Consider the following 55,756-nt stretch of genomic DNA (forward strand, 5'->3'; position numbering starts at 1 on the left):
CAGTCTGGGCCTGCGCCATGAGGGCGGACAGGTTGAAGCCGTCACCGAGCAGGACGAGCAGGGCCATGATCGCGGCGCCGCCGACGAGCAGGACGGCCTTGATCATCTGGACCCACGTGGTGCCCTTCATGCCACCGATGAGCACGTAGGCGATCATCAGCAGGCCGACCAAGCCGATGACGAGCGACTGCATGTTGCGGTCGGAGACACCGAGCAGCAGGGCGACGAGGCCGCCCGCGCCGGCCATCTGGGCCAGCAGGTACACGAACGAGATGACGAGCGTCGAGGTCGCGGCGGCGGTGCGCACCGGCTTCTGGTTCATCCGGAAGCTGAGGACGTCGGCCATCGTGTACTTGCCGGTGTTGCGCAGCGGCTCGGCCACGAGGAACAGGGCCACGATCCAGGCGACGAAGAAGCCGACGGAGTAGAGCAGGCCGTCGTAGCCGTACAGGGCGATGGCGCCCGTCACGCCGAGGAAGGCGGCGGCGGACAGGTAGTCACCCGTGATGGCCAGGCCGTTCTGGCGGCCGGAGAAGGCGGCGCCACCGGTGTAGAAGTCGGTGGCCTTCGACTTCTGGCGGGTCACGATGATGACGATGGCCATCGTGGCGACCACGAACAGGGCGAAGACGCCGATGTTGATCGCGGGGTTGCCGTACTGTGCGGTCTCCAAGAGCATCATGCGGACGCCCCCTTCTCGAGCTGGGCCTTCAGCGCGCCCGAGACGGGGTCGAGCTTCTTGTTGGCGAAGTTGACGTAGATGTAGGTCCACGCGTACACGACCGCGAACTGCAGCAGGCCGATCGTCATGCCGATGCTCAGCGACCCGATGAGCGGGGTCGCCATGAAGTCGACGGCGTAGATCGACAGCAGCACGAAGGTGAAGTAGGACACCAGGCCGGCGACCGTCATCGGGAAGGCGAACTTCCGGAAGGTCGACCGGAGGTTCTCGTACTCGGCGGTCTTGGACACGGCCACGAACGACTCGGTGGTCGGGGCCTCGTGGGGCTTCTCGGTGTGGACCAGCTCAGGCAGGGGCCAGTGGTCCTCGGGAAGGTGGAACTCGGTCTCGTCTTCCCACTTGTCGGGAGACTGATCACGTTGCGTCATGCAGGGCGCTCCTCACGGCGGCCGTGGGGCCCTCCTTGGCCCCGCTGGCAGAACGGTAAGGCATCCCCGAAAGAATCTCAACATCGAGATTGTTGATATCGAGTAACTTCTCACAGGGAGGTCTTGGCCCCATCCTCCATCGGTAGGCTGACGGGGTGCCAATCAGGATGTGCGTCGGGTGCCGCGTGAGTGCCGAGCAGGCCGAGCTGGTGCGCGTGGCCCCCACGGCATCCGGTCTGGTGGTGAGCCGCACGGCCCCCGGACGAGGCGCCTGGCTGCACCCCGGCTGCGGTGCCGCCGCCCTCAAGCGGCGGGCGATCCCGCGGGCCCTCAGGGCGGACGCCGTGGACCCGGCCCAGCTCGCCGCCGTGGTCGCGCAGGTGGACGCGCTGGCCGCCACTTGGGCAAATCAGGGGTCCAGCGACTAGACTGGCGGACGCGCTTCGCGCAGCTCGTGCGCGAACACAACCAGAAGGTGGGCTAACGCTCATGACCACTCGATGAGTACCCAGAAATGAGCAACAACAACTAACTGGCCTGCGCGCTCGCGGGCCTGAAGGAGAGTAGTGGCCAAGGTCCGCGTCTACGAATTTGCCAAGGAGCATGGGCTCGAGAGCAAGGACGTACTGAAGACCCTCCAGGACATGGGGGAGTACGTCCGCTCGGCATCCTCGACGATTGAGCCGCCGGTGGTCCGGCGACTGACGGAGAAGTTGAAGTCCAGCCAGCCCGCGTCCGAGGCGTCCGCCCCGGCCCCGGCCGGCCCGTCCCCCAAGCCCGCAGCGGCTGCCCCGCGCCCCGGCGCCCCGGCACCGCGCCCGGCCGCCCCCCGTGCGGCGGCCCCGCAGGCACCCGCCCCGGCAGCGCCCCAGCCGCCGGCCCCCGCGCCCCAGGCGCCCGCCGCCCAGGCCCCCGCGACCCCGGTGGCACCCGCCCCGCAGGCTCCTGCACCGCGCCCCGCGGCCCAGGCTCCCGCGCCCGGCCCCCGTCCGGCCGCCCCGGCTCCCCGCCCGTCCGCGCCCGGCCCCCGTCCGGGTGCTGCGGGTCCGCGTCCCGGCGCTCCCGGCCCGCGTCCCGGCGGCACCGGTGGCCTCCCCGGCCAGCGGCCCGGCCGTCCGTCCGGCGCCTCGCGCCCGGGCAACAACCCGTTCGCGCCGAGCCAGGGCATGGGCGTCCGTCGCCCGCGCCCCGACGGCCCGGCCGGCGCACCCCGCCCGGGTGCCCCGGGTGCCGGGCGCCCCGGCCCGCGCCCCGGTGCCGAGGGCGGCGCCCCGCGCATGCCCCGTCCCGGTGGGACCGGCGGCCTGCCCGGCATGCCGCGCCCGAACCCGGCCATGATGCCGCGCCAGCAGTCCACGCAGCTCTCGCCCGCCGGCACGCGTCCGGGTCGCCCCGGTGGCGGCCCCGGCGGCCCCGGTCGTGGGCGTCCCGGCGGTGGCGGCGGCGGTCCTCGTCCCGGCATGGGCGGTGGCCCGGCGCCGATGGGCGGTGGCGGTCGCGGTCGTGGTGGCCGTACCGGCAGCACCCAGGGTGCGTTCGGACGCGGGGGAGGCCCCGCGCGCCGTGGTCGGAAGAGCAAGAAGGCGCGTCGCGCAGAGTTCGACCAGATGGAGGCCCCGACGATCGGTGGCGTCCGCATCCGGCAGGGTGACGGCCAGAAGGTCCGCCTCCGTCGTGGTGCGTCGCTGACCGACCTGGCCGAGAAGATCGGCGTCGAGCCGGCATCGCTGGTGCAGGTGCTGTTCCACCTGGGCGAGATGGTCAACGCCACCCAGTCGGTGGCCGACGACACGCTGCAGGTGCTGGGTGCCGAGCTGAACTACGCCATCGAGGTCGTCTCCCCCGAGGACGAGGACCGCGAGCTGCTCGAGTCGTTCGACATCGAGTTCGGCGAGGACTTCGGCGACGAGGACGACCTCGAGTCGCGCCCGCCGGTGGTCACCGTCATGGGTCACGTCGACCACGGAAAGACCAAGCTGCTCGACGCGCTGCGCCACGCCAACGTGGTGGCGGGCGAGGCCGGCGGCATCACGCAGGCCATCGGTGCCTACCAGGTCGCGACCGAGGTTGGCGACGAGGAGCGTCGCATCACCCTGATCGACACCCCCGGTCACGAGGCGTTCACCGCCATGCGTGCCCGTGGTGCCAAGTCGACCGACATCGCCATCCTGGTGGTAGCGGCCGACGACGGTGTGATGCCCCAGACGATCGAGGCCCTCAACCACGCCAAGGCGGCCGACGTGCCGATCGTGGTGGCGGTCAACAAGATCGACAAGGAGACCGCAGACCCGGTCAAGGTTCGTGGTGAGCTCACCGAGTACGGCCTCATCCCCGAGGAGTACGGCGGCGACACGATGTTCGTCGACGTCTCGGCGGTCACCCGCCAGGGCCTCGACAACCTCCTGGAGGCCGTCGTCCTGACCGCGGACGCCGCGCTCGACTTGCGCGCCAACCCCGACATGCCCGCCCAGGGCGTGGCGATCGAGGCGCACCTCGACAAGGGCCGCGGCCCCGTGGCCACCGTCCTGGTGCACCGCGGCACGCTGCGCACCGGTGACTCGATCGTCGCGGGCTCGGCCCACGGCCGCGTGCGTGCGATGATCACCGACTCGGGCGAGACCGTCGACGAGGCCCCGCCCTCGATGCCGGTCCAGGTGCTCGGCCTCACGTCGGTCCCCGGCGCGGGCGACAACTTCCTGGTCGTCGACGACGACCGGATGGCCCGCCAGATCGCCGACAAGCGGGAGGCCCGCCAGCGTGCGGCCCTGCTGGCCAAGACGACCCGGCGCAAGACCCTCGACCAGCTGTTCGAGCAGCTGGAGAAGGGCGAGACGCAGGAGCTCAAGCTCATCCTCAAGGGCGACTCGGCCGGTTCGGTCGAGGCGCTGGAGGACTCGCTGGCCAAGATCGAGGTCGACGACGAGGTCTCGCTGCGCGTCATCGACCGCGGTGTCGGTGCCATCACCGAGACCAACGTGTCGCTGGCCGCGGCGTCCGACGCCGTCATCATCGGCTACAACGTCCGCGCCCAGGGCAAGGCCACGCAGATGGCCGACGCCGAGGGTGTCGACATCCGCTACTACTCGGTCATCTACGCCGCGATCGATGAGGTGGAGGCCGCCCTCAAGGGCATGCTCAAGCCCATCTACGAGGAGAAGACCATGGGGCAGGCGGAGATCCGCGAGATCTTCAAGAGCTCCAAGTTCGGCACCATCGCCGGCTGCATGGTCCTCGAGGGTCACATCAAGCGCAACGCCAAGGCCCGCCTCCTCCGCGACGGCGTGGTCATCACCGAGACGTCCATCGCGTCGCTGCGGCGCGAGAAGGACGACGTCACCGATGTCCGCGAGGGTTACGAGTGTGGTCTCACGCTCCACAACTACAACGACATCAAGCACGGCGACGTCGTCGAGACGTACGAGATGGTGGAGAAGCCGCGCGACTGAGTTCGAGTGGTGCTGGGGGGGCGGGGCGTCCGGAACACGGGTCCCGCCCCCTCGCGCGTCCGGCTCCTTCGTCGCCGGACTGCGAGGATGCCCGACCGAACCCTGACCCGTGTTCCGGACGCCCCGCCCCTGCCCCTTCCGTCGGCGCGCGGGTGCGGGTGGGTGCTCGGGCCCCTACTAGACTGCTGATTCCGTTCGAGAAGAGAGGACCCGACCATGGGGAACCCCCGCTACATCAAGGTGGCCGAGCAGATCAAGGTGATCGTTGCCGAGCTCCTCGAGCGGCGCATCAAGGACCCCCGCCTCGGTGAGTTCGTGACCGTCACCGACGTGCGCCTCACCGGCGACGGCCGCGAGGCCACCGTGTTCTACACCGTCCTGGGCGGTGAGGAGCAGCGCGCCGGCACGGCCGCGGCCCTCGCATCCGCCAACGGCATGATCCGCTCGACGGTCGGCAAGCAGCTCGGCATGAAGTTCACCCCGACCATCGCGTTCGTCCTCGACGCGGTGCCCGAGAGCGCCGCCGAGATGGAGGCCCTGCTCGCCCGCGCCCGGGCGCAGGACGCCGACCTCGCCGCCCGCTCCGCCGGCGCCACCTACGCCGGCGAGGCCGACCCGTACAAGAAGCCCCACGAGGACGACGACGTCGACCCCGACGAGGCCTGAGCCGGTGGCCGAACCCGCGCTGCTCGTCGTCGACAAGCCCGGCGGCATCACCAGCCACCAGGTCGTCGCCCGGGCACGGCGGGCCCTGGGAACCAAGAAGGTCGGGCACGCCGGCACGCTCGACCCGATGGCGACCGGCGTGCTGGTCCTCGGCGTCGAGAAGGGCACCCGCCTGCTCGGTCACCTGCTCCTGACGACCAAGACCTACGAGGCCACCATCCGCCTTGGGCAGGCCACCAACACCGACGACGCCGACGGCGAGGTCACCGACGCCCCCGGCGCGACGCTGGCGGAGGTCGGGCCGCGTCTGCAGGCGTCCGTCGCCGCCCTCACGGGCACGATCCAGCAGGTGCCCTCGAGCGTGTCGGCGATCAAGGTGGACGGCCAGCGGGCCTACGCGCTGGCCCGCAAGGGCGAGGACGTCCAGCTCGCCGCCCGCGAGGTCACGGTCTCCCGCTTCGACGTGCTCGACGTGCGCGAGACCGCCGCCGAGGGCGTGCGGGTCGTCGACATCGACGTGGTGGTCGACTGCAGCTCGGGCACCTACATCCGGGCCCTCGCCCGCGACCTCGGCGCCGCGCTCGGCACCGGCGGGCACCTCACCGTGCTGCGGCGCACCCGGGTCGGCCCGTTCGGCCTCGAGCACGCCACGTGGGACGCCGTGCTGCCCGAGCTGGCCCCCGGCGAGCTCTTCGACGTGCGCTCCTACCCGCTGGCAGACATCGCCCCCTTGGCCTTCGCCACCGTCGAGGTGGACGCCGAGGCGGCCCACGACGTCGGCTTCGGCCGCCCGCTGGCGCTGGACGTGCCCGCGGACCCGACCGCGCTGGTCCACGACGGCCGCCTGCTGGCCCTCTACCGGCCCGCGGACGCCGGGTCGGTGCCGGTCGCGGTGCTGGTCTAGGCTTGCGCGTTGTACTGTGGCGGGGGCAATCGCGAGGGAGAGGAACCGGAGTTGACACGGTCCGTGGTGGTGATCGGCAACTTCGACGGCGTGCACCCGGGCCACCAGCAGGTCCTGGCCGCCGCCCGCGAGGCCGAGCCGGGCGCCCCCCTGGTCGTGGTCACCTTCTGGCCCCACCCGATGGCCGTGATCCGCCCTGATGGCGCCCCCAAGCTGCTCACCAACCTCGAGGACCGCGTCGCCCTCCTGCGTCGCGCCGGCGCCGACGAGGTCCGCGTCCTGGAGTTCACCCGTGAGCTCTCCCAGCAGCGCCCGGAGCAGTTCGTCGAGCAGCACCTCCTGCCCCTGGACCCCGTCCGGATCGTGGTGGGGGAGAACTTCCGCTTCGGCCACCGCGCCTCCGGCACGGTCGGGACGCTTGCCGACCTCGGGCGCGGCCGCTTCGAGGTCACCGGGCTCCCGCTGGTGCACGTCGGCGACGAGGAGACGTGCAGCTCCGCCGTCCGCGAGGCCCTGGAGGCCGGGGACGTGCGCCACGCCGCCGAGCTGCTGGGGCGTCCCTTCCGGTTCCGCGGCTCGGTCTCGCACGGCGACAAGCGCGGCCGCGAGCTCGGCTTCCCGACCGCGAACCTGCCGGTCCCCAAGGAGTACGCCTGCCCGGCCGACGGCGTGTACGCCGGCTGGGTCACCCGCCTCGACGGCCTGGACGCCCACGGGGCCCCGCTGCCCGACGGCCAGGAGGCCCCCACGTGGCCGGCCGCGATCTCCGTGGGCCGCAACCCGACCTTCGACGGCCACGACCGCCGCGTGGAGAGCTTCGTCCTCGACCGCGACGACCTCGAGCTCTACGACGCGCCCATCGCCGTCGACTTCTGCGCCCGCATCCGCGGCCAGGTGAAGTTCACCGGGATCGAGGCGCTCATCGAGCAGATGGACGCCGACGTCGCCGCGGTGCGCACCGCGCTGGCCGAGCACCCCTGTCGCTGAGGCCCACGAGGGTCTTCCGCCAGGCGCGCCCCGGGCGCACACTGGTGCCATGGAGCTCATCGGGTTCCTCGCCGTCGCGGCCCTGACGCTCGCGGGCGTCATGCGCATGAAGAAGCGCCACGCCCGCCGCTCGGCCACGCCGCTGGGCCTCGACCCCGCCGACGCCGCCGAGCTGGACGCCATCGCCCAGCGCGTCCTGTGGGAGCGCCTGGGCGAGCGGTCGTCGGCCCTCGCGGCCCGGCTGCGGCTGGTCCTGACCCGGGGCGTCCCTCCCCGCGGCCTGGCCCCCGTCGCCGAAGGACAGCCGTGGCGCCTCACGTTCGCCGATGGCACGGTCGTCGCGGTCACCGCACCGCGCCGGGCCGACCTGGTCGAACTGCTGCTCTGCCTCTCCCTGGGCGAGGTCACCCTCGTCGGGCACCGCTTCGTCGGTGACGACGTGGTGTTGGCCTTCGCCTCGGGGGACCGGGTGGTCCGGGTGACCGCCGTGGGCGTCCCCTGAAACCGGCCCGGACGACGACAGGGCCCCACCCGAGCGGGTGGGGCCCTGTTCGTTCGCTGGGATCAGCGCATCAGCAGCGACTTGCGGTAGATGGCCTCGACGGGGTCGTCGGTGCCTTCACCCTCGCCGTCGATGACGGACATGTTCAGGGCGCTGCGGTGGTCGCCGGTGGGCGTGTAGCCCAGGCCGATGTACAGCGGGATCGCGGCGGGGTTGTCGGGCGTCACGCCGAGGAAGACCTCCTCGTAGCCGAGCTCGCGGGCCAGCTCCTCCAGGTGCTGGGTCATCTTGGCGCCCAGACCCATGCGGCGCGCCTGCGGGAACACCCACAGCAGCTTCATCTCGGGGACCAGCGGGGTGCCGTCGTCCTGCACCGTGTCGAGGATCACGCGGCCGGAGACCTTGCCGTCGATCAGGCCGACCACGACGTAGTAGCCCCCTGCGGCCTGCTTCTCGAGGTAGGACGCCGAGTGGCCCTTGGTCTTGGCTGTCTCGTTCGCCTCCAGCTCGGGCAGGTCCTCGGCGGTCGCAAGCCTCGTCTCGATCTGCGGCGTCTTGGGTGCCTCGGTCATTGTCGCCCTCCCTCGCTCGTGCACCGACGTGTGCCCACCCAGTCTGTCGGATGGGGCGCGAAACGCAAGTCCGTCTTGCCCGCCGGAAGGCCATCGTGACGGTCGCCGGAAGGTGCCTTGGCCCCGCGTCCACCCGGGGGAACGCCGCGGCGCCCACCGCTTCCGCGATGGGCGCCGACGACGGTCGTGGGGCTCAGCTGAGCTCCTTGACGTGGGTCACCACCTCGGCGATCGCCTGCTGCGCCGAGCCGTACAGCATCGAGGTGTTGTCGGCGAAGAACAGGGCGTTCTCGATGCCGGAGTAGCCCGCCCCGCGGCCGCGCTTGATGACGATGCACTGGCGGGCCTTGTCGGCGTCCAGGATCGGCATGCCGTAGATGGGGCTGGACTTGTCGGTGCGGGCGACGGGGTTGACCACGTCGTTCGCGCCGATGACCAGGGCCACGTCGCACAGCGGGAAGTCGGAGTTGATCTCGTCCAGGTCGAAGATCTGGTCGTAGGGCACCCCGGCCTCGGCGAGCAGCACGTTCATGTGGCCGGGCATGCGGCCCGCGACCGGGTGGATCGCGAACTTCACGTCGACGCCCTCGGCCTCCAGCAGCTTGGTCATCTCGTAGACCTTGTGCTGGGCGCCGGCCACGGCCATGCCGTAGCCCGGGACGATGATGACGCTCTCGGCGTAGCGCATCATGGCGGCGGCGTCCATGGCGGACACCTCCTTCATGGTGCCCTCCATGCCGCCCCCGGCCTGCGCCTCGCCCGTGATCGGGGCGAACAGCACGTTGGTCAACGGCCGGTTCATGGCCTTGGCCATGAGCTGGGTCAGCAGGGTGCCTGCCGCGCCGACCACGATGCCGGCGATGATGAGCGCCGGGTTTCCCAACACGTAGCCCTCGAGGCCGACGGCCAGGCCGGTGAACGCGTTGAGCAGCGAGATCACGACGGGCATGTCTGCGCCGCCGATCGGGCTGGTCAGGGCCAGGCCGAGGATGAGCGCCATGGCGAAGAACGCGATGACCAGCAGCGGGTGCGGGCCCCACACGACGATGGCGATGCCCAGGCCCAGCGTGACCAGCGAGTGCACCACGTTGCCGAAGTTCTGGACCGGCCAGCGCACGGCCTTCTTCATGACGCCCTGCAGCTTCGCCCACGCCAGCACCGAGCCGGAGAACGCCACCGAGCCGATGAAGGCGCCCAGCATGGCGAGCACGGCGTGCATGCCGGTGGGGGGCACGGGGCGGGTGAACTCGACCGCGGCGATGAGGGCCGCGGCGCCGCCGCCCATGCCGTTGTAGATGGCGACCATCTGCGGCATGTCGGTCATCTTCACGACGTTGCCCAGCCAGGCCGCCACCCCGGCGCCGATGGCGAGGGCCACGATGCACAGGATCAGGTTGACGCGCTTGTCGGCGGCGAAGTAGGCCAGGCCGCCGTCCTCGCCCGGGATGAAGAAGGTGGCCACGGTGGCCAGCACCATGCCCACGCCGGCCCACTTGATGCCGGCCGCGGCCGTCTTGGGCGAGCTCATCGCCTTCAGGCCGAAGATGAACAGGATGGCGGCGACCAGGTAGACGCCGTTGAGGACCCAGCTCATGCCGCGGCCCCCTTCTTGGAGTCGCCCTTGGCGGTGAACATGCCGAGCATCCGCTCGGTCACGACGTAGCCACCGGCTGCGTTTGCGGCGCCCAGGAGGACCGCGAGGAAGCCCAGCACCAGCTGGACCGGGGTCTCGGCGTGCACGAGCGCCCACATCGAGCCCACGAGCACGACGCCGTGCACGAAGTTCGAGCCCGACATCAGCGGCGTGTGCAGGATCACCGGCACGCGGCTGATCACCTCGTAGCCGACGAACGCGGCCAGGATGAAGATGTACAGGTACAACAGGTCCATCATGGCGATCAGGCCTCCTTGCCCTCGGCGCTGTCGGTGGTCGGTGCGGGGGCGGACGCCGCGGGTGCGGCTGGGGCGGGGGTCGGGTCGGGCAGGCCGAGGACCTTCGCGACGCCGGCGTGGACCACCCGGCCGCCGTGGGTCAGCGCGGTGCCCGCGATGACCTCGTCGGTCCAGTCGATCGTCAGCTCGCCGTCGGTGATCATCGGCGTGGTGAAGTTGAGCAGGTTCTTGGAGAACATCTCCGAGGTGTGCACCGGCATCCGGCCGGGCAGGTTGACCGGCCCGACGACGCGGGCGCCGCCCACCAGGACGTCCTTGCCCGCGACCGTGCCCTCGACGTTGCCGCCGCCCTCGGCGGCCATGTCGACCACGACCGAGCCGGGCTTCATGGCCTCGACCATCGCCCGGGTGACGATGACCGGCGCCTTCTTGCCCGGCACCGCGGCGGTGGTGATCAGGACGTCGGCCTCGGCGACCGCCTTGGCCAGCGCGGCGCGCTGCTTGTCGATCTCCTCGGCGGTGAGCTCGCGGGCGTAGCCACCCTCGCCGGCGGCGCTGACGCCGGTGTCGACGAACTTGGCGCCCAGGCTCTCGACCTGCTCGCGGGTCTCGGGGCGGACGTCGTAACCCTGCACCATCGCGCCCAGGCGCTTGGCCGTGGCGATGGCCTGCAGGCCGGCGACGCCGGCGCCGATGACGAGCGCCCGGGAGGGGCGGATCGTGCCGGCGGCGTAGGTGAGCATGGGGAAGAACTTCGGGGCCCGGGCGGCGGCGATCAACACGCACTGGTAGCCGGAGGCCGACCCCTGCGAGGACAGGATGTCCATCGACTGCGCGCGCGAGATGCGGGGGAGCAGCTCCATGGCGAAGGCCGTGACCCCCTTCTCCGCGAGGGCGGTGGCGTGCTCGACCGACGCGTAGGGCGTCAGCAGGCCCATGAGGACCTGCCCGGGCCGCAGGGCGGCCTGGTCGGCCGCGGAGAGGTTGCCGATCGTCCAGATGACGTCGCTGCCCGCGATGACCTCGGCCGAGGTGTCGACCCAGTCGACGTCCCCGAGGGAGGCGGGCGTGGCGAACGCGGCGTCCGTGGCGCCGCGCTGCACGAGCACGCGCGCGCCGAGGCCCGCGAGCTTCTTCACGACGTCACCGACGATGGGGGAGCGGGTCTCGTGTTCCGCACTGGCGGGGATCCCGATCACGACCGTCATGTGCACTCCTTTGCGCTGGTGACGCGCTCAGGCTACTACGCAGCGTCGTTTTCGAGGAATCTCACGACGTGGAGAAGTTTCAACTCCGACGACCGTGACCCGGGGGCGGCATCGACCGGGCCACGATTCGGCCGAAGCGGTCGGCGTCCGGTAGAGTGGCTCCTCGGCGTCAGGACGCCCGCGGAACAAGAGAGCCGCCCACCCGGGAACGGCACCGCGCAACGGACGAGGGGAGCTGCACATGGATGCCGCAACGAAGAAGGCCATCATCGAGGAGTACGCGACGAAGCCGGGCGACACGGGTTCCCCCGACGTCCAGATCGCGCTGCTCAGCAAGCGCATCGCGCACCTGACCGAGCACCTCAAGCAGCACAAGGGTGACCACCACAGCCGTCGTGGCCTCATGCTGCTGGTCGGCCAGCGGCGCCGCCTGCTGAACTACGTCGCCAAGAACGACGTCGAGCACTACCGTGCGCTGATCGCCCGTCTCGGCCTGCGCCGTTGACGTACACGACCTGAGTCAGGGGGTGGCCCGTGCGGCCACTCCCTGATTCGCATGTCAGGCGGCCGCCTGCTCGAACAGGGCAGTAGGCGCTAGCCTGACCACGGGTCCACACCGGTGTGTCCCACCGGCGAGCCCGACAACTGAAGACATGTCCACCGCTGCACCTGGCCCGCGCTGTTCGGTCCTCGGTAGTGGCCTCCGGGGCGCGAAGCGTCCCGTGGGCCTCGATCGAAGACCGAAACCCTACGAGAGAGATGGCCGGAGCTCAGGTGTCGCACACTTGAAAGGAAAGACTCCATGGCCATGGAGGGTCCCGACGTCCGCTTCACCGAGGCGGTCATCGACAACGGTTCGTACGGCAAGCACGTCGTGCGCTTCGAGTCCGGTCTGCTCGCGAAGCAGGCCAACGGCGCCGCCGCCGTGTACCTCGACGAGGACACGATGCTGCTGAGCGCCACCACCGCCCAGAACAACCCGCGTGACGCGATCGACTTCTTCCCGCTGACGGTCGACGTCGAGGAGCGCATGTACGCCGCGGGCCGCATCCCCGGCTCGTTCTTCCGCCGCGAGGGCCGCCCGTCCGAGGCCGCCATCCTCGCGTGCCGCCTCATCGACCGCCCGCTGCGCCCCTGCTTCGTCAAGGGCCTGCGCAACGAGGTCCAGGTCGTCGTCACCGTCATGGCGCTGAACCCGAACGTCCGCTACGACGTGCTCGCGATCAACGCCGCCTCGGCCTCCACCACGCTCGCCGGCCTGCCGTTCGCCGGCCCGGTCGGTGGCATCCGCGTCTCCCTCATCGGCGACCAGTGGGTCGGCTTCCCGACCGTGGAGCAGATGGAGGACTCCGTCTTCGACATGGCCGTCGCCGGCCGCGTCCTGCCCGACGGCGACGTCGCGATCATGATGGTCGAGGCCGGTGGCACCGAGACCACCGTCGACCAGGTCCGCGCCGGCAAGAAGGCCCCGACCGAGGAGGTCGTCGCCTCCGGTCTCGAGGCCGCCAAGCCGTTCATCAAGGCCCTGTGCGAGGCTCAGGTCGAGCTGGCCAACCAGCTGCCCAAGGCCATGAAGTCGTTCCCGGTCTTCCGCGACTACGAGGACGACGTCTACGAGGCCGTCGCCCAGACCGCCACGGAGCGACTCCAGGCCGTGATGAGCATCGCCGGCAAGCACGAGCGTGAGACCTCCACCGAGGACCTGCTCGCCGCCGTCCGCGAGGAGGTGGGCCCCCGCTTCGAGGGCCGCGAGAAGGAGGTCACCGGCGCCTACCGTGCCCTGACCAAGAAGGTCGTCCGCCGCAAGACCCTCACCGAGGGCGTCCGCATCGACGGCCGCGGCACCCGCGACATCCGCACCCTGTCGGCCGAGGTCGGCGTGCTCCCGCGCGTCCACGGCTCGGCGCTGTTCATGCGCGGCGAGACCCAGATCCTGGGCGTCTCCACGCTGAACATGCTCGACATGGAGCAGAAGCTGGACACGCTCTCGCCCGAGACGACCAAGCGCTACATGCACAACTACAACTTCCCGCCGTACTCCACCGGTGAGACCGGTCGCGTGGGTTCCCCCAAGCGCCGCGAGATCGGCCACGGGGCGCTTGCCGAGCGCGCGCTGGTGCCGGTGCTGCCGGCCCGCGAGGAGTTCCCCTACGCGATCCGCCAGGTCTCCGAGGCCCTCGGCTCGAACGGCTCGACCTCCATGGGGTCGGTCTGCGCCAGCTCGCTGTCGCTGATGAACGCCGGCGTGCCGCTGAAGGCCCCGGTCGCGGGCATCGCGATGGGCCTCATGAGCGAGGAGATCGACGGCGAGATGCGCTACGTCGCGCTCACCGACATCCTGGGTGCCGAGGACGCGCTGGGCGACATGGACTTCAAGGTCGCCGGCACGCGTGACTTCATCACCGCGCTCCAGCTTGACACCAAGCTCGACGGCATCCCGTCGGAGGTGCTCGGCTCGGCGCTGCAGCAGGCCCGCGAGGCGCGCCACACGCTGCTCGACGTGATGAACGAGGCCATCGACGTCCCCGACGAGATGAGCCTCTACGCGCCGCGCATCATCACGGTGAAGATCCCGGTCGACAAGATCGGCGAGGTCATCGGCCCCAAGGGCAAGATGATCAACCAGATCCAGGACGACACCGGCGCCAACATCTCGATCGAGGACGACGGCACGATCTTCATCGGCGCGACGAACGGCGAGTCCGCCGAGGCCGCCCGCTCCATGATCAACGCTATCGCCAACCCGACGATGCCCGAGAAGGGCGAGCGCTACCTGGGCACCGTGGTGAAGCTGATGGCGTTCGGCGCCTTCGTCTCGCTGCTGCCCGGCAAGGACGGCCTGCTGCACATCAGCAAGCTGCGCACGCTGAACAACGGCAACCGCGTCGAGAACGTCGAGGACGTCCTCTCCGTCGGCCAGAAGGTCCAGGTGGAGATCTCCGACATCGACGAGAAGGGCAAGCTCTCGCTGGTCCCGGTCGTCGAGGTCGAGAAGAAGGCCGAGGACGCCGAGGCCCCGGCCGAGGCCTGAGCCCCGGTCCGCTGACCAAGGACGGCGCCGCTCCCACCCGGGGGCGGCGCCGTTCCGCGTCCCGGTGTGGCGATTACCGGGTGTCGCGATCCTGAGCGGCTGGCGTCCGGGCAGGTGGCTGGCCGGGACTCACTCAGCTGGCGTTGCAGCGCCAGGCGAGTTCGTCTGGGGCAGCGGATTGGACGAGCGCAGCGGAGTGGGTTCCCGGGAGGGCGAACGGACAACAAACGGACAACACCTCGACCCACCGAATCGCCGTCGGAGCGGGTTGGCTGGTCCCATGGAACCGCGGATCTGGTCCACCTCCGACCTCGCCGAGCTCAAGGGGTGGGGCCCCATGGAGGTGCGGCGTGCCCTCCGTGAGGGCCGTCTGACCCGGGTCCGACGCGGGTCGTTCATCGAGGGCGCCGCGCCGCGACCCGTGGAGGCGCACAAGGCGCGGGTCAGGGCGACGGTGGGCACGCTCGGGGAGCACTCCGTGGTGAGCCACGTCTCGGCGGCGGTCCTCCACGGACTGCCGGTGCGACAGTCCCAGCTCGCGACCGTGTGGACCACGCGGCCCGGTTCCAACGGCGAGCGGACGCCGACGCTGCGGGTGGTCCGCGCCCCGGTCGCCGAGGACGAGCGCACGGTGGTGCACGGCGTCCCCGTCACGACACTGGCCCGCACCGTGGCGGACCTGGCGCGCACGGTCCCGTTCGAGTGGGGCGTCGCGGCTGCCGACGCAGCTCTTCGCGGGGGGATCGGTCGCGCCGTGTTGGAGCAGGCGCTCGACCGTGCGAGGAGGCGTCCCGGGCTGCGGCGGGCACGTCGCGTCGTCGCCTTCGCCGACGGCCGGGCCGAGTCGCCCGGGGAGTCGCTGAGCCGCGCGTTGTTCCTCCTCCACGACGTGCCCGCGCCCGTGCTCCAGCGCGAGGTCAGGACGGCGTCCGGGTTCGTCGTGGGGCGCGGTGACTTCGGGTGGGAGGACGACCATGTCATCGGCGAGTTCGACGGGGCGCTGAAGTACGACGGAACCCACGGTCGGCCGGAGGACGTGATCATGGCCGAGAAGCGACGGGAGCAGGCGTTCCGGGACGAGGGCTGGTGGCTGGTGCGCTGGGGCTGGGGCGAACTTGCCCGACCGGCCGTGCTCGCGGCGAGGATCCGGACCGCGTTGGCACAGGGTCGCTCTGATCGTGCGTCCTGACCGGCGCTCGGTCAAGCCGCCGCCCGAGCCGGACCCAGCTGCCGTTGCAACGCCAGCTACGTGTCGGCAGGCCGGTTCCGTGGCCGGATAACAGCAGGGCGAGGACGAGAGGGCCACCGTAGGATGGCACCCATGCTGAAGGTTGCGGTGTTCGGCGCCCGGGGGCGCATGGGGCAGGAGCTGTGCCGGGCGATCGGCGAGGCGGACGACCTGGAGCTGGTCGCGGCGCTCGACGTGGACGACGACCGCGAGCCGGCCCAAGCGGCCGACGTGGCCGTCGACTTCACCGTCCCGGACGCCGTCATGGGCAACCTCGAGTGGTGTGCGGAGCAGGGCATCCACGCCGTGGTGGGCACGACCGGCATCACCGCCGAGCGGCTCGAGCGCATCCGCGAGCTGTTCTCCGGGGACGCGAACGCCGTGGTCGCCTCGAACTACTCGATCGGTTCGCTGCTGATGATGAAGTTCGCCGAGATCGCCGCGCCCTTCTTCGAGTCGGTCGAGATCATCGAGCTCCACCACCCCAACAAGGTGGACGCCCCCTCCGGCACCGCCGTGACCACCGCTGGCCGGATCGCCGCCGCCCGCGCCGCGGCCGGGCTCGGCGCCACCCCCGATGCCACCGAGCTCGACCCCGACGGCGCCCGCGGCGCCAAGGTCGACGGGATCAGCGTGCACTCGGTGCGCCAGCGCGGGCTGTTCGCCAACCAGGAGGTGCGCTTCGGCAACGAGGGCGAGCAGCTCGTCATCACCGAGAACGGGTTCACCCGCGGCGCGTACATGCCGGGCGTCCTGGCCGCCGTCCGGGCCGTGCCCACGCTCCCGGGCGTGACCGTGGGCATCGAGTCACTGCTGGGGATCTGAGCCCATGAAGCGCTTCCTCGGGGTCCTGGTCGTGCTGGTGCTGCTGCTCGCCGGCCTGGTCGTGGGGGGCGCCTACGTGTTCGACGACCGCATCCGGTCGACCGTCGAGGACCGGGTGGCCGTCGAGCTGCAGCGCAGCGTGCCGTTCGCGACGCGACCGACGGTGGGCATCGAGGGCGAGCCCCTCGCGCTGCACCTGGTCACGCGTGAGTTCCCGAGCGTGAACGTCCGGGCGCGCGAGATGCCGGTGCAGGCGGCGCAGGGGACCACCATCCCGCTGTACGACGTCGACTTCACCCTCACCGGCGTCCGCTACGAAACGGACGCCGTGCACGCGGCCTCGCTGACCGGTGGCGGGTGGCTCGACTACGCCGACCTCGCGGCCGTGGCCGGGGCACGGATCCAGCCGACCGAGGACGGGCGCCTCGCTCTCGAGCGCGACGTCGAGTTCCTCGGTGTCGCCTTCACCGGACGCCTCGTGGGCCGGGCCGCGCTCGACCGGGCCACGCAGACGATCACGCTGACCGACACCGAGCTCGACCTGGCCGGCGTCGCGATCCCGCCCGACGCCACGCAGGCCCTGGTGGACGCGATCCTCCAGCCGATCCCGGTGGCCCTGCCCTACGGCCTCCAGCTCAGCGCGCTGGAACCGGGGGAGCAGGGCCTGGACGTGGTCGTGGACGCGACCGACGTCACGTTCCCGACGCGCTGATCAGGCCAGCTCCACCGGGTTGGGGGAGCGCTCGCCGTTGCGGACCCGCCCGGGGGGCGTCCCCTCGCCGAAGGGCGACCCGTCGAGCTTCTCGCGGTCGTGCGGGCTGAGCCACTCCACGGGGTCCGGCCCCTTCGGCACGATCTGGTTCGGGTTCAGGTCGGTGTGCACGATGTAGTAGTGGCGCTTGATCTGCTCGAAATCGATCGTGTCGCCGAACCCGGGGGTCTGGAACAGGTCGCGGGCATAAGCCCACAGCACGGGCATCTCGGTCAGCTTGGAGCGGTTGCACTTGAAGTGGCCGTGGTAGACGGCGTCGAAACGCACCAGCGTGGTGAACAGGCGCACGTCGGCCTCGGTGATCGAGTCGCCGACGAGGTAGCGCTGCAGCCTGAGGCGGTCCTCGAGCCAGTCGAGCGCTTCGAACAGCCGTAGGTAGGCCGCCTCGTACGCCTCCTGGGAGCCTGCGAACCCGCACCGGTACACGCCGTTGTTGACGTCGTGGTAGATCCGCGCCATGACCTCGTCGATCTCCTCGCGCAGTCCCTCGGGGTAGAGGTCGGGCGCGCCGGGCCGGTGGTGCTCGGTCCACTCGGTGGAGAAGTCGAGGGTCATCTGGGCGTAGTCGTTGGTCACCACCGCGCCGGTGGTCACGTCGACCAGGGCGGGGACCGTGATGCCGCGCGAGTAGTGCGGGTCGCGCTTGAGGTAGGCGTCCTTGAGCCGGTGGATGCCGAGCACGGGGTCGACCTCACCGGGGTCGAGGTCGAAGGTCCACGAGTCGGCGTCGTGGGTGGGGCCTGGCAGGCCAAGGCTGATCGCGTCCTCAAGGCCCAGTAGACGCCGCACGATGATCGTCCGGTTCGCCCACGGGCAGGCTCGCGCGGCGATGAGGCGGTACCGGCCTGGTTCGACGGGCACGGCGTCCTCACCGTCGTCGACGGTGCGCTTGACGCGCGTGGCGATGTAGCGGGTGTCGCGGTCGAACTCCTCACCCTTGCGGGAGTACACACCGCCCTTGCTGTGCTCGGGTCGCTCGGCCATGACACCACCGTCTCACGCCGGGACGCCCCACGGCCACGTCTCGCAGCAGGGGACCTCTACAGCCGACGCAGCGTGGCCCGGGCGGTCGCCTCGTCCAGCACGAGGTCGGTCGCGACCCCGGCTCGCAGGGCCCCGACCACCGCCGGCGCTCGCAGCGGGTCGGCCACCACGCAGATCCGACGGGGCACGCGGGCCAGCTCGCCCGGAGTGAGCCCGGTGGCCCGTTCGTTGGCGGCGATGTCGGCGTAGCTGCCGTCCTCGCGCAGCAGCACGGTGCAGATGTCGCCGACGACGCCATCGGCGGCCAACTGCAGGCGCTCGTCCTCGTCGAGGTAGCCGGCGGCGTACACGTGGGAGGGGATGGAGCCGGTCAACGAACCCACCCCGAAGATGGCGACATCGAGGCGGGCGAGCTGGTCCAGCACATGGCGCACCGACCGCTCGCGCCACATGGCGGCCTTGGTGTCGGGGTAGTCGAAGAACGCCGGCACGGGGAAGAGGACCACCGCGGAGTCGAACGCGTCACCGATCGACTGCATGATTTCGCGGATGTAGGGCACGCCGGACGACCGCTGGTTGGCGCCCCCGTTCATCTGGATGATCGCGCTCCCCGTCAGCGGCCGGTGGCGCAGGTGCTGGGTCAGCGACGCCATGGTGACGCCCCACGCGACCCCGATGTTCATCGAGTCGCCGACGACCTCCGTGAGCAGGCCGGCGGCGCGTTGGGCGACCTGGTCGATGCGTGCCATGGGGGAGAGGCCCCCGCGCAGGGCGACCAGGTGAACCCGGACACCGAAGGCGTCCGACAGGGACCGGGCGACCGGCGCCTGCGAGCTCGACCCCTCGGCGATGGTGATGCGCACCAGACCGGTCTCGCGCGCGTCGGCCAGCAGGCGCGACACCGTCGAGCGAGAAACGTCGAGCCCGTGGGCGATCGCCTCCATCGTCTCGCCCTGGACGTAGTAGCGCGTCGCCGCGAGGTACATCTGTTCGTAGCGCTCGTTCACCGACCACCTCCACGCTGCACGTTCGTGCATAAGCGTGCACCATCCGTGCAGTTGGGACAAGATGAGTCCGTCAGCGACGAAGACGACGCACACACCTGGAGCCCAAAGATGACCATTCCTGCCCTCAATCCGACGCAGCGCGCGCGCGACCTCGAGGCGGTGACCGACGAGACGTTCGACATCCTGGTGATCGGGGGCGGCGTGACCGGAGCCGGCGCCGCGTTGGACGCCGCCACGCGCGGGCTGAGCGTGGCGATCGTGGAGGCCCAGGACTGGGCCTCGGGCACGTCCAGCCGCTCGAGCCGGCTGATCCACGGCGGCCTGCGCTACCTCTACAACCTTGACTTCGCTCTCGTGGCCGAGGCCCTCACCGAGCGCGGTCGCCTGCTGACCAAGCTCGCCCCCCACCTCGTCAAGGCCCAGCCGTTCCTCTGGCCCCTGAAGCAGCGCGTCATCGAGCGCGCCTACTCCGCGGTCGGTGTGGGCCTCTACGACGTCCTCGCCGTGGCGGGCGCCGGCGGCCGCAAGACCGTTCCGATCCAGAAGCACCTGAGCAAGCAGGGGGCCAAGGAGCGCTTCACCGACGTGCGCGACGACGCCCTCATCGGTGCGATCGAGTTCTACGACGCCCGCGTCGACGACTCGCGCATGGTCATCAACCTCGTCCGCAGCGCCGTGCGCCACGGCGCCCGGGCGCTCTCGCGTGCCCAGGTGGTCGGCTTCGTGCAGGACGCCGGGGGTCGCGTCGGCGGCGCCACGGTCAAGGACCTGGAGTCGGGCGAGGAGTTCACCATCAAGGCGCGGGCCGTGATCAACGCCACCGGCGTGTGGACCGAGACGACCCAGGCGTACGCCAAGACCACCAAGGGCCTGAAGGTGCTCGCCAGCAAGGGCATTCACATCGTGGTGCCGCGCGAGCGCATCAACGCCCGCTCCGGCATGTTCCTGCGCACCGAGAAGTCGGTGCTGTTCATCATCCCGTGGCGCCACTACTGGGTGATCGGCACCACCGACACCGCGTGGCACGAGCAGCTGAAGCACCCCGTGCCCACCGCGGCCGACATCGACTATGTGCTGGACCACGCCAACGCCGTCCTGTCCGCCAACCTGACCCGCGACGACGTGATCGGCACCTACGCCGGGCTGCGGCCGCTGCTGCAGCCCGTCGGGCACGACGAGGCCAAGTCGGCCAAAGTGTCGCGCGAGCACACGACGCTGGAGGCGGCGCCCGGCCTCGTGGTCATCGCCGGCGGCAAGTACACGACCTACCGCGTCATGGCGGCGGACGCCGTCGACGTCGCCCTCGGCAAGGTGCGCGCCAAGGAGCTGCCGTCGATCACCAAGGACGTCCCCCTGCTGGGCGCCGATGGGTTCGATGCCTTCGCGCGGCGGGCGGAGTCCCTCGGCGCGCAGTACGCGCTGACCTCCGAGCAGGTCGAGGACCTGCTCGACCGCTACGGCTCGGAACTGCCTGCTCTGTTCGCCCTCATCGACGAGGATCCCGCGCTTGGCCAACGGCTCGAGGCGTGCCCGTGGTACCTGCGGGCCGAGGTCGCCTTCGCGTGCCTGTACGAGGGTGCCCTCCACCTCGAAGACATCCTCATCCAGCGCATCCGGCTGAACTCGACCACGCCCGACCGTGGGGCGTCCGCGGTCGACGAGGTGGCGCAGATCGCCGCTCCCTTGTTGGGATGGGACGACGAGCGCACGGCGTCGGAGAAGGCCAACTACACCGCGCGAGCCGCCGCTGAGCTCGCGGCCCAGGAACAGCCGAACGACGCTGCGGCGTCGCAGGCCCGCATCGAGGCTACGGATGTGACGCCGTCCTCGTTGTAGAACACCCCTGGCTCGTCGCAACCGCGGCGGGCCACCATCACCCAACCAGTGGCGACCCCGCTCCCCGCGGACGCCGTTTCGGCACTCGCATCGTCGATGCCAGAAAGTGAGATCACGTGTCTCTAGGAACCGTCTTCCTCTCGGAGGTCGTCGGCACGGCGATGCTGCTGTTGCTCGGCGGTGGCGTCGTCGCCAACAACATCCTGCCCAAGAACAAGGGCGCAGGCACCGGCTTCCTGCACGTCAACTTCGGCTGGGGCCTCGCGGTCTTCGCCGGTGTCCTGGTGGCGTACAAGTCCGGTGGCCACCTGAACCCCGCCGTCACGTTGGGCCTCGTCGCCGCGGGCAACGAGGAGTTCGTGCCCGGCATCGCCGTGAACGCGATGTCGATCGCCACCTACATCAGCGCCCAGATGCTCGGCGCCTTCATCGGTGCCGTGCTCTGCTGGCTGGCCTACAAGAAGCAGTTCGACGATGACGCCCCCGCGGGCGCCAAGCTCGGCGTCTTCTCGACCGGCCCCGAGATCCGCAACCCGCTGTGGAACCTCGTCACCGAGGCCATCGGCACCTTCGTGCTGGTGCTGGTCGTCCTCGCGTCCGGCAACTGGGGCGACTCGGCCACCAACACCCCGGCCGGCCTCGGCTGGCTCGGCGCCCTCGGCGTCGCCCTGCTGGTCGTCGGCATCGGCGCCTCGCTCGGTGGCCCCACCGGCTACGCCATCAACCCGGCTCGTGACCTCGGCCCGCGCATTGCGCACGCCGTGCTCCCGATCCCGAACAAGGGCAGCTCCGACTGGGGCTACAGCTGGATCCCGGTTGTGGGCCCCATCACCGGCGGCGTGCTCGCCGGCCTCATGAGCGGCGTGCTGCTCCCCGCCTGATCCACCCCGCACCACGGGTGGCCGGACGCCGGGCGTCCGGCCAGCCACCCCAACCGAACAACACAACGATGTGAAGGAACACCATGACTGGCAAGTACGTCCTCGCCATAGACCAAGGCACCACCAGCTCGCGTGCCATCATCTTCGACCACAGCGGCCAGATCGTGGCCACGGGCCAGAAGGAGCACGAGCAGATCTTCCCGCGCGCCGGGTGGGTCGAGCACGACCCCAAGGAGATCTGGGACAACATCCGCGAGGTCGTCGCCGAGGCGCTGGCCAAGGCGTCCATGAACAAGGACGACATCGTGGCCGTCGGCGTCACCAACCAGCGCGAGACCGCGATGGTGTGGGACAAGAACACCGGCGAGCCGGTTTACAACGCGATCGTGTGGCAGGACACCCGCACTGACAAGATCGTCAAGGAGCTCGGCGGCGGCGACGACGACAAGTACAAGGCCAAGGTCGGCCTGCCCCTGGCCACCTACTTCTCGGGCCCGAAGGTCAAGTGGATCCTCGACAACGTCGAGGGTGCGCGCGAGAAGGCCGAGGCCGGCGACCTGATCATGGGCAACATGGACACCTGGGTCATCTGGAACCTCACCGGCGGCACCGACGGCGGCGTGCACGTGACCGACGTGACCAACGCCTCCCGCACCATGCTGATGGACCTCGACACGCTCGCATGGGACGAGGGCATCGCCAAGGACATGGGCATCCCCCTGTCGATGCTGCCCGAAATCAAGTCGTCGTCCGAGGTCTACGGCGAGGGCCGTTCGCACGGTCTGCTCGCCGGCGTCCCGATCGCCGGTGACCTGGGCGATCAGCAGGCCGCGACGTTCGGCCAGGCCGCCTTCGAGGTCGGCATGGCCAAGAACACCTACGGCACCGGCTGCTTCATGCTGATGAACACCGGCGAGGAGAAGGTGCCCAGCAAGAACGGCCTGCTCACCACGGTGTGCTACAAGATCGGCGACAACAAGCCGATCTACGCCCTCGAGGGTTCGATCGCGGTCACCGGCTCGCTGGTGCAGTGGCTGCGCGACAACCTGAAGATGTTCGACTCGGCCCCCGAGGTCGAGGAGCTGGCCAACTCGGTCGAGGACAACGGTGGCGCCTACCTGGTGCCGGCGTTCTCGGGCCTGTTCGCGCCGTACTGGAAGTCGGACGCCCGCGGGGCGCTCGTCGGCCTCACCCGCTTCGTCAACCGTGGTCACATCGCCCGAGCCGTGCTGGAGGCCACCGCCTACCAGACGCGCGAGGTGCTGGACGCCATGGAGGCCGACTCGGGTGTGCAGCTGGCCGAGCTCAAGGTCGACGGCGGCATGACGATGAACGACACGCTCATGCAGTTCCAGGCCGACCAGCTCGGCGTGGACGTCGTCCGCCCCGTCGTCGCCGAGACCACCGCGCTGGGTGCGGCGTACGCCGCCGGCATCGCGGTCGGTTTCTGGGACGGCGAGCAGGACGTCATCGACAACTGGGCCGAGGCCAAGCGCTGGACCCCGTCGATGGACGAAGACGAGCGTGCGCGCCTCTACCGCAACTGGAAGAAGGCCGTGACCCGGACCTTCGACTGGGTCGACGACGACGTCACCTGACGCTGATCAGACCGGACGCCGCCCGCGGGAGTTTCCCGCGGGCGGCGTTCCGCGTTGCCGGACGGAGGGGCGTCCAGATGTCAGTTCTGGCCGTCGGTGGGTCACGTGGCGGAGCGAGCGCCGCGGGGTCAGCCCAGCGCGGTGTGCATCCGGATCATCTTGACCGACGCCGCCTCGTCCTCGGTGCTCACCGTCTGGTGACCGCCGTCGGGACCCCAGCCGGCCGAGTCCAGGAAGCGCCGCAGCGGGTCGTCGGTCGAACGGACCCACCAGGTCGCGCGGTTGAAGCCGTCGGCGCGCATGGTGTCGGCGACGGCGTTCAGCAGCCGCGAGCCGTGGCCCTGGCGCTGGGCGGGCGGGTCGACGATGAACTCGCCGACCATCGCGTCCTGGCCCGGGTGGGCGTCGTCGTCGTCGGAGGGGCCGATGGCCGCGAACCCGACCACGCGCCCATCCTCGATCGCCACCAGCACCCGGAACTTCGCCAGCGGCGGCTTGGCGATCGCGTGCGCCCACGACTCGGTCATGCTCGCGAGGTCGACCGACGCGAGCACGTGCTCGGCCACGTCGGTGGGGAACAGTTGCTGCCAGCTGCGGCGCTGGATCGCGGCGATCCGCTCGGCCTCGGCCGGGAGGGCGAGGCGGCAGGAGTCGGGCGTACGGGGAGCGTCGGTCACCCCGACATGCTAGCGGCGCCCGGACGCCCCCACGGGGGAGGCGTCCGGGCGCCGGTCGAGCGTGGCCCGGGTCAGGCCTTCTTGGCCTCCACGGCGGCCTTGATGATGGACACGACGGCCGCGACGGGCAGCTGCGAGCCGTTCACCACGAGGTCGTACCAGTCGTTGGTGCGCGGGTCGAAGTGGTAGGTCTTGTCGGACAGCTGCGAGCGGAACTCGTCCTCGATCACCTGGCGCTTCCGGGCCCGGTCCTCACCGATGCCGCTGGCCTGCGCCGCGAACGCCACGCGACCCGCCACGGGGCCGTCGAGCTTCACGTGCAGGGTGTTGGGCCGGTCGCGCAGGATGTACTGCCCGTTGCGGCCCTGGATCACGCCGCCGACCGTGGCGGCCTGGCGGACCACGGCGGTGTTCTCCTCCGCCATCGCGGCGTAGTTCGACTCGGACGCGGTCGCCGCAGCCGACACCGCGCCGTCGTAGGTGAAGTTGGCGGGTGCGAAGTTGCGCAGCAGGCGTCCGAGCGCCCCCTCGCGCTCGCGCTCGGCGGTGGCCTGCTCGATCGCCTCCGACGAGTAGGCCTGCTTGTGCAGCGGGAGCTTGAGGTCGGCGGCGAGGGCCTCCGCGACCGCCTCCATGTTCGACCCGTACGTCTCCCACAGGGTGATCACGAGCGGGGTCTGTCCTGCCATCACGTCCTCCTCAGGGTGGTGTTCCTTTCGGTCATGCTAATCGTCGCGGCCCCGCCCGGCGGGAGATTGTCTTTGTTGCCACCGGGCTAGAGTGACCCCGTGCGTGAAGCCCTCAAGACACCGCCCCAGCTCGCTCCCGACACCCTCCGGATCACCCCTCTGGGCGGCCTGGGGGACGTGGGCCGCAACAGCGCGACCTTCGAGGTCAACGGCGAGATCCTGATGGTCGACTGCGGGGTGTTGTTCCCCGACGAGACCCACCCCGGTGTCGACCTGATCCTGCCCGGCCTGCACCTGGTCAACGACCGCCTCGACGACATGGTCGCGCTCGTCCTCACCCACGGCCACGAGGACCACATCGGCGCCGTGCCCTACCTGCTCCGCCGCCGTCCCGACATCCCCGTGCTCGGCAGCAAGCTCACGCTGGCGTTCGTGCGCGAGAAGCTCAAGGAGCACCGCATCCGCAACACCGACCTGCGCGAGGTCGAGGAGGGGTCGCGCACCCGGATCGGCGGGTTCGACCTGGAGTTCATCGCGGTGAACCACTCGATCCCCGACGCGCTGGCGGTCCACATCCGCACGGCGGGCGGCAGCGTGCTGCACACCGGCGACTTCAAGATGGACCAGCTGCCCCTCGACGGGCGCATCACCGACCTGCGCGCCTTCGCCAAGGTGGGGGAGGAGGGGCTCGACCTGTTCATGGTCGACTCCACCAACGCCGAGACGCCGGGCTTCACGACGCTGGAGAAGGACATCCAGCCCGCCATGGAGCGCGTGTTCGCCCACGCCCGCGGCAAGCTGATCGTGGCCTGCTTCGCCTCCCACGTGCACCGCGTGCAGCAGGTCATGGACGAGGCCGTGAAGTACGGCCGCAAGGTGGTCTACGTGGGCCGCTCGATGGTGCGCAACATGTCGATCGCCGCCCAACTCGGCTACCTGAACGTGCCGGGCGACACCCTGATCGCGCTCGACGACATCGAGAACTACGCCGACCACGAGGTCGTGATCATCTCCACCGGCTCGCAGGGCGAGCCGCTGAGCGCCCTGAGCCGCATCGCCAACCACGAGCACCCGATCATCCGGGCCGGCCACGGCGACACGGTCCTGCTGGCCAGCTCGCTGATTCCCGGCAACGAGAACTCGGTCTACCGGGTCATCAACGGCCTGACCAAGAACGGCGTGAAGGTCGTGCACAAGGCCAACGCGCTCGTGCACGTCTCCGGCCACGCCTCGGCCGGCGAGCTTCTCTACTGCTACAACATCGTCCGGCCCCGCAACGTGATGCCGGTGCACGGCGAGGTGCGCCACCTCGTCGCCAACGCCGAGTTGGCCATCGCCACGGGCGTCCCGCGCGAGAACACCGTCGTGGTGGAGGACGGCGCCGTCGTCGACCTGCGCAACGGCCGGGTCAAGGTCGTCGGACGCCTCGAGTGCGGCTACATCTTCGTCGACGGCTCAACCGTGGACGAGATCGGCGAGGCGGAGCTGGACGAGCGCCGGATCCTGGGCGAGGAGGGCTTCATCTCCGCGATCGCCGTGGTCAACCTGCACTCCGGGTCGCTCGTCGAGGGCCCCATCATCACCGCCCGCGGCTTCGTGGGTGCCGAGGGCATCTTCGACGACATCACCGCCGAGGTGGCGACGGCGCTGCGTGAGGCGTTGGAGGAGGGTGCCGACGACACCCACCAGCTGCAGCAGGTCATGCGCCGGAGGATCGGTCGTTGGGTCAGCAAGAAGTTCCGGGCCCGCCCCATGATCGTGCCGGTGGTGCTGGCCACCTGAGCGCCGATTTTCCTGTCCGCCCGCCATCGGTTAGGATGGGCAGGTTCCATTTCGAGCACTGGTCCCGACGCGTGTCGTCGCGGGGGCCGACCACCAAAGGAGATAGCCATGGCCGCCGTGTGCGATGTCTGCGCCAAGAAGCCGACCTTCGGCCACAACGTGCCCTGGTCGAAGAAGAAGACCAACCGCCGCTGGAGCCCGAACATCCAGTCCGTCCGTGCGTTCGTCAACGGCGGCACCAAGCGCATGAACGTGTGCACCGGCTGCCTCAAGGCCGGCAAGATCGCGCGCGCCAAGATCTGACGCACCACCACGTGAAGACCCGCCACGGCGGGTCTTTTCGTTTGCCCGGGCACGGGCGGCGGCCCGGTCCGGGGATTGTCCGGGGCGCTCGCTAGGATCGCCGCCATGGCACCCCGGGAGTGGAGGACCGCCGCGTTCGCCGAGCTGAACGCGCCCCTGTCGACCGTCCTGGGCGCCCAGGCCAAGCACTTCGAGGCGCTGCGCATCCACACCGTCGGCGACCTGCTGCGCCACCTGCCCCGGCACTACCTCTCCGGCACCGAGCTCACCGACCTCGCGACGCTGGAGGAGGGCGAGCACGTCGCCGTCATGGCCCGGGTCGCCGAGATCGCCGTGCACGAGGGCCGCGGGGGTCCGGCGCGCGGGCGGCGCGGGCCCCAGTCCCGTCTCGAGGCCACCCTGACCGACGGCGTCGGACGGCTGCGGGCCACCTTCTTCGGGGGCAACCACCTGGTCAAGTGGTGGGCCAAGCAGCTGGACGAGGGCGTCCGCGGCATCTTCGTCGGCAAGGTCGGGGCCTTCAACGGCCGCCCCCAGATGACGCACCCGGCCTTCGTGATGTTGGACGCCCAGGGCCGGGTCGTCGGCCGGTCGGAGGAGAAGGAGAAGATCGCCGACCTCGCGCGGTCCGGCCTGGTCGGGCTGTACCCCGCCACGGCGAAGCTGAAGACGTGGACGATCGCCGAGTCCGTCCGGCTGGCGCTGCACACCCTCGACGGCGTCGAGGACCCCTGGCCGGCCTGGGTGCGCGAGCGGGCGGGCGTGGTCGGGCTGCTGGAGGCCTACTCCGCGGTCCACCGGCCGGGCAGCCGCGGCGACATCGAGCGCGGCAACGACCGGCTGCGCTTCGACGAGGCGTTCGCCACCCAGCTCACGATGGCCTACCGCCGCGCCGAGAACGCGCGGCAGTCGGCCGGGCCGCGCCCGCGGCGTCCGGACGGGTTGCTCGACGCGTTCGACGCCCGCCTGCCGTTCACGCTCACCGAGGGGCAGCGCCGCGTGAGCGAGGAGGTGTTCGCCGACCTGGCCCGCACCCAGCCCATGCAGCGGCTGTTGCAGGGCGAGGTCGGGTCGGGCAAGACCCTCGTCGCGCTCCGCGCCATGCTGGCCGTGGTCGACGCCGGCGGCCAGGCCGTCCTGCTCGCGCCCACCGAGGTGCTGGCCCAGCAGCACCACCAGACGATCGTGGGGCTGATGGGGGAGCTGGGGATGGGTGGCGGGGTCCTCGGCGCCCCCGAGCACGCCACCGACGTGGTCTGCCTGACCGGCTCGATGCCGGCGGCGGTGAAGAAGTCGGCGCTGTTCAAGATCGCCTCGGGCGAGGCGGGGATCATCGTCGGCACCCACGCCCTGCTGGCCGACCACCTCCAGTTCGTCGACCTGGGCCTGGTGGTCGTCGACGAGCAGCACCGCTTCGGCGTCGAGCAGCGGGCGGTCCTGACCGACCGCGCGCACGCGCGACCACACGTGCTGGTGCTGACGGCCACGCCGATCCCGCGGTCGGTGGCGATGACGGTGTTCGGCGACCTCGAGGTCTCGACGCTGGCCGAGCTGCCGCAGGGGCGCGCCGACGTGACCACCACGGTGGTCGACGCCCGGCGCCGCCCGGCCTGGGTCGACCGGGCGTGGGAGCGGGTCCGCGAGGAGGTGGCCCAGGGGCGCCAGGTGTTCGTGGTCGCCCCCCGCATCGGCACCACGGCCAAGGAGGGTGAGGGGCTCGGCGTGCTGCAGTTGGCCGAGCAGCTGCGCTCCGGGCCGCTGGCCGGGGTGCGGCTGGGCGTCCTGCACGGGCAGCTGCCGGCGGAGGAGAAGGAGGCCGTCATGGGGTCCTTCGCCAGCGGCGACCTCGACGTGCTCGTCGCCACGACGATCGTCGAGGTGGGCGTCGACGTGCCGAACGCCTCGATGATGGTGGTCTGGGACGCCGACCGCTTCGGCATCAGCCAGCTGCACCAGCTGCGCGGCCGGATCGGCCGCGGTGGGCTGCCCGGGGTGTGCCTGCTCGTGAGCGCGGCCGAGCCCGAGGCCGAGTCCTGGCAGCGGCTCGCGGCGGTCGCCTCGACCCGCGACGGCTTCGTGCTCGCCGAGCTCGACCTGGCCCAGCGGCGCGAGGGTGACGTGCTGGGCGCCAGCCAGTCGGGGGGCCGGTCCACGCTGCGCCTGCTGCGGGTGCTGGAGCACGCCGACATCATCGACAGCGCGCGCACGATCGCGGTCGACGCGGTGGAGCGGGACCCGGGGGCGAAGACGCCGGGGTTCGCCGACGCGGTGACCCAGACCAACCTCGTCGCCGACGGCGACTGGATCGAACGGGCCTAACCGCCGGCCTGCGCCGCCCGGGCCGCGTCGTTGAGGGTGAAGCGCCGCCCCGAGAACTTCGTGCCGATGTCGGTGCGCACGACGAGCCCGCGGTCGTCGACGGCGAAGTTGACCGGGAAGACGTCGGGTTCGCCGGCCATGACCACCACCAGGCGACCCACGGGGACGCCCTCCAGCAGGGCCCAGCACTCCTCCGGACCGAGCGGCTGGATCGGTTCGGGGTGGAACGCGCCCACCTCAGCCGACCGGGTGGAAGGGTTCAGGCTCGGGGCCGAAGCGGAAGCGGCGTCCGGTGACCTCGTCGACCGCGAGGCGCACCCAGTGCTCCTTGTGGGTCGGCACCCACGGGTCGAGCTCGAGAGAGGTGGCGGACTCGCGCTCCTCGCCCTCCATGACGTGGGGGGTGCCGTGGGCCAGCACGCTGACCGCGCCCTCGTGCGTCCACTCGTCGACCTGGAATGCCATGCGTCCGCCCAGGGAGGCCGCGAGCAGCTTGCTGCCCTCAGCGGTGCGGAACACCAGGGACTGCCCGTCGACCACGTAGTTGACGGGGAAGATGTCGGGCTCGCCACCGATCACGATGGCCAGGCGCCCGATCCGGTGGGCGGTGAGGAACTCCCAGGCCTGCACCTCGTCGAGTTCCTGGACCGTGTCGTGCGGCGTCGTCATGACCCCGATCATCCCATGTCGCTAGCCTCGTCCCCATGGGTCGGATCATTGCCGGACGTGCCAGGGGCCACCGCGTGGCCGCCCCGTCCCACGCGCGGACGCGCCCGACCAGCGATCTCGTGCGGGAATCGGCGTTCAACCTGATCGCGGACTGGGCCGGCACGGTGGGGGAGGCCGCAGACCACATGCTGGACAGGTTCTCGTTCCTCGACCTCTACGGCGGCACCGGCGCGGTGGGGCTGGAGGCGGCGTCCCGCGGGGCGGGTCCGGTCGTGTGCGTCGAGAAGGACCGGTCCACGGCGGCGCTGGCGCGCGAGAACGCCACCGCCACGGGGCTGGACGTCCAGGTGGTCGCATCCTCGGTCGACGCCTACCTCGCCGGGGCGCCGCAGGTCTTCGACGTGGTGTGGTTCGACCCGCCCTACGACCTGCCCACGGCCGTGGTGGACGCCCAGGTGGCGGCCGTCGTCGACCGCTGGCTGGCCCCCGACGGGCTGGTCGTCGTCGAGCGGGCCACCCGCGACACGCCGCCCAGCTGGCCCGATTCCCTCACTGACCAGCGCACACGGCGTTACGGTGAGACGACCCTGTACCTCGCCAGCAAGGAGGACGACCGATGAGGGCCATCTGCCCGGGATCGTTCGACCCGGTCACCCACGGGCACCTGGACATCATCGAGCGGGCCGCGCAGATGTTCGGCGAGGTCGTCGTGGCCGTGGGTCGCAACAGCGCCAAGAACTACCTCTTCACCCCCGACGAGCGCGCGGCGATGATCGCCGAGGCCACCGCCCACCTGCCCAACGTGCGGGTGGAGATGCTCGAGGGCCTCCTGGTCGACTTCTGCCGCGACCGCGACATCGACGTGATCGTCAAGGGCCTGCGCTTCGCCAGCGACTTCGAGTTCGAGCTGCAGATGGCCCAGATGAACTTCGCGCTGTCCGGCATCGAGACGATCATGCTGCCCACCGCGGCCCGCTGGGCGCACCTGAGTTCGACCATGATTCGCGAAGTTGCGAAGCTGGGCGGTGACGTGTCCCAGTTCGTGACCGCCGACGTCGCGGACCGCATCCGGGCCAGGACGGCCCCCGTCGAAGGAGGAACGGCATGAGCGCCGACGCAACCGAGGCCCTGTCCGCCATCAGGTCGCTCGTCGAGCAGGCCAAGGGCGTGCCCATGACGTCCAACGTGCTCGTCCCCCGCGCCGAGGTGCTGGAACTGCTCGACCGGGCCGAGTCGGCGGTGGCCGCACAGGGCGCGGTCCCGGCCGGCGAGGCCGAGGCGATCCTCGAGCAGGCCCGGGCCGAGGCCGAGGGCATCGTGGCCGAGGCGCGCGGGCGCGCCGAGGGGCTGGTGTCCGAGACCGAGGTCTCCCGCGCCGCCGAGGAGGAGGCCCTCGCCTTCAAGCACGAGGCCGACACCTGGGTCGACGGGCGCCTGTCCGAGCTGGAGACCGGCCTGCACCGCACGCTGGAGCAGATCGAGACCATGCGGGAGCGCCTCCACCAGCGGTCCCGGATCGACGACGAGGAGTGAGCCGGCACCCCGCCGTGCGCGGGGCGACGACACCCACGGCGTCCGTTTGGACGCTCGGGGCGTGAGCAGGTAAAGTAGCCATTCGGTTATGACGCTGTCGTGCCAGCAGTGAAGGGGTCCCGCGATGACGAATCGCTCCATCGACCCTCGCTCGGTCCTCGTTTTCGACATCCACGAATTCGGGCACCGCGCGGGCGGGAGCAAGGAGATCGTCGACGACGTACCCGCACCTGAGGGCATCGGCAACGACGTGATCGGAGTGCCGACCGAGTCTCCGATCCACCTCGACCTTCGGCTCGAGGGGGTGGGTGACGGGGTGTTGGCCACCGGCGTCGCTGAGGTTCAGCTGCGCGGGGAGTGCGCTCGGTGCCTGACCGAGATCGAGGCGGACGCCGAGATCGACCTGCAGGAACTGTTCCTCTTCCCGGGCACGGACCCCGACGACACCGAGGCCAGCCGTGTCGAGGCCGAGATGATCGACCTCGAACCCGTCCTGCGGGACGCGGCGATGCTCGACCTGCCGTTCATCCCCCTGTGCCGGGAGGATTGCGCCGGGTTGTGCCCCACCTGTGGGGTCAACCTGAACGACGATCCCGACCACGGGCACGGCGAGGCCATCGACCCGCGCTGGGCCGACCTCGCCGACTGGGCTGAGGGCACCCAGGACTGAGACACCGGGGCAGTCGCCCCACGACCGAGGAGTTTGACGTGGCTGTTCCCAAGCGGAAGATGTCCCGCAGCAACACGCGCGCCCGCCGTGCGCAGTGGAAGACGTCCGCGCCGCAGCTGGTGACCTGCGCCAACGCCGCCTGCCGTGCGAAGCACCTGCCGCACACCGCGTGCCCCGAGTGCGGCCAGTACGGCCCCCGCACGGCGCGCCGCCAGGTCCTCGACCAGTGACCGACGCGGCGCGACGCCGCGTACATGACCTACTCGACCAGCTGGGGATCGACATCGATCCCCAGCTGTTCGAGCGTGCGTTGACCCACCGTTCGTGGGCCTACGAGAACGGCGGCTCCCCCCACAACGAGCGCCTGGAGTTCCTCGGCGACTCGGTGCTCGGGGTCGTCGTGACCGAGCACCTCTACCGCACCTACCCCGACGAGCCCGAGGGCTGGCTGGCGAAGATGCGTGCCGCCGTCGTGAACACCTACGCGCTGGCCGACGTCGCCCGCGGTCTCGGGCTGGGCAGCCTGCTGAAACTGGGCAAGGGCGAGATCGGCACGGGGGGCGACGACAAGGACTCGATCCTCGCCGACGCCACCGAGGCGGTCATCGCCGCGGTGTTCCTGTCGGCCGGCCGGGACGCCGCGGAGGCCTTCGTGCATGCGCTCATGGACCCGGTGGTCGCCACCGCGTCGGCCGAGGGGCGCTCCACCGACTGGAAGACCGCCCTGCAGGAGCTCGCCGCCGAGCGCGGCCTGGGCGCGCCCGGCTACGAGCACACCTCGACCGGGCCCGACCACGACAAGCGGTTCCACGCGGTGGCGGTCGTGGCCGGCACCACCTACCCGGGCGCGAAGGCCCGGTCCAAGAAGCTCGCCGAGCAGGCCGCCGCCAGGCTGGCCCACGAGGCGCTGTCCGAGGCGGGCTGAGTGCCCGAGCTCCCCGAGGTCGAGGTCGTCCGGCGCGGTCTGGAGCCCGCGGTCACCGGGCGCCGCATCGACGGCGTCCAGGTGCTGCACCCGCGCCCGGTCCGCCGTCACGCGGCCGGTCCCGACGACTTCGCAGCCTCCCTGACCGGCCGCACCTTCGGCGTCCCGCGCCGGCGCGGCAAGTTCCTCTGGCTGCCGTTCGACGACGGTGACGCCCTGCTGGCCCACCTGGGCATGTCCGGCCAGTTCCGTCTGGACGCCCCCGGCGCACCCCTCCAGCGGCACGCCCGGGTGCTGCTCGACCTGGCCGACGGCGTCCAGCTGCGTTTCGTCGACCAGCGGATGTTCGGCGGCCTGTCGCTGTCGCCCGGCGGTGCCGAGCTCCCCGACGAGGTGGCGCACATCGCCCGCGACCTGTTCGACCCCGAGCTCGACCGCGACGCGCTGGTCGCGCGCATCGGGCGCAGCCACAGCGCGATCAAGCGGGTGCTGCTGAACCAGACCGTCGTGTCCGGCATCGGCAACATCTACGCCGACGAGGCCCTGTGGCGGGCCCGCGTCCACTCCGAGACCCCGGCGTCGGCGCTGCCGCCGGCGGCGGTCGCCGCGCTGCTGGAGGCCGCGCGCGCCGTGATGGCCGAGGCCCTCGACCAGGGCGGCACCTCCTTCGACGCGCTCTACGTCAACGTGAACGGCGAGTCCGGCTACTTCGACCGCACCCTCGACGCGTACGGCCGCACCGACCAGCCGTGCCCGCGCTGCGGGACGCCGATCACGCGGCAGTCGTTCATGAACCGCAGCTCCTTCTCGTGCCCCACCTGCCAGCCGGCGCCGTGACCCCCTGCCGAGGCGGTAGGCTCTCGTCTCCGTGAACCCCGTTACCAAGCTGTGGACCCGCTGGGGCAACAGCATCCGCGAACTGCTGAAGTTCGGCATCGTCGGCGGCGCCGGCGTCGGCGTGAACATGCTGACGGTCGCGGTCGCACACAACATCGGGTTCCACGTCTTCGGGGTCGAGGACTACGACGCGTTCATCCCCCTGCCCGGCACCGAGCGGGCCCTGCGGTTCTACATCGTCTACGCCGGCATCGCCTTCGTCGTGGCGAACCTGTTCAACTTCTTCTGGAACCGGCACTGGACGTTCCGCAACCAGGGCGAGCGCGCGCCCGTGTGGAAGGAACTCCTCCCGTTCCTCCTCGTGGGGGCGGTGGCCCAGCTCGTCGGCTTCGTGATCCTGTACCTGCTGCGCAACCCGGGCTCGCCCGCCTACCTGAGCCACGCGTTCTTCACCGACGCCGGGCCGTGGTGGACCAAGCGCCTGTACTGGGCGCAGCTGATCCAGATCGTGCTCGTGATGCCGATCAACTTCGTGGTCAACAAGCTGTGGACGTTCCGCGCCGTCCGCCGGCGACACGCGGCGTCCACCCCCGTGGCCGGGCCGCCCGCTCCGTAAGGTGGCCGTGTGTACCTCAAGTCCCTGACGCTGCGCGGCTTCAAGTCGTTCGCGTCGGCGACGACCCTGAACTTCGAGCCGGGCATCACCTGCGTGGTCGGACCCAACGGGTCGGGCAAGTCCAACGTCGTCGACGCCCTGAGCTGGGTGATGGGCGAGCAGGGCGCCAAGACGCTGCGCGGCGGCAAGATGGAGGACGTCATCTTCGCCGGCACCGCCGGGCGCGCGCCGCTGGGCCGCGCCGAGGTGAGCCTGACCATCGACAACATCGACGGCGCGCTGCCGATCGAGTACACCGAGGTCACGATCAGCCGCACGATGTTCCGCGCCGGGGGCTCGGAGTACGCCATCAACGGCAACCCCGCCCGCCTCCTCGACGTGCAGGAGCTGCTCAGCGACTCCGGCATCGGCCGGGAGATGCACGTCATCGTGGGGCAGGGGCAGCTCGACACGATCCTGCAGGCCACCCCCGAGGTGCGCCGCGGCTTCATCGAGGAGGCCGCCGGCGTCCTGAAGCACCGCAAGCGCAAGGAGAAGGCGCTCCGCAAGCTCGACGCCACCCAGGTCAACCTCGACCGCCTGGCCGACCTGGTCGCCGAGATCCGCCGCCAGCTCAAGCCCCTGGGCCGGCAGGCCGAGGTGGCCCGCAAGGCCGCGGTCGTGCAGGCCGAGCTCCGGGACGCCAAGGCCCGCCTGCTCGCCGACGACTACGTGATGGCGTCGCTGGCGCTGGAGTCCGACCTGGCCGCCGAGGCCGAGATCAAGGCCCGGCGCAAGGCGCTCGAGGACGCCCTGGAAGCAGCGCGCGAGGCCGAGGCCGAGGCCGAGGCGTCCGTGCGCGAGGTGGCGCCCGAGCTGAACCGCGCGCAGGAGACCTGGTACGCGCTCGCCGCGCTGCGCGAACGCACGGCCTCGACGCTGAGCATTGCGCAGGAGCGGGTCCGCAACGCCGCGACCGTGTCGGCCGATGACCGCCGGGGTCGCGACCCCGAGCTCATCGAGGCCGAAGCCGCCGGGGTGCGCGAGACCGAGGAGGCGATCAACGCGAAGGTCGCCGAGCGGGCCGAGGCCCTGCGTGCCGCCTCCGTGGCGCGCGAGGAGGCCGAGAAGGCCCACGCCGAGGCCGAGAAGCAGTACGCCGCGCAGTTGCGCGCGATCGCCGACCGCCGCGAGGGCCTGGCCCGGCTCGCCGGCGAGGTCAACTCGCTGAAGTCGCGCACCGAGGCCGCCGACGCCGAGATCGAGCGGCTGCGCTCGGCCGGTACCGAGGCCCGCAAGCGCGCCGACGAGGCCCGCGCCACGTTCGCCCGCCTCGAGACCGAGTTGGGCGGGCTGACCGAGGGCGAGGAGGACCTGGACGCCGAGCACGAGTCCGCCGACGCCGAGCGGGTCGCCGCCACCGAGGAGCTGGAGTCGCTCAAGGCGCAGGAGCAGGCCGCGCAGCAGGAGCGGGCGTCCATCGCCGCGCGGCTGGAGGGCCTGAAGGTCGGCCTCGACCGGCGCGACGGGTCGGGGGCGCTGCTGGCGGCCTCGGCCGAGCTGTCCGGCGTGCTCGGCTCGGTGGGCGCGCTGGTGCGCGTGGAGCCGGGCTTCGAGTCGGCCGTCGCCGCCGCCCTGGGCGGCGCCGCCGAGGCGGTCGCCGTCACCGGGCTGGACGCCGCGATCGAGGCCTTCGCGCACCTGAAGTCCGACGACCTCGGACGCGCCGGGCTGCTGCTCGGTGGTGCCGCGGACGTGGGGGACCGCTCCGATTGGCCCGACCTCCCCGCCGGCGCCCGTTACGCGGTCGACACCGTCACCGCCGACGCCGGGCTCGTGCCCGCCCTGACCCGGCTGCTGCGCAAGGTCGCCGTCGTCGACGACCTCGCCGCGGCCCGCTCGCTCGTCGCGGCCCTGCCCGACACGAGCGCCGTCACCCGCGACGGCGACCTGCTGTCGAGCTGGTTCTCCACGGGTGGCTCGTCGGCGCGCCCGAGCCTGATCGAGGTGCAGGCGGCGGTGGACGAGGCGTCCGAGGCGCTGGTGCGGGCGCAGGCCGATGTCGAGCGTCTGGCGTTCGCGCGCGCGGCCGCCGTCACCAAGCTCGAGGCCGCCACCCAGCGCACCGAGGCCGCCCTGGCCCGCCTGCACGAGTCGGACGCCCAGTTCTCGGCCCTGGCCGAGCAGCTGAGCCGGCTGAACCAGTCCGCGCGGGGCGCGATCGCCGAGGCCGAGCGTCACGACGCGTCGGTGGCGAAGGCGGAAGAGGGCCGCGACCGCAACGCCGAGGCGCTCGCGGGCCTCACCGAGCGCCTGCGCGTCGCGCAGGACACCAGCCAGGTCGCCGAGGCCGACCCGTCCGAGCGCGACCGGCTGGCCGTCGAGGCCGCCCGCACCCGCCAGGCCGAGATGGAGGCCCGCCTCGCCCTGCGCACCGACGAGGAGCGCGCCCGCGCGCTGGCCGGCCGCGCCGAGTCCCTGCTGCGCGCGGCGCGCGCCGAGCGCAACGCGCGCGCCGAGGCCGCCGCCCGCCGCGAGAAGCTGCGCCGCGAGGCCGAGGTCGCCCGGGCCGCGGCCGCGGCGTCCGAGTGGCTGCTCGGCGTGGTCGCCACCTCGCAGGAGGCGGCCGGCCGCGCGCGCAAGCTGGCCGACGAGCGGCGCGTGGAGGCCGACCGGCGCGTCCACGACGCCCGGCAGCGCAGCCGCGACCTCGCCCGCCAGTTCGAGGGCATCGTCGACGTCGCCCACCGCGACGAGCTCGCCCGCGCCGAACAGCGGATGCGGATCGAGTCGCTGGCCGAGAAGGCGCTCGAGGAGCTCGGCCTGGCCGCTGAGGTGCTAGCGGACGAGTACGGCCCCGACCAGCTCGTGCCCGTGCTGACCCGCCCGGACGGGACGGCGCTCACCGAGGACGACGAGCAGCCCGAACCGCGCCCATTCGTCCGCGAGGAGCAGGAGAAGCGGTTCCGCACCGCCCAGCGCAACCTCGACCTGCTCGGCCGGGTCAACCCGCTCGCGCTGGAGGAGTTCGAGGCGATGAGCGAGCGCCACCAGTTCCTGGCCGAGCAGCTCGACGACCTCAAGCGCACCCGCACCGACCTGCTCGGGATCATCGCCGACGTGGACGCCCGCGTGGAGCAGGTCTTCGCCGAGGCCTACGCCGACGTGGAGGCCGCCTTCGAGCACTCCTTCGCCCGGCTCTTCCCCGGCGGCGAGGGACGCCTCGTGCTCACCGAGCCCGGGTCCTGGCTCACCACCGGCGTGGACGTCGAGGCCCGGCCCGCCGGCAAGAAGGTCAAGCGGCTGTCGCTGCTCTCGGGCGGGGAGCGGTCGCTGGTGGCGGTCGCGTTCCTGGTCGCGCTGTTCAAGGCCCGCCCGAGCCCGTTCTACATCCTCGACGAGGTGGAGGCGGCCCTCGACGACACCAACCTCGGCCGCCTGCTCGGCATCTACGAGGAGCTGCGCGAGAACAGCCAGATGCTCGTGATCACCCACCAGAAGCGGACGATGGAGATCGCCGACGCGCTCTACGGCGTCACGATGCGCGAGGACGGCATCTCCACGGTCATCAGCCAGCGCCTGCGCGAGGGTTGAGCCCGCCTCGGGCATACTGGACGACGACCAAGGAGGTGACCCCCCATGCCCGTCATGATCTTCACGATGCTCATCGTGCTGGTGCTGGCCGCCGCGATCATCGCGGTCGTGGTCATGGGGATGGAGGGCACCGGCCGCCGGCAGCACCCCGAGATCGCCGAGGCGATGGCGCGCACCGCCCGCCACCTCAACGGCGAGGGCGAGCCGCCCCGGGCGCTCGTGCAGCTGTTCGACGAGATCGACGAGGTCCCCGACCTCAACGTGCGTGACCTGCCCGACAAGCTCCGCAACCTGCGTTCCGCCGCCTCCGCGCGCTCGGCCTGGTCGGCGCTGTCTGCCCGCTCCGCGGCGTCCGCGAACCCGCCCGAGGCGCCGGAGGGCGAGGCGCCCACCGGCGTCGACGCACCCGAGGGGTGGGCACCGACCGCCCCGGAGGCCTCCGGTGTCGACGAGTCGGCCGCACAGGCCATGAGCGACGCGCTGTCCGCGCCGGCGCCCCAGGGGCTCGACGACGACCCGTACGGCGTCTTCGGCATCACCGACCCCGAGCACGACCCGGCGGCCTCCGCTGACGAGGCGTCCGCCGCCGACGACCTCGCGGAGCCGGCCGAGGAGACCTCGGCGGAGGCGTCCGGCGAGCCGGGTGAGGATGCCGTCAACGGCGACACCGTGGTCCGTGTACGCCTGCCGGAGGGCGAGCCGAGGGCCTGACCCCGCGGCACTAGGATGGCCGGGTGACGCTGAACTTCAACGACCCCACGCTGCTCTGGATCATCGTCGGCGCCGTCGTGGCGCTGGCCGCGATCGTGACCACCGCGCTGGTCGTCCGCAACCGCCGCGTCCGCGAGCTGGAGCGCCGGGACCGCCCCTCGATCGAGACCCCCACCGCGCCGCCCGCCACCCCGTCCGACGGCGTCCTCGTCGAGGAGCCGGTGGCACCCACCGAGCCCGCCGCCCCCACCACCGAGCGGCCCGAGGCAGCCGGCACGCGCCTGTCCCGGCTGCGCCGCCGCCTCGCCGGCTCCAACAACGTGCTCGCCCAGGCCCTGCTGGGCCTGATCAGCACCGACCGGCTCGACGCCGACACCTGGGACGACTTCGAGGCCACCCTGATCGGCTCCGACCTCGGCGTCGGCCCGACCACCGAACTCGTCGACACCCTGCGCATGGAGCTGTCGATCGACGGGGTCAACGACCCCACGCGCGCCCGCACCGTGCTGCGCCAGGAGCTGGTGAAGCTGGCCGACCCGACCCTCGACCGCGCGCTCAACGTGACCGGCGCCGACGGCCTGCCCGCCGTCGTGCTGGTCGTCGGCGTGAACGGCACCGGCAAGACCACGACCGTGGGCAAGCTGGCCCGCCTGCTGGTCGCCGAGGGCAAGACCGTCCTGCTGGGCGCCGCCGACACGTTCCGCGCCGCGGCCGCCGAGCAGCTGCAGACCTGGGGCGACCGCGTGGGCGTCGAGACCGTCCGCGGCCCCGAGGGCGCCGACCCCGCCTCGGTCGCCTTCGACGCCGTGGACACCGGCGTCGCCAAGGGCGTCGACGTGGTGCTGGTCGACACGGCCGGCCGCCTGCACAACAAGTCCAACCTGATGGACGAGCTGGGCAAGATCCGGCGCGTGATCGAGAAGCGCGCCCCGATCACCGAGTGCCTGCTGCTGCTGGATGCCACGACCGGCCAGAACGGCCTCATCCAGGCCCGCGTGTTCGACGAGGTGACCGACCTCACCGGCATCGTGCTGAGCAAGCTCGACGGCTCGGCCAAGGGCGGCATCGTGGTGCAGGTGCAGCGCGAGCTCGGCATCCCGGTGAAGTTCATCGGCCTGGGCGAGGGCGCCGACGACCTGGCCCCCTTCACCGCCGAGGGCTTCGTCGACGGCCTGCTGGGGGAGTGACGCCCGCGCTCAGCAGACCGCCACGCGCTCCACGTGCACGTCGGTCGCCGCCAGCAGGGCGGCCCCGATCGTGGCCCCGGCGGGGAGCCGGTGGACCTCCGCCTCCTTGGCCGGGTCGTGGGCCGGCTCCTGGCCCAGGGCGCGCTGCGCGGCGGCGAGCAGGGGGTCGGTGCGGGCCGAGAGCGTCGACCACCGGACGGCGACGTCGTCCCCGAGCCGCGTCACCCGCGCCGCGAGGACCATCTCGGAGCTGCCCTCGACAGTGCCCCGTGCGACCACGGAGCGGCCGACGAGGTCGCCGACGGGCGTGTCGTGGGGGAGCAGGGCCCAGACCATGGCACAAGGATTCCACGCGCGCGGCGTCCGGGTGCGGTCGGGGTAGGCTGGGGCGGCACCGATCTGTCCTGACGAGAAGGCACGCATGTTCGACACCCTGCAAGACCGCCTCCAAGCCACGTTCCGCAACCTGCGCGGCAAGGGGCGGCTCACCGACGCCGACATCGACGCGACCGCGCGCGAGATCCGCCTCGCGCTGCTCGAGGCCGACGTCAACCTCGGCGTCGTCAAGGACTTCGTGGCCGCCGTCAAGGAGCGTGCCAAGGGCGAGGAGCTCAGCCAGGCGCTGAACCCGACCCAGCAGATCATCAAGATCGTCAACGAAGAGCTCGTCGAGATCCTCGGTGGGCAGGCCCGCCAGCTGCGGTTCGCCAAGAACCCGCCGACCGTCATCATGCTCGCCGGTCTCCAGGGTTCCGGTAAGACGACGCTCGCCGGCAAGCTCGGCCTGTGGCTGCGCGAGCAGGGCCACACGCCCATGCTGGTCGCCGCCGACCTTCAGCGCCCCAACGCCGTGAACCAGCTCCAGGTCGTCGGTGGGCGCGCCGGCGTCCCGGTGTTCGCGCCCGAGCCGGGCAACGGCGTCGGCAACCCCGTCGAGGTGGCGCGGGCCTCCATCGAGGAGGCCAAGCGCAAGTACTACGACACGGTGATCGTCGACACCGCAGGCCGCCTGGGCGTGGACGCCGAGCTGATGCAGCAGGCCGCCGACATCCGCGACGCGGTGAACCCCGACGAGATCCTGTTCGTCGTCGACGCCATGATCGGCCAGGACGCGGTCAACACCGCGAACGCCTTCGCCGAGGGCGTCGGCTTCGACGGCGTCGTGCTCTCCAAGCTCGACGGTGACGCCCGTGGTGGTGCGGCGCTGTCGATCGCGCGCGTGACTGGCAAGCCGATCATGTTCGCCTCCAACGGCGAGTCGCTGAAGGACTTCGACCTCTTCCACCCCGACCGGATGGCCAGCCGCATCCTCGACATGGGTGACCTGCTCACCCTGATCGAGCAGGCCGAGAAGACCTTCGACGCCGAGCAGTCGCGCAAGGCCGCCGAGAAGATCATGGGGTCGGGCGACTTCGGCCTGGACGACTTCCTGCAGCAGATGCAGGCCGTGCGCAAGATGGGCCCGATGAGCAAGATTCTCGGCATGATGCCGGGCATGGGCCAGTACAAGGAGGCCCTCGGCGCCATCGACGAGCGCGAGATCGACCGCATCGAGGCGATCATCTACTCGATGACCCCGGCCGAGCGTGCCAAGCCCGAGATCCTCAACGGGTCGCGGCGCTCGCGCATCGCCAACGGGTCGGGCACCACGGTCCAGGACGTCAACGGGCTGGTCAACCGCTTCATGGAGACCCGCAAGATGATGCGCCAGATGGGCAAGGGCGGCGGCCTGCCCGGCATGCCCCCCGGCATGGGGGCCATGGGTGGCATGCCCGGCCTGCCCGGGCGCCCGGCCAAGCAGCAGGCGAAGAAGGCGGCCAAGGGGAAGAAGGGCGTGTCGGGCAACCCGGCCAAGCGTTCCGGCAACCCCGCGGCGGCGTCCGCGCCCGAGCAGTTCGTACCGCAGACCGAGGCCGAGATGCAGCAGGCGATGGCCGACTTCCAGCTGCCGCCCGAGCTGCAGAAGATGTTCAACCAGCAGCAGAACAAGGGCCCCTTCGGCTGACGCCGGGCGCCGTCGTGCGGCAGGGTGGTGCCATGGCGCACCACCACCACGACGACGTACCGCTGGACGCTTTGGGCCAGCCCCTGACCGCCCACACCCACACCCACGACGGGTCGACGCACACGCACGTGTACGCCGACGTGCCCGCCTGGCCGCCCTCGCGGCTGCACCTGCGCGGCACGGTCCTGCCCGAGGGCGAGGTGCGCGACGTCTGGGTCGTGGACGGGGTGGTGGCGTCCGAGCCGGTTGCGGACGCGGTCACCGTGGCGACCGACTGCTGGATCCTGCCCGGCCTCGTGGACGCCCACTGCCACATCGGGATGGGGCCGAACGGTGCCACGGACGCCGAGGATGTCGAGCGCCAGGCGCTGCTCGACCGCGACGCCGGCACGCTGCTGGCCCGCGACACCGGCGTGCCGACCGACACCCGCTGGGTCGACGACCGCGAGGACCTGCCCCGCATCATCCGGGCCGGACGCCACATCGCCCGGCCCCGTCGCTACATCCGCAACCTGGCCGAGGAGGTCGAGCCCGAGGACCTTGTCGAGGAGGTGCGCACCCAGGCGCGCGCCGGCGACGGCTGGGTCAAGCTCGTGGGCGACTGGATCGACCGGGACGCCGGCGACCTGCGCCCGCTCTGGCCGGCCGACGTGGCGGCCGCGGCGATCGAGGCGGCCCACGAGGAGGAAGCGCGGGTGACCGCGCACTGCTTCGACGAGCGGTCGGTCACCGAGCTCGTGGACGCCGGGATCGACGGCATCGAGCACGGCACCGGGCTGGACGACGACACCATCGCGACCATGGCCGAGCGCGGCGTGGCGCTGGTGCCGACGCTGTGCAACATCGAGACGTTCCCGCAGATCGCGGCGGCGGGGGAGGAGAAGTTCCCCACCTACGCCACGCACATGCGGGCCCTGCACGCGCGCCGGTTCGAGACGATCGGCAAGGCCGTGGACGCCGGCGTCCCGGTGTACGCGGGCACCGACGCCGGCACCTCCATCCCGCACGGGCTGATAGCCGAGGAGGTCGAGCTGTTGGGCCGCGTCGGGGGAGCGGAGTTCGCGCTCGGCGCGGCCTCGTGGCGGGCCCGGGAGTGGCTGGGAGTGGACGGGCTGGCCGACGGGGCGTCCGCCGACCTGGTCGTCTACGACGCCGACCCCCGCACCGACCTGTCGGTCGTGCGGCACCCACGGCTGGTGATCCTGCGCGGGCGGGTCGTGCGCTCCTGACCCGGTTGGGCGGATCGGGGCCGCGTCTGGCACAATGGCCGATGCGCTGTGCCCGCGGGTGCCCTCTCACGCCCTCGGCTGCAGTCCACCCGAGTTGGGCGTGAGGTTGTCCCACGCCGAAGGCCCCGCTCACCCGATCCCGTCCCTGCGCGTCGCAGGGGCATGTTCCAACAGGAGAACCACACACGTGGCTGTCAAGATTCGTCTGAAGCGGATGGGCAAGATCCGCAACGCGCAGTACCGCATCGTCGTCATGGACTCGCGCTCCAAGCGCGACGGCCGTGCGATCGAGGAGATCGGCATCTACCAGCCGAAGAACGACCCGTCGGTGGTCGAGGTCAACTCCGAGCGTGCGCAGTACTGGCTCGGCGTCGGCGCCCAGCCGTCCGAGACCGTCGAGAAGATCCTCAAGCTGTCGGGTGACTGGCAGAAGTTCAAGGGCTCCGACGAGCCGTCGGGCATCAAGCCGCAGGCCGAGAAGGCCGACAAGTTGGCCGCCTTCAACAAGGCGCTGGCCGAGTCCGACGACGAGCCGGCCACCGGCGCCTTCTCCTCGCGCAAGAAGAAGGCCGAGGAGGCCGAGGAGGCCCCCGCCGCCGAGGCTGACGCCCCCGAGGCCGAGGCCCCCGAGGCCGAGGACGCCGCGTCCGACGAGGCGTGATCGTGCTCGCGGACGCACTGGAGCACCTGGTGCGCGGGCTCGTGTCCAACCCCGACGACGTCGTCGTGTCCGACCTGGACCGCCGACGCGTCCGGACGCTGGAGGTCCGCGTCAACCCCGAGGACATCGGCAAGGTGATCGGGCGTCAGGGTCGCACTGCGGGTGCCCTGCGCACGGTCATCACCGCGCTGGCCGGTCGTGAGCAGGTCCGGGTCGACTTCGTCGACGTGGACCGCCGCCCCCGCCGCCGCTGAACCACACCGGTCCCCGGTCCGTCTCGAACGGGCCGGGGACCGTTCCCATCCCCCAGGGAAGGAGCCCGCAATGGGCGAGACCGTCGACGTCCTGGTCGGCACGATCGGGCGCGCGCACGGGCTGCGCGGCGAGGTGAGCGTGCACGTGCGCACCGACGAGCCCGAGCGCCGCTTCACCCCGGGGGCGAGCCTGCGGGTGGGCGACCGGCCCCGCACGGTCGCGAGCGCGCGCTGGCACTCCGGCACGCTCCTGCTCGGCCTGGAGGGCGTGACGGACCGCACCGCGGCCGAGGCGCTGCGCGGCCGGGAGCTGTGGGCCGACGTGCCCGCCGACGAGGCCCCCGCCGACGAGGGCGAGTACTGGGACCGCCAGCTGGTCGGCCTCGAGGTGCTGGACGCCGCGGGTGCGGTCGCCGGCACCATCGGCGAGGTGCTGCACCTGCCCGCCCACGATGTGCTCGTCGTGCGCACGTCCGGGGGCGACCGCCTGGTCCCGTTCGTGTCCGAGGTCGTCCCGGTGGTCGACCTCGAGGCTGGCCACGTCCGCGTGGCCGACATCGGCGGCCTGTTGAGCGACGAGGACGCCTGATGTACTTCGACATCGTCTCGATCTTCCCCGACTACTTCGCGCCGCTGGACCTGTCCCTGGTCGGCAAGGCGCGCCGCGCCGGCCTCGTGGACTGGGAGGTCCACGACCTGCGCCGCTGGACCTACGACCGACACCACACCGTCGACGACACCCCCTACGGGGGCGGCGCCGGTATGGTGATGAAGCCCGAGCCGTGGGGCGAGGCGCTCGACCACGTCCTCGACCGGGCCTGGTCGCTGCCCACGCTGGTCGTGCCGACCCCGTCCGGCGAGCCGTTCACCCAGGCGATGGCCCACGAGTTCGCCGCCCTGCGCCACCTCGTGTTCGCCTGCGGCCGCTACGAGGGGATCGACGCGCGCGTGGTCGAGCACGCGGCGTCCCGGATGCCCGTGCGCGAGGTCAGCCTCGGCGACTACGTGCTCAACGGCGGCGAGGTCGCCGTGCTCGCGATGGTCGAGGCCGTCGTCCGGCTGGTGCCCGGCGTCGTGGGCAACCCGCACTCCCTGGTGGAGGAGTCGCACTCGGTGGAGGGGGAGGGGCTGCTCGAGTACCCCGTGTACACCAAGCCCCCGAGCTGGCGCGGGCTGGACGTGCCCGAGGTGCTGATGTCGGGCCACCACCAGAGGGTGGCGCAGTGGCGCCGGGAGCAGTCGTGGGAGCGGACGGCGGGGCGGCGTCCGGACTTGTTGCCGGAATAGCGCAAAGCCCAATAAGGCAAGCATTTGCTTGCGGTATTCACCGCTGTGGGCGCCCGATTCCTGCGAACCGGTCACGGCTGTCCGAAACGCTCACGTCGATGGGACATTCAGCGGAGAACTTGGCTAAGTTGTGGCCGTGGCGACAACAACACTGACTCCTCACCAGCGAGCAGTCCGGTCAACGGTGACCATGAAGGTCGTAATGGCCATCACCGGTCTCATCATGGTCGGCTTCCTGCTCATGCACATGTACGGCAACCTGAAGGTGTTCCTCGGCGCCGACGCGTTCAACCACTACGCGCACTGGCTCAAGGGCGACATCCTGTACCCGCTCGTCCCGTCGGGCACGTTCATCTGGATCTTCCGCGTCTTCCTGCTCGTGGCGATCGTGGCGCACATCTGGTCGGCAGCGGTGCTGACCGGCCGCGCGCACTCGGCCCGCAGCTCGAAGTACGCCGTGACCAAGCGTCTCTCGCAGACGTACGCCGCGCGCACCATGCGCTGGGGCGGCGTCATCCTGGCCGGCTTCCTGGTCTTCCACCTGCTGCAGTTCACCGCGCAGGTCGTGACCACGGGCTTCCGCGCCGGTAGCGAGCCGTACGACATGGTCATCGCGAGCTTCTCGCAGTGGTGGGTCACCCTGGTCTACCTCGTGTGGGTGGCCATCGTGTGCCTGCACGTCCGCCACGGCGTCTGGAGCGCCCTGACGACGCTCGGCGCGAACACCTCCGCCAAGGCCCGCTCGTTCCTCAACGGCCTCGCCTGGGTGATCGCGATCGTGCTGTTCGTCGGCTTCATGATCATGCCGCTGGCCGTTCAATTCGGATGGGTGAAGTAATGACTGTGACTGATTTCTTCCAGGTGGGCGCGGACATCCGCGACACCAAGGCCCCCGCGGGTCCGATCGAGAAGAAGTGGGCGACCCGCAAGTTCCAGGCGGCGCTCGTGAACCCGGCCAACCGCCGGAAGCTCTCGATCATCGTGGTCGGCACCGGCCTCGCCGGTGGCGCCGCCGCCGCGACGCTGGGCGAGGCGGGCTACAACGTCCTGAACTTCTGCTACCAGGACAGCCCCCGCCGCGCGCACTCGATCGCCGCGCAGGGTGGTATCAACGCGGCCAAGAACTACCGCAACGACAACGACTCGACGATGCGGCTGTTCTACGACACCGTCAAGGGCGGCGACTACCGCGCCCGCGAGACGAACGTCTACCGCCTCGCCGAGGTCAGCGCGAACATCATCGACCAGTGCGTCGCGCAGGGCGTCCCGTTCGCCCGTGAGTACGGCGGCCTGCTCGACAACCGTTCCTTCGGTGGCGTCCAGGTGCAGCGCACCTTCTACGCCCGCGGCCAGACGGGTCAGCAGCTGCTGATCGGCGCCTACCAGAGCCTGGAGCGCCAGGTCGCGGCGGGCACCGTGAAGATGTACACCCGCCACGAGATGCTCGAGGTCATCCTGGTCGACGGCCGCGCCCGCGGCATCGTCACCCGCAACATGGTGACCGGCGCCATCGAGGCCCACACCGCCGACGCGGTCGTGCTCGCCACCGGTGGTTACGGCAACGTGTTCTTCCTGTCGACCAACGCCATGGGCTGCAACGTCACCGCTTCGTGGCGTGCGCACCGCAAGGGCGCCTACTTCGGCAACCCCTGCTACACGCAGATCCACCCGACCTGCATCCCGGTGCACGGCGACACCCAGTCCAAGCTGACCCTGATGTCGGAGTCCCTCCGCAACGACGGTCGCATCTGGGTGCCCAAGCGTGCCGAGGACTGTGGCAAGGACCCGCGGCAGATCCCCGAGGAGGACCGCGACTACTACCTCGAGCGCATCTACCCGGCGTTCGGCAACCTGGTCCCGCGTGACATCGCCTCCCGCCAGGCCAAGAACATGTGCGACGAGGGCCGCGGTGTCGGTCCCGCCGTCGAGGAGGTCGACCACAAGACCGGCGAGAAGCGCCAGGTCCGCCGTGGTGTCTACCTCGACTTCGCCTCGGCGATCGAGCGCATGGGCCAGAAGGCCGTCGAGACCAAGTACGGCAACCTCTTCGACATGTACGCCCAGATCACGGGTGAGAACCCGTACGAGGTGCCGATGCGCATCTACCCGGCTGTGCACTACACGATGGGTGGCCTGTGGGTCGACTACGACCTGATGAGCTCGATCACCGGCCTGTACGTGACCGGTGAGGCAAACTTCTCCGACCACGGCGCGAACCGCCTGGGTGCCTCCGCCCTCATGCAGGGCCTGGCCGACGGCTACTTCGTGCTGCCGAACACCATCAACGACTACCTGGCCAAGGCCCCGTTCGAGAAGATCGGGCAGGACCACCCGGCGGTCGTCGAGGCGCTCGCGTCGGTCAACGAGCGGATCTCCCGCCTGCTGTCCATCCAGGGCACCCGCACGGTCGACTCCTTCCACAAGGAACTCGGCAACATCATGTGGGAGTACTGCGGCATGGAGCGCACCGAGGAGGGCCTCAAGTACGCGATCGGTCGCATCCGCGAGCTCCGCGAGGAGTTCTGGAGCAACGTCAAGGTCACCGGCGTCAACGAGGACTTCAACCAGACCCTCGAGCGCGCCGGTCGCGTGGCCGACTTCCTGGAGCTCGGCGAGCTCATGTGTGTGGACGCCCTGGTGCGCCGCGAGTCCTGTGGCGGCCACTTCCGTGGCGAGTCCCAGACCGAGGACGGGGAGGCGCTGCGTCACGACGACGAGTTCCTGCACGTCTCGGCGTGGGAGTACACCGGTGCCGGCAACGCGCCGATCCTGCACAAGGAGCCGCTGGAGTACGAGTTCATCGAGCTGAAGCAGAGGAGCTACAAGTGATCATCAACCTGCGTGTCTGGCGCCAGGCCAACGCCCAGTCGGCCGGCAAGATGGTCAGCTACCGCGTGGAGGGCGTGTCCGAGGACATGTCGTTCCTGGAGATGCTCGACCTGCTGAACGAGGACCTGACGGTCAAGGGCGAGGAGCCCATCGCGTTCGACCACGACTGCCGCGAGGGCATCTGCGGCATGTGTGGTGTCGTCATCAACGGCACCGCGCACGGCCGCGGCAACTCCCCGGTCCCGACGACCACGTGCCAGCTGCACATGCGTTCGTTCGCCGATGGCGCGACCATCGACGTCGAGCCGTGGCGTGCCGGTGCGTTCCCGGTCATCAAGGACCTGGTCGTGGACCGCTCCGCGTTCGACCGCATCATCCAGGCCGGTGGCTTCATCTCGATCAACGCCGGTTCGGCTCCCGAGGCCCACTCGGTGCCGGCCCCGAAGATCCAGGCCGACCGCGCCTTCGACGCGGCCACCTGCATCGGCTGTGGCGCGTGCGTGGCCGCCTGCCCCAACGGGTCGGGCATGCTGTTCACCGCCGCGAAGATCACCCACCTGGCGATGCTCCCGCAGGGCCAGCCCGAGCGGTACAGCCGCGTCAAGACGATGCTCGCGCAGCACGACTCCGACGGCTTCGGTGGCTGCACCAACATCGGCGAGTGCGCGGCGGTCTGCCCCAAGCAGATCCCGCTGGACACGATCAGCGCCCTGAACCGCGACCTCATGAAGTCGCTGTTCAAGAAGGACGGCAAGTAGTCGTTCCCGCCACACGTCAGGCCGGTCCCGCTCACGCGGGGCCGGCCTGCGGCGTTGGGAGGGGCGCCGGCGTCCGGGTCGGTCAGTGGGTGGTGAACCGCTGGTCGCCGATCGTCCACTGCACCGGGCGGCCCGCGGTGAGGGCCTCGAACGCCATCTTGACCAGCACGAGGAGGACGACGACCAGGCCCGCGGAGGTGACCTCGACGCCGAGGCCGGCGAACGCCTCCCGGAGGCGGGCGAGGATCGCGGCCAGGCCGGTCGGCTCCATGCCGGGCATGGTGAGGGACCCGAGCATGAGGCCCCAGGCCAGGATCGTGGTCACGTGCAGCACGATCATGCGCGGGTAGGGCAGCACGAACGCCTGCATGGGGGTGGTCCGGTGGCGGACGCCCGCGCCGAACCACACCGTGACCAGGTCGGCGGCGTGCCGCACGAGCACGACCAGGGCCGGCACGAGCAGCGCGCCGACGGTGAACTCGGCGCCCATCCAGAACGACAGGACGGCGACGAACACCAGGTGCACCACGCAGAAGATCCCGTAGTGCAGGGTGAAGAAGACCGGGCGCCGCGTCTGCGGCTCCACCTCTGCCGTGAGGATCCGGACGAGGGTGCCCACGCCCATCAGCACGTTCTCCACCCAGAACAGCAGCAGGACGTTGCCGGCCGGCCAGCCCCAGAACAGGACGCCGGCGACGAAGACGAGGTTGAGGGCGAGGGCGAGGCCGATCTCGCGGCGGCGCCCGACGGGCCTGGCGGGGGCCTCAATGGGGTGGGTCACGCGGCACACCCTAGCGACCCAGGCTCCGCCCCTAGCCAGCGGCTTGTGCGGCTGGCTACGGTGGGGGAATGGGCCGCCCGTACAGCTACCACGGCGACTGGGACTCTCGCGTCGTGGCGACCGCCATCCACAACGGACACGACCTCAGGCCCGACGTGGCCGAGCAGATGGTGCTCCCCGAGACAGACCGGCTGCGTGAGGAGGACCCGCACACCGGGCGCCTCGCCGCCGCGCTCCCCAGCCACCTCGTCGTCCACCGCTCGCGCTTCGAGGTCGACCTGAACCGGCCGCGCGAGCAGGCCGTCTACCGGACGCCCGCGGACTGCTGGGACCTCGAGGTCTGGCGCGACACCGCGCTGCCCGACGACGTGGTGGACGGCTCGCTGGAGCTCTACGACGCGTTCCACGCCGACCTTGCCGAGCGCCTGGACGCCCTCGCCGCGCAGGGTCCGTTCGTGCTCTACGACGTCCACACCTACAACCACCGCCGCGACGGGGCCGAGGCGCCGGCGTCCGACCCCGAGGAGAACCCCGAGGTCAACGTGGGCACCGGCTCGCTGGATCGGGAGCGGTTCGGGCACGTGGTCGACGCCTTCTCCGAGGCACTCGCCGGCACGCCCGTAAGCTGGGGCAAGCTGGACGTCCGCGAGAACGTCCGCTTCCAGGGCGGCCACCTGAGCAAGTGGATCCACGCCCGCTACCCGGGCACCGGGTGCTGCCTGGCCCTGGAGTTCCGCAAGTCGTTCATGGACGAGTGGACCGCCGAGGTCGACGAGGGGCGCCTGGCCGAGCTCATCGCGGCGCTGGCCGGCACCGTGCCGGCGGTCGAGGCCGCGCTGGCGGACGGGCCCACCGGATGACGGGGCTGGCGACCACCGACCTCGTCATCGACCACGCGGTCGCCCAGGTCGGCGGTGCGATCCAGTTCCTGCTCGACGTGACGCCGATCAACTCCGACGAGGTGCTGACCGCCTACGCGGAGGGGGACCGGATGCCGCGGTTCGCCTACCGCGACCTGCAGACCGACCCCGACGTCGCCCAGGGCATGCTCGACCTGATCGACCTCGACGCGGTGTCCGACCCCACGCTGGGGGCGCTGCTGCGCGCCAAGCATCGCGAGATGACCCTGCAGCTCGACCTGCTGCGGGCGCGGGACACCCCTGACTTCCTGCCGCTGTCGCTGGAGCTGTACGGGGGCGTGACGCCCGCCCTGCTCGACATCGCCGAGCACCTGCTCGAGCACGTGCCCCGCGGCGCCGGCCGCGGCGAGCAGGTGGGCGCGGTGGAGTTCCACGCCCTCGCGTGCGCCGAGATCGAGCACTACAAGGAGCAGGACCCCGACATCGAGATGAACGCCGAGGTGCGCCACGACGTCGCCGGCGTCCTCGTGTCGGGGGACACGCTGCTGATCGCCGAGACCTCGGCAGTCCAGTCGGCGCGCACCAACGCGCTGCTGCAGCACGAGGTCGGCACCCACCTGGTCACCCAGGTCAACGGGTCCGCGCAGCCCATCCGGGTCCTGGGCACCGGGCTGGCCGGGTACGACGAGACCCAGGAGGGGCTCGCCGTCCTCGCCGAGGTGGCATGCGGGGGGCTCACGCCCTTCCGGCTGCGCCAGCTGGCCGCGCGGGTCCTGACCGTGCACCGGCTGGTGTCCGGGGCGTCCTTCTCGGAGTCGTTCGAGGCCCTGATGGAGCTCGGCTTCCCGCAGGGCAGCGCCTTCACCACGACCATGCGCGCCTACCGTTCCGGCGGCCTGACCAAGGACGCCATCTACCTGCGCGGCCTGGTGGACCTGCTCCACCACGTCCGCGACGGGGGAGAGCTCGACCTGCTGTTCCTGGGCAAGTTCTCCCTGCGGGACCTGCCGCTGATCGCCGACCTGCGCGACCGCGGCGTCCTCAACCCGCCCCGCCTGCGCCCCCGCTACCTCGACGACCCCGACGCGATGCCCCGCATGGTCCGGGCGTCCCAGTTGGAATCCCTCAGCGAATTGATCGGAGTCGCCGCATGAAGATCGGGTTCGTCGTCAACGACGTCGCCACCGAACTGCCCACCTACACCACCACCCGGCTCGCCCTGGCCGCCAGCCAGGCCGGCCACGAGGTCTCGCTCATGGGGCTGGGCGACTTCGCCTACGAACCCGACGGCTCGATGAGCGCGCGGGCGCGCCAGGCCTCGGGCAAGCGGTACCGCAGCCTGGAGCGCTACCTCGAGGACGTGCAGAAGCCCGAGGTCGTCAAGCAGCTCGACATCGGCGAGTTCGACGTCGTGATGCTCCGCAACGACCCGGCCGAGGACGCCAACGAGAAGCCCTGGGCGGCCACCGCGGCCATCGCCTTCGGCCAGCTGTTCGCCGAGGCCGGCGTGCTGGTGGTCAACGACCCGAGCTCCCTGGCCAACGCCCTGTCCAAGGCGTACTTCCAGCACTTCCCCAAGACCGTGCGGCCCCGCACCCTGATCTCCCGCGACGAGGCGCTCATCTCGTCCTTCATCGAAGAACTGGGCGGCAAGGCCGTGCTCAAGCCCCTGCAGGGCTCCGGCGGCAGCGGCGTGTTCCTCGTGGACCGCAAGGAGTCGCCGAACCTCAGCCAGATCATCGAGGCGATCGCCCGCGACGGCTACGTGGTGGCGCAGGAGTACCTGAAGGAGGCCGAAGAGGGCGACATCCGCATGTTCGTCATGAACGGGGTGCCCCTGCAGGTGGACGGCGCGTACGCCGCCTTCCGCCGCCGCAACACCACCGGCGACATGCGCTCCAACATGAAGGTCGGCGGCAAGGCCGAGGCGGTCGACGTCACGCCCGAGATGCTGCACATGGTCGACCTGATCCGGCCCAAGCTCGTCGCCGACGGCATGTTCCTGGTCGGCCTCGACATCGTGGGGGACAAGCTCATGGAGGTGAACGTGTTCACCCCGGGCGGGCTCGGCAGCTGCCAGGCGCTCTACGACGTGGACTTCGCCCCCGCCGTCATCGCCGACCTCGAGCGCAAGCGCCGCATCGCCCAGCACTACGGATCAGAGCTCGACAACCTGAGGCTCGCCACCCTGTAGGCGATTTCGTGGGGGCAGGGCCCCTGTGGCAGACTTGGGCAGGTTGCGCACGTGCCCCTGCCACAGGGGGTTCGGCACGGCGCCCCTGACGAAGACATTCACGAGGTGACCTGTGGCACCGGCGAGGAAACACCATGAACAAGCTTGTTGCCGAGGTCGCGGCCTCCCAGCTCCGCGACGACGTCCCCGACTTCCGCCCGGGTGACTCCGTCAAGGTCCACGTGAAGGTCGTCGAGGGCAACCGCTCCCGTATCCAGGTGTTCGCCGGCGTCGTGATCGGCCGCAACGGCGAGGGCATCGGTGCCGCCTTCACCGTCCGCAAGGTCTCCTTCGGCACCGGTGTCGAGCGCACCTTCCCGCTGCACTCCCCGATCATCGACCGCATCGAGGTCGAGCGTCGCGGTGACGTGCGCCGCGGCAAGCTGTACTACCTCCGCGGCCTCCGCGGCAAGGCTGCCAAGATCAAGGAGAAGCGCGACAACTGATCGCGCGGGGGAGAGCCACGGTGGAGCGGGAAGAGCGGGGCGGAGGCCTCGGCGGCTTCCTGAAAGAGGTCACCATCGTGGTGGTCGGGGCGCTGATCGCGTCCACGCTGCTGCGGCTGCTCCTCCTCCAGGTGTTCTCCATCCCCTCGCGCTCCATGGAGTCGACGCTCGAGGTGGGTGACCGCGTCGCCGTGCAGAAGGTTCAACCCTTCCAGCGCGGCGACGTCGTCGTCTTCCGCGACGACCTGGAGTGGCTCGGCAACCCCGACATGTTCTCCCAGGAGCCCTGGCAGGACGTGCTGGTCTTCATCGGCCTGATGCCCGACCCGTCGGCCAACCACCTCGTCAAGCGGGTCGTCGGGGTCGAGGGCGACCACGTCGTCTGCTGCGACGCCGACGACCGGATCACGGTCAACGGCGCCCCGCTGGACGAGTCCGAGTACCTGTACCGGGCCCCCGACGGCACCCCCGACCAGCCCTCCAGCTTCCCCTTCGACGTCGTGGTGCCCGCGGGCCGCATCTTCGTGCTCGGTGACCACCGCAGCGCCTCGGCCGACTCCCGCTGCCACCTCGACACGACGATCCGGGGCGAGGAGTACGCCGGCGGGTTCCCCAGCGTCGAGTCGGTGATCGGCGCGGCCGCGTTCACCCTGTTCCCGTTCGACCGGTGGCGCACCTACGCCACCCCCGCCGCGTACGCCGGCATCGCCGCCGCGCCGGGGCCGGCCCCCGAGCATCCCGTCGTGACCGTGGGCGGCGACGGCACCAACTGCTGACATGGCGTTCGTCATCCGCCGCGACGCCGGGCTCTACGGCTACGAACGCGCCCTCGCCCGGGCCGGGTTCACGGCCGTCGCCGGAGCCGACGAGGCCGGGCGCGGGGCCTGCGCGGGCCCGCTGGTCGCCGCCGCCGTGGTCCTGCCGCCCCGCCCGCTGGAGGGGCTGAACGACTCCAAGAAGCTGACCGCCAAGGCTCGCGAGCGGCTCTACGACCTCATCACCGCCAAGGCGCTGGCCTGGGCCGCGGTGCGGATCGAACCCGCCGAGTGCGACACGCTCGGCATGCACGTGGCCAACCTCGAGGCGCTCCGGCGCGCCGTGGCCCGGCTCGAGGCGCGTCCCGACTTCGTGCTCACCGACGGCTTCCCGGTCGACGGGTTCGGCGTCCCCACCCTGGCGATGTGGAAGGGCGACGCGGTCGCGGCGAGCGTCTCCGCGGCGTCCATCATCGCCAAGGTGACGCGCGACCGCATCATGACCGCCTACGCGGCCGACCACCCCGGCTACGCCTTCGACGTGCACAAGGGCTACTGCACGCGTGAGCACCAGGCCGAACTCGACGAACTCGGCCCGTGCGCGATCCACCGGATGAAGTGGGACAACGTGGCCCGAACGGTTAGGCTGGGGCGAACATGAGCACCGAGGACCTTGAGCAGTACGAGTCCGAGCTGGAACTCCAGCTGTACCGCGAGTACAAGGACGTCGTCGGCATCTTCACCTACGCCGTCGAGACCGAGCGCCGGTTCTACCTGTGCAACGCGGTCGACCTCAAGGTGCGCACCGAGGGCGGCGACGTCTACTACGAGGTCTCCATGGGCGATGCCTGGGTGTGGGACATGTACCGCCCGGCCCGCTTCGTGAAGTCCGCCAAGGTGCTGACCTTCCGCGACGTCTCGATCGAGGAGATCGCGCACTCCGAGCTGCAGGTTCCCGACAACCTCTGACGGGGGCTAGGGTCGCGCGATGACGCGACTCGCCGACGCCACCGCCGCCCTCGGCGCCCCGCTGGCGGCGCTCGACGTGGCCGCGTTCGACGCCAATGCCGCCGACTTGGCGCGCCGCGCCGGCGGACTCCCCATCCGGGTCGACTCCAAGTCGCTCCGCTGCCGGGACGCCCTCACCCGCGTCCTCGCCCTGCCGGGCTTCTCCGGCGTGATGGCCTACGCGCTGCCCGAGGCCCTGTGGCTGGTCGGGCACGGCCTCGCCGACGTGTTCGTCGCCTACCCGACCGTCGACCGCGACGCGCTGGCACGCCTCGCCGCCGACGAGGCCGCCCTGGCCGCGGTTTCCCTGGCCGTCGACTCGGTCGAGCACGTGGAGTTCCTCGCCGCCGCGCTGCCGGCCGGTACGCCCCTGCGGGTCGCGATCGACGTCGACTGCTCGGTGCGGATCGGGCCCGCGCACCTCGGCGTGCGCCGCTCGCCGGTGCGCACGGCGTCCGACGCGGTGACCGTGGTCCGCGCGGCGCAGGCGGCGGGATTCACCGTCGTCGGCGCGATGTTCTACGACGCCCAGGTGGCCGGCCTGCCGGACGCCTCGGCCGCGGTCCGCTGGCTGAAGCGACGCACCCTGTCCGAGCTGCCCGACCGGCGCGCGGCGGTTGTCGCCGCGCTGCGGTCGGTCGCCGAGCTGGCCTTCGTCAACGGCGGCGGCACCGGGTCGCTGGAGACCTTCGGCGGCGACGGCTCGGTC

Annotated in this window: 59 protein-coding genes (2 of these 59 cut by a window edge); 45 read left to right on the plus strand and 14 right to left on the minus strand. The window is 71.2% G+C overall.

The window, feature by feature from the left end:
- Both H5397_RS06450 and H5397_RS06455 read right to left on the minus strand, forming a co-directional pair.
- Window positions 1–682, minus strand: the 5' portion of a protein-coding gene (locus H5397_RS06450) for a cation acetate symporter (protein ID WP_208090929.1). Its footprint begins 941 nt before the window's first position; the window shows 682 of its 1,623 coding nt (coding positions 1–682); it begins with the start codon at window positions 680–682; its stop codon lies beyond the left edge, outside the window.
- A complete protein-coding gene (locus tag H5397_RS06455; RefSeq protein WP_182815795.1) occupies window positions 679–1,110 on the minus strand; it encodes a DUF485 domain-containing protein in 432 nt (143 codons plus the stop codon). The genes H5397_RS06450 and H5397_RS06455 overlap by 4 nt, the downstream gene beginning before the upstream one ends.
- 155 nt (window positions 1,111–1,265) lie before the next feature.
- Here H5397_RS06455 and H5397_RS06460 point away from each other — a divergent pair, with 155 nt between their 5' ends.
- The 6 genes from H5397_RS06460 (at window position 1,266) to H5397_RS06485 (ending at window position 7,615) form a co-directional block, all read left to right on the plus strand.
- The gene (locus H5397_RS06460) at window positions 1,266–1,538 is read left to right on the plus strand and encodes a YlxR family protein (protein WP_220492061.1); all 273 of its coding nucleotides are present in this window, start codon (window positions 1,266–1,268) and stop codon (window positions 1,536–1,538) included.
- A gap of 138 nt (window positions 1,539–1,676) precedes the next feature.
- Window positions 1,677–4,556 (plus strand): translation initiation factor IF-2, encoded by a 2,880-nt coding sequence (gene infB / locus H5397_RS06465; RefSeq protein ID WP_182815797.1) that lies wholly within the window; start codon window positions 1,677–1,679, stop codon window positions 4,554–4,556.
- A 216-nt stretch (window positions 4,557–4,772) separates the two neighbouring features.
- On the plus strand, window positions 4,773–5,222 hold the full coding sequence (rbfA, locus tag H5397_RS06470) for a 30S ribosome-binding factor RbfA (RefSeq protein WP_182815799.1): 450 nt from the start codon (window positions 4,773–4,775) through the stop codon (window positions 5,220–5,222).
- A 4-nt stretch (window positions 5,223–5,226) separates the two neighbouring features.
- Window positions 5,227–6,126, plus strand: a complete 900-nt coding sequence (truB, locus tag H5397_RS06475) for a tRNA pseudouridine(55) synthase TruB (protein WP_182815801.1) — start codon at window positions 5,227–5,229, stop codon at window positions 6,124–6,126.
- 51 nt (window positions 6,127–6,177) lie between these two features.
- Complete coding sequence (locus H5397_RS06480; RefSeq protein WP_182815802.1) at window positions 6,178–7,113, plus strand: bifunctional riboflavin kinase/FAD synthetase; 936 nt, start codon at window positions 6,178–6,180, stop codon at window positions 7,111–7,113.
- Between the two features lie 49 nt (window positions 7,114–7,162).
- On the plus strand, window positions 7,163–7,615 hold the full coding sequence (locus H5397_RS06485) for a hypothetical protein (protein WP_182815804.1): 453 nt from the start codon (window positions 7,163–7,165) through the stop codon (window positions 7,613–7,615).
- A 62-nt stretch (window positions 7,616–7,677) separates the two neighbouring features.
- Here H5397_RS06485 and H5397_RS06490 read toward each other — a convergent pair whose 3' ends face one another.
- From H5397_RS06490 to H5397_RS06505, 4 genes are all read right to left on the minus strand, one after another.
- Complete coding sequence (locus H5397_RS06490; RefSeq protein WP_182815806.1) at window positions 7,678–8,187, minus strand: GNAT family N-acetyltransferase; 510 nt, start codon at window positions 8,185–8,187, stop codon at window positions 7,678–7,680.
- Between the two features lie 193 nt (window positions 8,188–8,380).
- On the minus strand, window positions 8,381–9,781 hold the full coding sequence (locus H5397_RS06495) for an NAD(P)(+) transhydrogenase (Re/Si-specific) subunit beta (RefSeq protein ID WP_182815808.1): 1,401 nt from the start codon (window positions 9,779–9,781) through the stop codon (window positions 8,381–8,383).
- Window positions 9,778–10,080, minus strand: a complete 303-nt coding sequence (locus H5397_RS06500) for an NAD(P) transhydrogenase subunit alpha (protein ID WP_182815810.1) — start codon at window positions 10,078–10,080, stop codon at window positions 9,778–9,780. Before H5397_RS06500 ends, H5397_RS06495 begins: the two co-directional genes overlap by 4 nt.
- Before the next feature lie 5 nt (window positions 10,081–10,085).
- Window positions 10,086–11,288: an NAD(P) transhydrogenase subunit alpha gene (locus H5397_RS06505; protein WP_182815812.1), complete on the minus strand. Its 1,203-nt coding sequence runs from the start codon at window positions 11,286–11,288 to the stop codon at window positions 10,086–10,088.
- Between the two features lie 241 nt (window positions 11,289–11,529).
- On the opposite strand from H5397_RS06505, the gene rpsO reads away from it, so the two are divergent.
- The 5 genes from rpsO (at window position 11,530) to H5397_RS06530 (ending at window position 17,084) form a co-directional block, all read left to right on the plus strand.
- Window positions 11,530–11,793, plus strand: coding sequence for a 30S ribosomal protein S15 (gene rpsO / locus H5397_RS06510; RefSeq protein WP_182815814.1), 264 nt, complete (start codon window positions 11,530–11,532; stop codon window positions 11,791–11,793).
- Window positions 11,794–12,096: 303 nt separating this feature from the next.
- The gene (locus H5397_RS06515; protein WP_182815958.1) at window positions 12,097–14,319 is read left to right on the plus strand and encodes a polyribonucleotide nucleotidyltransferase; all 2,223 of its coding nucleotides are present in this window, start codon (window positions 12,097–12,099) and stop codon (window positions 14,317–14,319) included.
- A gap of 280 nt (window positions 14,320–14,599) precedes the next feature.
- Entirely contained in the window at window positions 14,600–15,508 is a 909-nt protein-coding gene (locus tag H5397_RS06520) for a hypothetical protein (RefSeq protein ID WP_182815816.1), read from the plus strand.
- A 132-nt stretch (window positions 15,509–15,640) separates the two neighbouring features.
- Window positions 15,641–16,372 (plus strand): 4-hydroxy-tetrahydrodipicolinate reductase, encoded by a 732-nt coding sequence (gene dapB / locus H5397_RS06525; protein WP_182815818.1) that lies wholly within the window; start codon window positions 15,641–15,643, stop codon window positions 16,370–16,372.
- Window positions 16,373–16,376: 4 nt separating this feature from the next.
- Window positions 16,377–17,084 (plus strand): DUF2993 domain-containing protein, encoded by a 708-nt coding sequence (locus H5397_RS06530; protein WP_182815820.1) that lies wholly within the window; start codon window positions 16,377–16,379, stop codon window positions 17,082–17,084.
- On the opposite strand, the gene H5397_RS06535 is transcribed toward H5397_RS06530, so the two are convergent.
- Entirely contained in the window at window positions 17,085–18,128 is a 1,044-nt protein-coding gene (locus H5397_RS06535; RefSeq protein ID WP_182815822.1) for a glutathione S-transferase family protein, read from the minus strand. It abuts the gene before it with no gap.
- Between the two features lie 56 nt (window positions 18,129–18,184).
- The gene (locus H5397_RS06540) at window positions 18,185–19,135 is read right to left on the minus strand and encodes a sugar-binding transcriptional regulator (RefSeq protein WP_182815824.1); all 951 of its coding nucleotides are present in this window, start codon (window positions 19,133–19,135) and stop codon (window positions 18,185–18,187) included.
- A 108-nt stretch (window positions 19,136–19,243) separates the two neighbouring features.
- Here H5397_RS06540 and H5397_RS06545 point away from each other — a divergent pair, with 108 nt between their 5' ends.
- The 3 genes from H5397_RS06545 to glpK all read left to right on the plus strand — a co-directional run bounded on the left by H5397_RS06545 (window position 19,244) and on the right by glpK (window position 23,450).
- Window positions 19,244–20,971 carry a glycerol-3-phosphate dehydrogenase/oxidase gene (locus H5397_RS06545; protein WP_182815826.1) on the plus strand — a complete coding sequence of 576 codons (1,728 nt, stop codon included), beginning with the start codon at window positions 19,244–19,246 and terminating at the stop codon, window positions 20,969–20,971.
- A 116-nt stretch (window positions 20,972–21,087) separates the two neighbouring features.
- Window positions 21,088–21,852, plus strand: a complete 765-nt coding sequence (locus H5397_RS06550) for an MIP/aquaporin family protein (protein WP_182815828.1) — start codon at window positions 21,088–21,090, stop codon at window positions 21,850–21,852.
- An 83-nt stretch (window positions 21,853–21,935) separates the two neighbouring features.
- Entirely contained in the window at window positions 21,936–23,450 is a 1,515-nt protein-coding gene (glpK, locus tag H5397_RS06555; RefSeq protein WP_182815830.1) for a glycerol kinase GlpK, read from the plus strand.
- A 128-nt stretch (window positions 23,451–23,578) separates the two neighbouring features.
- Here glpK and H5397_RS06560 read toward each other — a convergent pair whose 3' ends face one another.
- A complete protein-coding gene (locus H5397_RS06560; protein WP_182815831.1) occupies window positions 23,579–24,127 on the minus strand; it encodes a GNAT family N-acetyltransferase in 549 nt (182 codons plus the stop codon).
- Window positions 24,128–24,198: 71 nt separating this feature from the next.
- On the minus strand, window positions 24,199–24,816 hold the full coding sequence (locus tag H5397_RS06565) for an AAA family ATPase (protein WP_182815833.1): 618 nt from the start codon (window positions 24,814–24,816) through the stop codon (window positions 24,199–24,201).
- Window positions 24,817–24,915: 99 nt separating this feature from the next.
- Here H5397_RS06565 and H5397_RS06570 point away from each other — a divergent pair, with 99 nt between their 5' ends.
- The 3 genes from H5397_RS06570 (at window position 24,916) to H5397_RS06580 (ending at window position 29,220) form a co-directional block, all read left to right on the plus strand.
- Complete coding sequence (locus H5397_RS06570; RefSeq protein ID WP_309224300.1) at window positions 24,916–26,598, plus strand: ribonuclease J; 1,683 nt, start codon at window positions 24,916–24,918, stop codon at window positions 26,596–26,598.
- Window positions 26,599–26,706: 108 nt separating this feature from the next.
- On the plus strand, window positions 26,707–26,901 hold the full coding sequence (rpmB, locus tag H5397_RS06575) for a 50S ribosomal protein L28 (RefSeq protein ID WP_182815835.1): 195 nt from the start codon (window positions 26,707–26,709) through the stop codon (window positions 26,899–26,901).
- Window positions 26,902–27,006: 105 nt separating this feature from the next.
- Window positions 27,007–29,220 (plus strand): ATP-dependent DNA helicase RecG, encoded by a 2,214-nt coding sequence (locus tag H5397_RS06580; RefSeq protein ID WP_182815837.1) that lies wholly within the window; start codon window positions 27,007–27,009, stop codon window positions 29,218–29,220.
- Here H5397_RS06580 and H5397_RS06585 read toward each other — a convergent pair.
- Entirely contained in the window at window positions 29,217–29,456 is a 240-nt protein-coding gene (locus tag H5397_RS06585; protein WP_182815839.1) for a pyridoxamine 5'-phosphate oxidase family protein, read from the minus strand. The two genes, H5397_RS06580 and H5397_RS06585, sit on opposite strands and share 4 nt — an antisense overlap.
- A gap of 1 nt (window position 29,457) precedes the next feature.
- On the minus strand, window positions 29,458–29,889 hold the full coding sequence (locus H5397_RS06590) for a pyridoxamine 5'-phosphate oxidase family protein (RefSeq protein WP_182815841.1): 432 nt from the start codon (window positions 29,887–29,889) through the stop codon (window positions 29,458–29,460).
- A gap of 35 nt (window positions 29,890–29,924) precedes the next feature.
- Here H5397_RS06590 and H5397_RS06595 point away from each other — a divergent pair, with 35 nt between their 5' ends.
- From H5397_RS06595 to ftsY, 11 genes are all read left to right on the plus strand, one after another.
- Window positions 29,925–30,509, plus strand: a complete 585-nt coding sequence (locus tag H5397_RS06595; protein WP_182815843.1) for an RsmD family RNA methyltransferase — start codon at window positions 29,925–29,927, stop codon at window positions 30,507–30,509.
- Window positions 30,506–30,997 (plus strand): pantetheine-phosphate adenylyltransferase, encoded by a 492-nt coding sequence (gene coaD, locus H5397_RS06600; protein ID WP_182815845.1) that lies wholly within the window; start codon window positions 30,506–30,508, stop codon window positions 30,995–30,997. The genes H5397_RS06595 and coaD overlap by 4 nt, the downstream gene beginning before the upstream one ends.
- Complete coding sequence (locus tag H5397_RS06605; RefSeq protein WP_182815847.1) at window positions 30,994–31,422, plus strand: hypothetical protein; 429 nt, start codon at window positions 30,994–30,996, stop codon at window positions 31,420–31,422. The genes coaD and H5397_RS06605 overlap by 4 nt, the downstream gene beginning before the upstream one ends.
- A 124-nt stretch (window positions 31,423–31,546) precedes the next feature.
- On the plus strand, window positions 31,547–32,092 hold the full coding sequence (locus tag H5397_RS06610; RefSeq protein WP_182815849.1) for a DUF177 domain-containing protein: 546 nt from the start codon (window positions 31,547–31,549) through the stop codon (window positions 32,090–32,092).
- Window positions 32,093–32,130: 38 nt separating this feature from the next.
- The gene (gene rpmF / locus H5397_RS06615) at window positions 32,131–32,322 is read left to right on the plus strand and encodes a 50S ribosomal protein L32 (protein WP_182815851.1); all 192 of its coding nucleotides are present in this window, start codon (window positions 32,131–32,133) and stop codon (window positions 32,320–32,322) included.
- The gene (rnc, locus tag H5397_RS06620) at window positions 32,319–33,017 is read left to right on the plus strand and encodes a ribonuclease III (RefSeq protein ID WP_309224301.1); all 699 of its coding nucleotides are present in this window, start codon (window positions 32,319–32,321) and stop codon (window positions 33,015–33,017) included. The genes rpmF and rnc overlap by 4 nt, the downstream gene beginning before the upstream one ends.
- Window positions 33,018–33,854: a bifunctional DNA-formamidopyrimidine glycosylase/DNA-(apurinic or apyrimidinic site) lyase gene (gene mutM / locus H5397_RS06625; RefSeq protein WP_182815853.1), complete on the plus strand. Its 837-nt coding sequence runs from the start codon at window positions 33,018–33,020 to the stop codon at window positions 33,852–33,854.
- 31 nt (window positions 33,855–33,885) lie between these two features.
- Window positions 33,886–34,470, plus strand: coding sequence for a GtrA family protein (locus H5397_RS06630; protein WP_243760773.1), 585 nt, complete (start codon window positions 33,886–33,888; stop codon window positions 34,468–34,470).
- Between the two features lie 9 nt (window positions 34,471–34,479).
- On the plus strand, window positions 34,480–38,043 hold the full coding sequence (smc, locus tag H5397_RS06635; RefSeq protein ID WP_182815855.1) for a chromosome segregation protein SMC: 3,564 nt from the start codon (window positions 34,480–34,482) through the stop codon (window positions 38,041–38,043).
- A 45-nt stretch (window positions 38,044–38,088) separates the two neighbouring features.
- Window positions 38,089–38,754 (plus strand): hypothetical protein, encoded by a 666-nt coding sequence (locus H5397_RS06640; protein ID WP_182815857.1) that lies wholly within the window; start codon window positions 38,089–38,091, stop codon window positions 38,752–38,754.
- A gap of 23 nt (window positions 38,755–38,777) precedes the next feature.
- Window positions 38,778–39,941 (plus strand): signal recognition particle-docking protein FtsY, encoded by a 1,164-nt coding sequence (gene ftsY / locus H5397_RS06645; RefSeq protein ID WP_309224302.1) that lies wholly within the window; start codon window positions 38,778–38,780, stop codon window positions 39,939–39,941.
- 9 nt (window positions 39,942–39,950) lie between these two features.
- Here ftsY and H5397_RS06650 read toward each other — a convergent pair whose 3' ends face one another.
- Window positions 39,951–40,277, minus strand: coding sequence for a hypothetical protein (locus H5397_RS06650; RefSeq protein WP_182815859.1), 327 nt, complete (start codon window positions 40,275–40,277; stop codon window positions 39,951–39,953).
- A gap of 85 nt (window positions 40,278–40,362) precedes the next feature.
- Between H5397_RS06650 and ffh the strand changes: the two genes are divergently transcribed.
- From ffh to H5397_RS06695, 9 genes are all read left to right on the plus strand, one after another.
- Window positions 40,363–41,946: a signal recognition particle protein gene (gene ffh, locus H5397_RS06655; RefSeq protein ID WP_182815861.1), complete on the plus strand. Its 1,584-nt coding sequence runs from the start codon at window positions 40,363–40,365 to the stop codon at window positions 41,944–41,946.
- Window positions 41,947–41,978: 32 nt separating this feature from the next.
- Window positions 41,979–43,175: an amidohydrolase family protein gene (locus H5397_RS06660; RefSeq protein WP_182815863.1), complete on the plus strand. Its 1,197-nt coding sequence runs from the start codon at window positions 41,979–41,981 to the stop codon at window positions 43,173–43,175.
- Between the two features lie 187 nt (window positions 43,176–43,362).
- Window positions 43,363–43,836, plus strand: a complete 474-nt coding sequence (gene rpsP / locus H5397_RS06665; RefSeq protein WP_182815865.1) for a 30S ribosomal protein S16 — start codon at window positions 43,363–43,365, stop codon at window positions 43,834–43,836.
- A 2-nt stretch (window positions 43,837–43,838) separates the two neighbouring features.
- Window positions 43,839–44,090 carry an RNA-binding protein gene (locus H5397_RS06670; RefSeq protein ID WP_182815867.1) on the plus strand — a complete coding sequence of 84 codons (252 nt, stop codon included), beginning with the start codon at window positions 43,839–43,841 and terminating at the stop codon, window positions 44,088–44,090.
- A 70-nt stretch (window positions 44,091–44,160) separates the two neighbouring features.
- Complete coding sequence (gene rimM, locus H5397_RS06675; RefSeq protein ID WP_182815869.1) at window positions 44,161–44,679, plus strand: ribosome maturation factor RimM; 519 nt, start codon at window positions 44,161–44,163, stop codon at window positions 44,677–44,679.
- Window positions 44,679–45,377, plus strand: a complete 699-nt coding sequence (trmD, locus tag H5397_RS06680) for a tRNA (guanosine(37)-N1)-methyltransferase TrmD (RefSeq protein WP_182815871.1) — start codon at window positions 44,679–44,681, stop codon at window positions 45,375–45,377. Before rimM ends, trmD begins: the two co-directional genes overlap by 1 nt.
- A gap of 202 nt (window positions 45,378–45,579) precedes the next feature.
- On the plus strand, window positions 45,580–46,215 hold the full coding sequence (locus tag H5397_RS06685; RefSeq protein ID WP_375539415.1) for a succinate dehydrogenase cytochrome b subunit: 636 nt from the start codon (window positions 45,580–45,582) through the stop codon (window positions 46,213–46,215).
- Window positions 46,203–48,206, plus strand: a complete 2,004-nt coding sequence (locus H5397_RS06690; RefSeq protein ID WP_182815875.1) for a fumarate reductase/succinate dehydrogenase flavoprotein subunit — start codon at window positions 46,203–46,205, stop codon at window positions 48,204–48,206. The genes H5397_RS06685 and H5397_RS06690 overlap by 13 nt, the downstream gene beginning before the upstream one ends.
- On the plus strand, window positions 48,203–48,964 hold the full coding sequence (locus tag H5397_RS06695) for a succinate dehydrogenase/fumarate reductase iron-sulfur subunit (RefSeq protein ID WP_182815877.1): 762 nt from the start codon (window positions 48,203–48,205) through the stop codon (window positions 48,962–48,964). Before H5397_RS06690 ends, H5397_RS06695 begins: the two co-directional genes overlap by 4 nt.
- A gap of 82 nt (window positions 48,965–49,046) precedes the next feature.
- On the opposite strand, the gene H5397_RS06700 is transcribed toward H5397_RS06695, so the two are convergent.
- Window positions 49,047–49,745 carry a DUF6498-containing protein gene (locus H5397_RS06700; protein WP_182815878.1) on the minus strand — a complete coding sequence of 233 codons (699 nt, stop codon included), beginning with the start codon at window positions 49,743–49,745 and terminating at the stop codon, window positions 49,047–49,049.
- Between the two features lie 68 nt (window positions 49,746–49,813).
- Here H5397_RS06700 and H5397_RS06705 point away from each other — a divergent pair, with 68 nt between their 5' ends.
- The 8 genes from H5397_RS06705 to H5397_RS06740 all read left to right on the plus strand — a co-directional run.
- Window positions 49,814–50,605 (plus strand): N-formylglutamate amidohydrolase, encoded by a 792-nt coding sequence (locus tag H5397_RS06705; protein WP_182815880.1) that lies wholly within the window; start codon window positions 49,814–49,816, stop codon window positions 50,603–50,605.
- Window positions 50,602–51,759 (plus strand): flavohemoglobin expression-modulating QEGLA motif protein, encoded by a 1,158-nt coding sequence (locus H5397_RS06710; protein WP_182815882.1) that lies wholly within the window; start codon window positions 50,602–50,604, stop codon window positions 51,757–51,759. The genes H5397_RS06705 and H5397_RS06710 overlap by 4 nt, the downstream gene beginning before the upstream one ends.
- On the plus strand, window positions 51,756–52,799 hold the full coding sequence (locus tag H5397_RS06715) for a glutathione synthetase (RefSeq protein WP_182815884.1): 1,044 nt from the start codon (window positions 51,756–51,758) through the stop codon (window positions 52,797–52,799). Before H5397_RS06710 ends, H5397_RS06715 begins: the two co-directional genes overlap by 4 nt.
- Window positions 52,800–52,933: 134 nt before the next feature.
- The gene (rplS, locus tag H5397_RS06720) at window positions 52,934–53,284 is read left to right on the plus strand and encodes a 50S ribosomal protein L19 (protein WP_182815886.1); all 351 of its coding nucleotides are present in this window, start codon (window positions 52,934–52,936) and stop codon (window positions 53,282–53,284) included.
- Between the two features lie 20 nt (window positions 53,285–53,304).
- Complete coding sequence (lepB, locus tag H5397_RS06725) at window positions 53,305–54,060, plus strand: signal peptidase I (RefSeq protein ID WP_182815888.1); 756 nt, start codon at window positions 53,305–53,307, stop codon at window positions 54,058–54,060.
- 1 nt (window position 54,061) lies between these two features.
- On the plus strand, window positions 54,062–54,700 hold the full coding sequence (locus tag H5397_RS06730; protein WP_182815890.1) for a ribonuclease HII: 639 nt from the start codon (window positions 54,062–54,064) through the stop codon (window positions 54,698–54,700).
- Window positions 54,697–55,008 (plus strand): DUF2469 domain-containing protein, encoded by a 312-nt coding sequence (locus H5397_RS06735; protein ID WP_182815893.1) that lies wholly within the window; start codon window positions 54,697–54,699, stop codon window positions 55,006–55,008. The genes H5397_RS06730 and H5397_RS06735 overlap by 4 nt, the downstream gene beginning before the upstream one ends.
- Before the next feature lie 19 nt (window positions 55,009–55,027).
- Window positions 55,028–55,756 carry the 5' portion of a hypothetical protein gene (locus tag H5397_RS06740; RefSeq protein WP_182815895.1) on the plus strand. It continues 60 nt past the right edge of the window, so the window shows 729 of its 789 coding nt (coding positions 1–729); its start codon is at window positions 55,028–55,030; its stop codon lies beyond the right edge, outside the window.

The sequence above is a fragment of the Propioniciclava sp. MC1683 genome (assembly GCF_014164675.1).
Lineage (GTDB): Bacteria > Actinomycetota > Actinomycetes > Propionibacteriales > Propionibacteriaceae > Propioniciclava.

Coding starts and splice junctions, on each gene's coding strand:
- H5397_RS06455 (WP_182815795.1), bottom strand. CDS start 1,110: ATGACGCAACGTGATCAGTCTCCCGACAAGTGGGAAGACGAGACCGAG.
- rbfA (WP_182815799.1), top strand. CDS start 4,773: ATGGGGAACCCCCGCTACATCAAGGTGGCCGAGCAGATCAAGGTGATC.
- H5397_RS06485 (WP_182815804.1), top strand. CDS start 7,163: ATGGAGCTCATCGGGTTCCTCGCCGTCGCGGCCCTGACGCTCGCGGGC.
- H5397_RS06490 (WP_182815806.1), bottom strand. CDS start 8,187: ATGACCGAGGCACCCAAGACGCCGCAGATCGAGACGAGGCTTGCGACC.
- H5397_RS06495 (WP_182815808.1), bottom strand. CDS start 9,781: ATGAGCTGGGTCCTCAACGGCGTCTACCTGGTCGCCGCCATCCTGTTC.
- H5397_RS06500 (WP_182815810.1), bottom strand. CDS start 10,080: ATGATGGACCTGTTGTACCTGTACATCTTCATCCTGGCCGCGTTCGTC.
- H5397_RS06505 (WP_182815812.1), bottom strand. CDS start 11,288: ATGACGGTCGTGATCGGGATCCCCGCCAGTGCGGAACACGAGACCCGC.
- rpsO (WP_182815814.1), top strand. CDS start 11,530: ATGGATGCCGCAACGAAGAAGGCCATCATCGAGGAGTACGCGACGAAG.
- H5397_RS06515 (WP_182815958.1), top strand. CDS start 12,097: ATGGAGGGTCCCGACGTCCGCTTCACCGAGGCGGTCATCGACAACGGT.
- H5397_RS06520 (WP_182815816.1), top strand. CDS start 14,600: ATGGAACCGCGGATCTGGTCCACCTCCGACCTCGCCGAGCTCAAGGGG.
- dapB (WP_182815818.1), top strand. CDS start 15,641: ATGCTGAAGGTTGCGGTGTTCGGCGCCCGGGGGCGCATGGGGCAGGAG.
- H5397_RS06530 (WP_182815820.1), top strand. CDS start 16,377: ATGAAGCGCTTCCTCGGGGTCCTGGTCGTGCTGGTGCTGCTGCTCGCC.
- H5397_RS06535 (WP_182815822.1), bottom strand. CDS start 18,128: ATGGCCGAGCGACCCGAGCACAGCAAGGGCGGTGTGTACTCCCGCAAG.
- H5397_RS06545 (WP_182815826.1), top strand. CDS start 19,244: ATGACCATTCCTGCCCTCAATCCGACGCAGCGCGCGCGCGACCTCGAG.
- glpK (WP_182815830.1), top strand. CDS start 21,936: ATGACTGGCAAGTACGTCCTCGCCATAGACCAAGGCACCACCAGCTCG.
- H5397_RS06565 (WP_182815833.1), bottom strand. CDS start 24,816: ATGGCAGGACAGACCCCGCTCGTGATCACCCTGTGGGAGACGTACGGG.
- rpmB (WP_182815835.1), top strand. CDS start 26,707: ATGGCCGCCGTGTGCGATGTCTGCGCCAAGAAGCCGACCTTCGGCCAC.
- H5397_RS06580 (WP_182815837.1), top strand. CDS start 27,007: ATGGCACCCCGGGAGTGGAGGACCGCCGCGTTCGCCGAGCTGAACGCG.
- H5397_RS06590 (WP_182815841.1), bottom strand. CDS start 29,889: ATGACGACGCCGCACGACACGGTCCAGGAACTCGACGAGGTGCAGGCC.
- H5397_RS06595 (WP_182815843.1), top strand. CDS start 29,925: ATGGGTCGGATCATTGCCGGACGTGCCAGGGGCCACCGCGTGGCCGCC.
- coaD (WP_182815845.1), top strand. CDS start 30,506: ATGAGGGCCATCTGCCCGGGATCGTTCGACCCGGTCACCCACGGGCAC.
- H5397_RS06605 (WP_182815847.1), top strand. CDS start 30,994: ATGAGCGCCGACGCAACCGAGGCCCTGTCCGCCATCAGGTCGCTCGTC.
- H5397_RS06610 (WP_182815849.1), top strand. CDS start 31,547: ATGACGAATCGCTCCATCGACCCTCGCTCGGTCCTCGTTTTCGACATC.
- H5397_RS06640 (WP_182815857.1), top strand. CDS start 38,089: ATGCCCGTCATGATCTTCACGATGCTCATCGTGCTGGTGCTGGCCGCC.
- H5397_RS06650 (WP_182815859.1), bottom strand. CDS start 40,277: ATGGTCTGGGCCCTGCTCCCCCACGACACGCCCGTCGGCGACCTCGTC.
- ffh (WP_182815861.1), top strand. CDS start 40,363: ATGTTCGACACCCTGCAAGACCGCCTCCAAGCCACGTTCCGCAACCTG.
- H5397_RS06660 (WP_182815863.1), top strand. CDS start 41,979: ATGGCGCACCACCACCACGACGACGTACCGCTGGACGCTTTGGGCCAG.
- rimM (WP_182815869.1), top strand. CDS start 44,161: ATGGGCGAGACCGTCGACGTCCTGGTCGGCACGATCGGGCGCGCGCAC.
- trmD (WP_182815871.1), top strand. CDS start 44,679: ATGTACTTCGACATCGTCTCGATCTTCCCCGACTACTTCGCGCCGCTG.
- H5397_RS06685 (WP_375539415.1), top strand. CDS start 45,580: ATGGCCATCACCGGTCTCATCATGGTCGGCTTCCTGCTCATGCACATG.
- H5397_RS06690 (WP_182815875.1), top strand. CDS start 46,203: ATGGGTGAAGTAATGACTGTGACTGATTTCTTCCAGGTGGGCGCGGAC.
- H5397_RS06705 (WP_182815880.1), top strand. CDS start 49,814: ATGGGCCGCCCGTACAGCTACCACGGCGACTGGGACTCTCGCGTCGTG.
- H5397_RS06710 (WP_182815882.1), top strand. CDS start 50,602: ATGACGGGGCTGGCGACCACCGACCTCGTCATCGACCACGCGGTCGCC.
- H5397_RS06715 (WP_182815884.1), top strand. CDS start 51,756: ATGAAGATCGGGTTCGTCGTCAACGACGTCGCCACCGAACTGCCCACC.
- rplS (WP_182815886.1), top strand. CDS start 52,934: ATGAACAAGCTTGTTGCCGAGGTCGCGGCCTCCCAGCTCCGCGACGAC.
- H5397_RS06730 (WP_182815890.1), top strand. CDS start 54,062: ATGGCGTTCGTCATCCGCCGCGACGCCGGGCTCTACGGCTACGAACGC.
- H5397_RS06735 (WP_182815893.1), top strand. CDS start 54,697: ATGAGCACCGAGGACCTTGAGCAGTACGAGTCCGAGCTGGAACTCCAG.